Origin of the sequence: Agrococcus baldri (assembly GCA_900114805.1) — a bacterium.
Classification (GTDB): Bacteria; Actinomycetota; Actinomycetes; order Actinomycetales; family Microbacteriaceae; genus Agrococcus; species Agrococcus baldri.
In genome coordinates this window covers 454,119-509,898 of sequence record FOZN01000001.1, presented here as the reverse complement: position 1 = coordinate 509,898, position 55,780 = coordinate 454,119, and the positions used below count along the sequence as shown (strand labels likewise).

Below are 55,780 nucleotides of genomic sequence, written 5' to 3'. Positions count from 1 at the left end.
CGGTGTCGGTGGGCTGGCGACCGCCGGCGGCGTCGGCTACCTGGGCCGCGAGCACGGGCTGACGATCGACCACATCGAGGCGATCGACGTGGTGCTCGCCGACGGCTCACTCGTGCGCGCGAGTCGCGACGAGCACCCGGAGCTGTTCTGGGGCATGCGCGGCGCCGGCGGCAACCTGGCCGTGGCCGTCGCCTTCGAGATGGTCGCGCAGCCGGTGGGCGAGATCGGCTTCGCGCAGCTCGCCTTCGACGCGAGCGAGACGGCCGACTTCTTCGAGCGCTGGGGCGCGGCGACGGAGGCGAGCGACCGCGTGGTGACGCCCTTCCTGCTGCTGGGCGGCGACCAGCCGGGCAGGCCGAGGGTCGCGCAGGCGATGATCGCGGTGGACGCATCCGACCCCGACACCATCGTCGAGCACCTGCAGCCGTTCGCGATGGTGGCGCCGCTGGTGGGCCAGCAGGTGATCAAGACGCCGTATGCGGGCGTGATCGACAACGCGCCCGGCGGCGCGCACCAGGGGCAGGGGGAGCCGGCGACGCGCTCGGCGCTGCTCGGCTCGATCACCCCGGAGGTGGCGCGGGCGCTCGCGCGCTTCCTCGACGCCGGCACCCACCACTTCTTCCAGCTGCGGGCGATGGGCGGCGCGATCGCCGATGTGGCGAGCGACGCGACGGCGTTCGCGCACCGCGGCGCGGCGTTCTCGGTGATCGCGTTCGGCGCGCACCGCGCCCGCCTCGATGCCGCGTGGGACACGCTCGTGGCGCCCCACGCATCCGGTCTCTACCTCTCGTTCGAGACCGATCAGCGCCCCGGCCGGCTGGAGGAGGCCTTCCCGCCGGCGACGCTCGCGCGGCTGCGGGCGCTGAAGGCCGAGGTCGACCCCGAGAACCTCTTCCGCGACAACTTCACCGTGGTGGCGGTCACAGCCGTCGAGTAGGCGCGGGGCCCGTAGCGAGGTGCGGCCGGGGACGTTGCGGGGCGCGGGCGCCGCCCCGTCGCGTGCGCATCGGTGTTCCGCCATAGGCTCAGTGCTGTGTTCGACACTGCGCCCCGGCTCTCGCACGGCGCCGTCTCCGTGCGCGCCATCAAGCTGCGCGACGCGAGGACGCTCGAGACCGAGCTGCAGCTGAACCGGCAGTGGCTGCAGCGCTGGGAGGCGACGCTGCCCGGCACGCGCCCCAGCGGCCGCTTCGACACGCGCTCGTCGATCCGCTCGCTGCTGGATGCCGACCGCGACGGCAGCGGCATGGCGATGGTGATCGAGGTCGACGGCGAGTTCGCCGGGCAGCTGAACGTCGCGAACATCTCCGGTGGCGCGCTCGCCTCCTCGACCCTCGGCTACTGGATCGCTCGCCGCTTCGCCGGCAGGGGAGCGACCACCACCGCGGTCGCGCTGGTCACCGACCACCTGATGCTCGGCCGCGGCCTGCACCGGGTGGAGATCTGCATCCGGCCCGAGAACACCGCCAGCCTGCGGGTGGTCGAGAAGCTCGGCTTCCGCTATGAGGGCTGCCGCCGCCGCTACATCCACATCGACGGCGACTGGCGCGACCACCTGTGCTTCGCGCTCGTGCGCGAGGAGCTCACCGAACCCGTGCTCGACCGATTCCTGGCCGGCCGGGTGCCGCCCTTCGACCGCTCGGTGTACCCGGGTGAGGTCGGCGGCCACCCGCGAGGTGCGACTTCAGCCTGAGGGTGAACGAACCACCGCGCGCCCTCCTGTCATCGGCGCCGTTCTCGCACTACCGTGCAGGACATGCCAGAGTTCGCAGGTCTCGGGACGACACTCGTCCTCATCATCGCCGTCGTGCTCTGGGTCGCCTACCTGGTGCCGGTCTGGACCCGCAAGCGCGAGTACCTGGCGACCGAGCGCAATGCGATCCGACTGCAGCAGACGCTCCGCATCATGGCCGAGTCGGCTGAGGCGCCCGAAGAGGTGCAGCTGGAGGCCGACGCCCGCACCATCGCCGTGCAGCAGAAGGCGGTCGCGAAGGAGGCCCGCCTCAAGCAGGCGATGGAGCACGCGAAGGCCGTCGCCCGCGCCCGCGAGCTCGACGAGCAGATCAAGGCGGTCGAGCGCGAGGTGCGCGCGGCCGTGAAGTCCACTGTCTCGCGCGCGCAGCGACTGCGCCGCACCCGCCTGGCCTGCTTCGCGCTGGTGGTGCTCGGCTTCGCCGCCACCGTCGCCGGTGCACTCGTGCCCGGCCTGCAGCTGCTGCTGGCCGTCGGCGCCGCGGTCGCGGTGCTGGGCATGGTCGGACTGGTGGCGGTGAACTCGTCGTCGGCGCGGATGCGTCGGGTCGCCGAGGCGACGGCGCCGCGCGTGCACGATCTGGTCGAGGCGCGCGAAGTCGCCGCTCACGCGGTCGCGACCGAGACCCGCATGGCCGAGCAGATGGTGGCGCGGCAGTCGCGGCGCGCCGGATCGAGCACGGCTTCGAGCGCCGCTTCGAGCGACGGCACCGTGCTGCCGACCGAGGAGGTGCTCGCCTCGCGCGCCTGGACGCCGCGCTCGGTGCCCGAGCAGCGCCTGCGCGTGCAGTACGAGCCGGGCCGCCACGCGAGCGATGACCTGCTCGCGCGGGCGAAGGCGCAGCTGGCCGAGGATCGCCGCGCCATCTCCGGACCGATCGCGCGCGTGACGCGCCTGGAGGCCAGCTTCGAGGAGATCATCGATGGCGGCGAGGAGGCTTCGCTCACCGAGTCGGAGCGCCGCATGTCGCCGACGGAGCCGGCTCTGCCCATTCGCGAGGTGCACCGGGAGCGCGCGGTCGCGGCAGCCGAGGCGCTCGACGTCACCCGCGCCGACGCGCCCATCCAGGCCGAGACCGACGAGCACATGATCTTCGCGCGCGACGAGCGCACGCCCGCGGCGCGCACTCCCGAGCGTACGCCTGCCGCAGCAGTCGCCGAGCGCGCCCCCGCCGCCACCGGCTCGAGGTTCGCCGCCATGGGTCTCGTCGACGACGACCTCGGCGGCATGGACGTGCACGAGGCGTTCCTCCGCCGCGTCGGCTGAAGCCCGCGAATCTCAACGTGTGAGGTGTCGGTCCGCTGCACTGTGTGCGGCGAACGCGCACCTGACACGTTGAGAAAATGGCGACACGTCGATTTCCGCGCAGTCCGCTTCATCCGATAGCATTTCCCGGTCCGGGCCCATGGCGCAGTTGGTAGCGCGCCTCGTTCGCATCGAGGAGGTCGGGGGTTCGAATCCCCCTGGGTCCACCTCCGGAAGCCCCGCCGCAAGGCGGGGCTTCTCTCGTTCCACGACACGGCGCTGGAGCGTCGAGCCCGACCGACCTACGCTGGGCGCCATGGTCGATTGGAAGCCCGCCTCGTATCCGTCGCTGAGCCCGTACCTCATCTGCCCAGAAGGCGATGCGCTCATCGCCTTCCTCGAGTCCGCGTTCGGCGGCGTGCTCCAGCGCAGGTTCGCGCGACCCGACGGCAGTCTCATGCACGCCGAGGTGCGCATCGACGACAGCATCGTCATGATCGGCGGCGGAGCGGCCGACGAGGGCAGCGCCGCCGTGCACCTCCACCTCTACGTGGAGGATGCGCGCGCCGCGTTCGACCGGGCGGTGGCAGCAGGAGGCACGGTCGTGCGAGAGCCGCAGCGCGACGACGGCGATCTGCGCGGCGGGGTGCAGGACGCGTGGGGCACGACCTGGTGGGTCGCCACTCAGGAGGCACCGGCCGCCGGCGCAGATGCCGAGCGGCAGCCACGGGGAGCCGCGCGGTGACGGTGCGCGGACGACTGCTCGGCACCGGCGTCGCCGGCGTGCTCACCGCGAACGCCCTGCCGCACCTGGCGACGGCCGCCGCCGGGCGCACGATGATGACGCCGCTCGGAGGAAAGGGCTCCGGCACGGGGCCGAACCTGCTCTGGGGATGCATGAACCTGGCCGCTGGGATCGCGCTCGCTGGCCGGTCGGGCCGACGCGACCGCGACTGGAGCCGTCACGTCACCGCCCTCACCGTCGGCGCCGCCGTGTTCCTCAGCTGGGCTGCCGTCGCCGAGGGCGTCTTGCATCTCAACGCGCCGGAGAAGCGACGCGCGTCCCGGCGCCGCTAGAGGGGCCGTCGCACGCGGCCGGGCTGCCCGGCAGGCGCGCTCGTACGATGACCTCATGAGCACGCTGCCCACGCCCCTGCACATCGAGCGCACTGCGCTCAAGACCTACGTCGGGCGCAACGCGCGCGGCGCCGAGGTGGCCATCGGCAGCGGCGACGCCGACGGCGTGTTCTCGCCGGGCGAGCTGCTCGCCCTCGCGCTCGCCGGCTGCGGTCTGCTCTCCGCCGACCACACGATCGCGAGCCGCCTCGGTGACGACTTCGGGGCAACGGTCGACATCGAGCAGCGCAAGCCCGCCGACGAGGATCGCTACGACCTGATCGCGTCGACCATCCGGGCGAACCTCGGCGCGCTCGACGAGGCGCACGTCGCGGCGCTCGCCGAGCGGGCCCAGCGAGCGATCGACCGGCTCTGCACGGTCGGCCACACGCTCGACAAGGGAACCGAGCACCCGGTCGTCCTGCAGCACGACGCAGCGCTGCCGCAGCGAGTCTGACGGCCGCGAGCGTTCGGCTGCGGGAAGCTGCGGATCGTCACTCGCTTCGGTCGTCGCCGTTCTCCCGCACGGCCTGGCGGAAAGCTCGGAATCCGCCGGCGAGCCTGTTCGCCGTCGACTTTGCCCGGTCGATCGCTTCGTTGCCGAAGTCCATCGCCGCTTCGGCGCCGTCCGTGCCAGTCTCGATGACCTTGTCCTTCGTCTCTACGACCGCTGCCAACCACCGCTTCGCCTCGGGAGAATCGTGGCCGTCGTCGATCCCGAGGACCCGCTGGAAGTCGACGACGCTGACGGCGACTCGATTGCTCGAGCTGAGCGCTGCTTTGGCGGGCAGCGGATGCAGCAGCACCTGCCCGTTCGCTCGCGCACCGGCCGTGTTCATACGGTCTAGCAACTGCTCGGTGCTGCGGAAGATCAGGTCCAAGCGGTTCTGCCGCGCAGTGCGCAAGCCGAGTCGGTGCTGGTCGAGATCTTCCGGGGATGCGTCCAACACTCGATCGAGCTCCAGCACTGAGTGCGCGTCCTGCAGCTGGAAGCAACGAGCGAGCACGGCAAGCCACTCCTGCACCTTTGCTTCAGCATCCTTCGTCGCGGCGGCGACCTCGCCTATCTTCGCCTTCTGATCCACCTTGTCGGCGAGCGCATCGAGCTGCCGCAGCGCGTATGCCTGGGTCCGGGCGATCGTCTGCGACATCGCCTGGACTTTCGACCACGTGACCTCGGAGACCCGGCCGACCTCGCCGCGGACGGTCATCGCCTCTTCGAGAACCAGGCCCACGCCGATCATGTCGGCGAACACGGCATCCTTCTGGGCGCGGAGGACATCGTCGAGCTTCTCGTCGATGACGGCGAGATAGTCCTGAATCTCGTCCATCTGAGCCTGCATCGCGAGCTGCGCCATGAGCCCAGCCGCGCCCGCCAGCACCGCTGGGCTTGCGAGGTAGGCGAGCGACTTCGGGTCCACGAACTGGAGACTCTTGGCGAACTGGCCGTTCGACGCGCGCAGCGTCCCATGGAAGAGGCCGGTGCTCGAGTTGACCACCGTCGGTAGGTGCTGCATCGCCGCCGCTGATTCGTCGGCGAGCAGCAGCCAGCGTCCGGAGGTAGCGGCGATCGTGGAGCCCGCCTGTGTCACGCCTGCCGCGGTCGCGAGCTTGGGGCCGAGCCGCTGCAGTCCGAGCTCTTTCCCATTCAGCCCATGCGACGTGAGGAACGCCTCCACGTCGGTCGGAGCTCCGATGACAGCAACGCCGTCACCATCGCTGATCAGTTCGATCTCGCTGTCCATCATCGGCTCCTGGGGTCGGCTGGGGTACCAGAATCATTGTGGACCATGCAATCGACAGGGACAGTCACGGCGCAGCAGACGCGCCGCGTCAAACGACCGTGTAGCGCAGCAGCAGCTCGTCGCCCGAGCGCAGCACCGAGGCAAGCGTCATCGGAGTCGGGGCGCTGAGCGTGCTGTGCGCGATGCGCCGCGCATCGCCCGCCTCGATCGTCGGTGCGAGCGTGAGGCACAGCTCGTCGACCGCGTCGGCCGCGAGGAAGGAGCCGAACAGGCTCGGACCGCCTTCCGCGTGCACGCGCAGCAGCCCGCGCGCGGCCAGGTCGTCGCGCATCCGCTGGGGGTCAACGTCGCTGTCGCCGGCGTCGACGACATCCGCCACCGCCTCCAGCGCAGCACGGCGCTCGGGCGCGGCCCCCTCGACCGTGTAGATGACGGGTCGCACGGGCGCATCGGCGAAGAGCGACGAGCGCGGGTCGAGGCCCAGCGAGCGCGTGACGAGCGCGAAGACCGGATGGTCGGGCAGGTCGTGCGCACGACGCCAGGCGACGGCCGCGTCGTCGAGCCGCATCGCCCCGTAGCCCTCGGTGCGCACCGTGCCCGCGCCGACGAGCACCGCATCCGCCCCGTGCCGCAGCAGATCGAAGACCCGCCGGTCGGCGGCGTCGCCCAGCCCGCCAGAGCGACCCTGGCGGGTCGCCGCGCCGTCGATGCTGGCGATGAAGTTCATGCGCAGCCACGGTCCATCGGCGGGGAAGGCATAGGCCTCGAGCAGCGCCGCGTCGTCGAGGTCGGTCGCCGGCTCGGGCCAGAGCCGGTCGATGCGGGCGGATGCGTCGGTCGACGCGGGTGCGTCGGCTGCGGTCGTCTCGGGTGCGGTCGTCTCGGCTGCGGCCCGATCGGCCGCCGCGCCGGGCGCGGTCGCGTCGCTCACACGTTCCTCGTCGGGTGGGTGTTGTGCTCGAGCCGCACGGGCGCGCGCATGCCGAGGATCGCCTCGGTCATCCGCACCGCATCCACGCTCGCCTCCACGTCGTGCATGCGCACGATCCGGGCGCCGGCGAGGATGCACGCGGTCATCGCCGCGAGCGAGCCCGACAGCCGCGCCTCCTTCGGCCGGTCGATCGACTCGCCGATGAAGTCCTTGTTCGAGACCGCCACCAGCAGCGGCGGTCCGAGCCCCGCGATCTCGTCGAGCCTGCGGGTGAGCTCGAGCGAGTGCAGGGTGTTCTTGTCGAGGTCGTGGCCGGGGTCGATGATGATGCGCTCGCGCGGGATGCCGGCGGCCTCGGCGTGACGGATGCGCTCCTCCAGGAAGGCGCGCACCTCGCCCACGACGTCGTCGAAGCGGGCGGGCGGCTTCTCGACCCGCGGCGGGCCGACGCTGTGCGTGATGACGATGCAGGCGTCGCTCTCGGCGACCACGCGCGCCATGTCGGGATCGCCCAGTCCGCTGGTGTCGTTCACGACCGCTGCACCGGCGGCGATCGCGGCCAGCGCGACGGCCGCGCGGTTCGTGTCGACCGAGATGACGAGGTCGGGCGCGAGCGCGAGCACCGCCTCGATCACCGGCACCACCCGCTCGATCTCCTCCGCGGTCGTCACGGCCGGGCCGCGGCCGAAGGGCACGCCGCCGATGTCGATCCAGTCGGCGCCCAGCTCGACGGCGCGCAGCGCGTGCGCGACGGCGCGATCGAGCGCGAAGGTCGCGCCGCGGTCGAAGAAGGAGTCGGGTGTGCGGTTGACGACCGCCATCACCGCGACCTGCCGCTCGAAGTCGAACGCGCGGGTGCCGATGCGTCGCGTGGTGGCGGTGCTGCGTGCGTCGACGGGCGTCGCGCGCGTCCGCAGGGCCGGCTCGACGGTCACTGTGCGGCCCCGCGGCCCGCGGGCGCCGGTTCCGCGTTCGCCGCTCGGTGGCTGCCGACGCTGTCGCGGATCGCATCGGATGCGTCCCAGTCGTTCACGTGCATCGCGGCGACGACCGTGTCGTCACGCACCCAGAAGGCCCGGAACGCGTCGCCGTGCAGCGCATCCGTCTCGCCTTCGATGTCGACGCGGTCGTAGCCGGCCGGACCGGGGCTGCCGACGTACTCCATTCCCAGGTCGTACTGGTCGGTGAAGAAGTAGGGCAGGCGCGTGTAGGGCGTGTCGGTGCCGGCGAGCGTGCGGGCGACGGCCTTGCCCTGCTCGATCGCGGTGTCCCAGTGCTCGACGCGGATGCGGCGGCCGAGCACGGGGTGGTCGTGGCCCGCGATGTCGCCGATGGCGAAGATGCGCGGGTCGCTCGTGCGGAGGCTGGCGTCGACGAGCACGCCGCCGCCCTGCTCGCGCGTGGCCATCTCGAGGCCGGCCGCCTCGGCGAGCGCGACGTCGGGGGTGACGCCGATGGCGGCGATGCGCACGTCAGCGTCCGCGAGGTCGTCGGCAGTGACCTGCGTGCTCATGCGCAGGTCGACGCCGTGGCCGCGGTGCAGGTCCGCGAAGACGGCGCCGATCTCTGCGCCGAGCACGCGCTCGAGCGGCACGGCGGCCTGCTCGAAGACGGTTACCTCGCTGCCTGCCTCGCGGGCGGCGGCGGCGACCTCGAGGCCGATCCAGCCCGCGCCGATGATCGCGACCTTCGTGCCCTCGCGGAAGGCGTCCTTGAGGCGGGTGCTGTCTTCTCTGGAGCGCAGCGTCAGGAACTCGCCGACGCCGTCCATGTGCAGCGGGCGCGAGGAGGCGCCGGTCGCCAGCAGCAGCTGCTCGTAGCCGATCTCGGTGCTCTCGCCGCCGCCGACCGGCTCGACGTGCACCACGCGGCGCTCGCGGTCGATGGCGGTCGCGCGGGTGCCCAGGCGCAGGTCGATGTCGTGCTCGGCGTACCAGGACTCGGGGTGCACGAGCGCCGTGTCGAACTCGTCGTTGCCCAGCAGGTAGCCCTTCGACAGCGGCGGCCGCTCGTAGGGCGGCGTGGTCTCGGCGCCGATCAGCACGATCTCGCCCTCGTAGCCCTGCTCGCGCAGCTCGGTGGCGGCGGTCGCGCCCGCCAGCCCTGCGCCGATGATGACGATGCTCATGTCGCTGCCCTTCCTCGAGGCCCTGCTGCTCTGATTGAACACCCGGCCGATTCTTTCGTCAATCAGATTGACTGTTAGAACGCGGCACAGGCGCGGGTGGGCGCGATCAGGCGAACAGCGGCAGCAGCGAGAGCGCGAGGCCGAGCAGGCCAGCGGCGGTGAGCACGGTGCCGAGGACGGTGAGCATGCGCTGCAGCGGGGGATGGTCGCGCAGACGCATGCGCCCCGGATGCCGCGCACTCACCTGCGCGACGTGCTCGCCGTGGGTGCCCAGACGCATCCGCTCGGCACGGGAGAGGCGACGCTCGTGGAAGCCGTCGCCGGCGTACCAGCGGGCCAGCGTGCGGTCGCCCTGCGGGATGACGACGATCTCGACCGGCTCCCAGGCGCCGTCGCGCACCCGCAGCAGCCAGCCGGCCAGCAGCAGCGGGATGCCGGGCACGAGGCAGAACCACGACACGAGCTCGCCGATGGCCTCGACTGCGTCGATCGGCTCCACGGTGCAACGGTAGTGGCACGGCGCCGGTCGCGACTGCAGGGGTCGCGCCGGCGCGCGGCCGGAGGCAGGATGGGCGGCATGAGCGAGCGGTACAAGGTGGGCGACCACGTCAGCTGGAACTCCGAGGCCGGGCGCGTGCGCGGCACGATCACGAAGGTGCACACGAGCGACTTCGACTACAAGGGGCACACGCATCGCGCAAGCGACGACGACCCGCAGTACGAGATCAAGAGCGACAAGACCGATCACGTGGCAGCGCACAAGGGGTCGGCACTGAGCAAGCTGCAGACCTGAGCGAGTTGCAGTGCGGCGCCTGTCTCGCGACAAGGCGCACCGTGCGCGTGCGCGGCCGTCAGCGCAGGGCGCGAAGATATCGCCGGCGGACGACGCGCTGGGCGATGCGCAGCAGCGGGTAGAGCGCACGCCAGGGCTGCTGCGAGGCTGCCTGCGTCAGTGATCGCACGGTGAGCACGACGTCGTCGCCGGCGCGGTGGAGGATGAACGCCTCCTCGCCGGCGACCGGGTGGCCGGGCAGTGTGCGGTACGAGAACCCGGCTCGGGTCGTCGTCTGCACGACGTCCACGACCTCGATGGGTTCGCGGATGCGGAGGCCGGCCACGCGGGCGGTGACCGTCAGGCGCATGCCGGCCGTCGCGGGCTGCGTCGTGCCGACCGAGAAGCCGCTGCGCGTCTTCACGCGCCAGTGCAGCAGGTCGCACGAGGCGCGCTGCCAGAGCTCGTCGCCGCTGCCGATGCGGGCCGACACCTCCGAGCGCCGCAGTCGCCCCTGATTGCGGAGCGGCCACGCCGGCAGTCGCAGATCGGTCATGCGCCGAGCCTAGGAGCCGCGCGCGCTCGGCGCTCGCCCACAGATATACGGCGGACTGCTCTATCGCGCCGCGATTAGGAGCAGAGTGCCGTATATCTGCGGGCGCGCGGGGTGCGTGGGACGGAGTGGGCGGTCAGCCGTGCGGGCGCCGGGCGGCGCGGGTGGGGCGGCGGTGGCCCCGGGCGCCGCGGGCGCTCAGCCGTGCGGGGCCGGCGCGGCCGCGTCGCGGTCGCGCAGGATCGCCGGCAGCACGATGTGCGCCTCGGGGATCATGCCGGGGGTGACGCGGCGGCGGAACACCCAATAGCTCCACGCCTGGTAGCCGAGGATGACCGGCAGGCTGATGGCGGTGATCACCGTCATCACGCCGAGCGTGTACGGGCTGTTGGCCGCGTTCGCGAGCGTCAGGTCGAAGGCCGCATCCACCGTCGAGGGCAGCAGGCGCGGGAACATGCCGGCGAAGATCGACGCCACGCCCAGCAGGCCGAAGGCGGCGTAGCCGATGAAGGCAAGCCCCTCACGGCGACGGCGCGCCTGCACCCATCCGAACCCGGCGGCGACGACGGCGAGCACCACGAGCATCCACGAGCCCGCATTGCCGCCGTGCTCGAGCTGCACCCAGAGCGCCCACGCGGCGGCGGGCACCAGGCACAGCGGCGCCCAGCGGGCGGCGAACAGCGCGGCGCGCTCGCGCACCGGGCCGTCGGCCTTCAGCCCCAGGAAGGTGGCCGAGTGGGCGAGCGAGAAGCCGACCACCGCGAGCCCACCCACCACGGCGGGCCAGCCGAGCCAGACGAATGGCCCGCCAACACGGTCGCCGTTGCCGTCGATGGGCAGGCCGAGCGAGGTGAGCGCGAGCATCGCGCCGATGCAGAAGGCGGCGATCAGCGAACCCAGGCCGATGCCGGCCGTCCACCAGCCGCGCCAGCGGGCCGTGTGCACCTTGCCGCGCCACTCGATCGAGACCGCGCGCAGGATCAGCCCGACGAGCGCGACCGTCAGCGGCACGTAGAGCACCGAGAACAGCGACGCGTACCACTCGGGGAAGGCTGCGAACATGCCGGCGCCGGCGGTGATCAGCCACACCTCGTTGCCGTCCCAGACCGGCCCGATGGTGTTGAGCATGACGCGGCGCTCGCGCTCGTCGCGGGTGGCGAACAGCATGCGCATGCCGACGCCCAGATCGAAGCCCTCGAGCACGAGGAAGCCGATCCAGAGCACGGCGATGATCGCGAACCAGGTGATGGCGAGCGGTTCCATGGTGGCTCCTGTCTGTCGGTTCCGGTGTCGGCCGGCTAGTAGGCGAAGGCGAGCACGTCGTCGCGGCGGTCGCGATCGCCGTCGACGTCGTCGGATGCGTCGTCGTCGCCGCCGTCGCCGTCACGGTGGGCGGGTGCGAGCTCCGGCATCGCGCTGGCGACCCCGCCCCGCACGTACTTCACGAGCAGGAACAGCTCCACCACCATCAGCACCGCGTAGACGGCCGTGAGCGTGATGACGGAGAAGAGCATCTCGCCGGCGGTGACGCCGGGGGAGACGGCGGCGGCGGTGAACATGAACACGCCGTCGATGCCGCTGGGGTCGGGATTGGGGGCGACGACGAAGGGCTGGCGGCCGATCTCGGTGAAGATCCAGCCGGCGATGTTGCCGGCGAACGGCGCCAGGATGCCGAGGATCGCGAGCCGCATGATCCAGGGGCTGCGCGGCACCGTGCCGCCGCGCGTCAGCCACAGCGCGACCAGCGCGCCGAAGGCGGTGATGCCGCCCAGGCCGATCATCAGCCGGAAGCCCCAGTAGGTGACCCACATCGGCGGCACGTACTGCACCTCGCTGCCGGCGAAGGAGCCGTAGAGCTCGTCGTCGGGGATGGTCTCGCCGTACTGGTTCTGGTACTGCGGCTCGAGGTCGGAGATGCCGGGCATGTCCGCGCCCCACTCGCCGGTGGCGAGGAAGCCGAGCGCGCCGGGGATCTCGATGAGCGTGACGACGTCCGAGCAGTCGGTGCTGCCCGGGTCGCCGAGCGAGAGGATCGAGAACGACGAGCCGGTGTGGCAAGCGGCCTCGGCGGAGGCCATCTTCATCGGCTGCTGCTCGTACATGAGCTTCGCCTGCCAGTCGCCGGTCAGCCCCGTGCCGGCGAAGGCGACGATCGCCATCACCGCGCCGAAGCGCAGCGACCACAGCCAGACGCCGTGGTCGGCGCGGTCGCGGCCCGGCACCCCGGGTGCCTCGCCGACGATGACGCGTGTGGACGCATCCGTCAGTCGTCTGATGAGGCCGGCGCGGCGCTCGCCGGGCGGCACCGGGACCACCGTGTCGATGCCGTCGCGGCGGCGCTGCCACAGGTGGTACCAGCTGATGCCGATGAGGAACATGCCGGCGACGATCAGGGCGCCGAAGAGGGTGTGGGTGACGGCGGCCAGCGCCGTGGAGTTGGTGAGCACGGCCCAGATGTCGGTCATGACGGGGCGACCGTCGACGAGCTCGACGCCGACGGGGTGCTGCATCCAGGAGTTGGCGACGATGATGAAGTAGGCCGAAGCCCAAGAGCCGACCACCGCGCACCAGAGGGCGGCGAGGTGGAGGCTCTTGCGCAGCCGGCCCCAGCCGAAGATCCAGATGCCGAGGAAAGTCGATTCGGCGAAGAATGCCAGCAGCCCCTCGAGGGCGAGCGGGGCGCCGAAGACGTCGCCGACGAAGCGCGAGTACTCGCTCCAGGCCATGCCGAACTGGAACTCCTGCACGAGGCCGGTGGCGACGCCGAGGATGAAGTTGATCAGGTAGAGCTTGCCCCAGAACTTCACCATGCGCAGGAACTTCTCATCGCCCGTGCGCACCCAGATCGACTGCATGATGGCGATCGTCATGCCCAGGCCCAGCGTGAGCGGCACGAGCATGAAGTGGTAGACGGTCGTGATGCCGAACTGCCATCTGGCGATGTCGAGGACTTCCACGGTGCTCCGTTCGGGCCGGGGTGTTCTACGTGACGTAGAACGACTTCTACACAGCATAGAACAACTTCGCTCGGCTGTAGAAGTCGCGCTAGGGTTGATGGTGGGCGGATGCGCTGGCGCACGCGGGCGCGCCGTCGCACGCGACCGAGACCGAGACCGAGACCGAGACCACGCGGGTCGCGACCGCACGGCCGCGATGCACGAACCGACGAGACGGAGGGCCGGATGGCGACGCTGGGCGAGCTGGAGCGGGCCGTGATGGACGCCGTCTGGGATGCCGCGGGGCCGCTGAGCGCCTACGACGTGCAGGCCTCGCTCGAGGCTGCGGGCCGCCCGCTCGCGGCGACGACGCTGCTGACGGTGCTCTCGCGCTTGGAGAAGAAGGGCTTCGTCGCCTCCGACCGCTCGGTGCGCCCCTACCGCTACACGGCGGTCGCCGCGCGCGCCGACCACGTGGCCGAGCTCATGCACGAGGTGCTCGGCGAGTCGCGCGACCGCTCGGCGGTGCTCGCGCGCTTCGTCGGCAGCGTGTCCGAGGAAGATGCGGCGATCATGCGGCGGCTCCTCGAGGGCGCGGGCTGACGGGGCCGATCGTGCTGCCGGGAGCCGCTGCCGCGCCTGCGATGGCGGACGCGCTGGTGATCCCGATGGGGGCGATCGTCTGGGCGGCGGCCATGCTGTGGCTCGTCGCGCTGCTGCTGGCGTGGCCGGTGCCGGTGTGGCTCGCGCGGGCCAGCTGGCCGATGCGCGCGCCGGTGGTCGCGCTGCTGGTGTGGCAGGGCGTGGGGCTCGCTGGCGGGCTGTCGATGATCGGCGCGCTCGCGCTGACCGGGCTCGCGATCGCGCCGCAGCAGCCGTTGCTGGCGCTCATCCCGGCCGCCGCGTTCGCGGCCTACCTGCTGGTGCACCTGGCGGTGACGATCGTGCAGGTCACGCGCCAGCGCCATCGCCACCTGGCGCTGCTCGACATGCTGTCGGCACCGCATCCGACCCGTGCGCGCACGCGCGTGCTCGACGACGCGGTGCCCGTCGCCTACTGCCTGCCGCGCGGCGCAGGCAGCGTGACCGTGCTCTCGCAGGGGCTGCTCGACCGGCTCGACCCCGATGAGCTGGTCGCGGTGATCGCGCACGAGCGCGCGCATGTCGAGCAGCGGCACGACCTGCTGCTGCTGGCGTTCCGCGCCTGGCGCTCGGCGCTGCCGTGGTTCCCGATCGCGGCGCTCGCCGACGCCGAGGTGGCGGCGCTGGTCGAGATGCTGGCCGACGACCACGCGCGGCGCGAGGTGCGCGATGAGGTGCTCGCCCGGGCGATCCTCGCCGTCGGCGCGAGCGGCGTCTCCGGCGCCGAGGTGGAGCCGGCCGGCTCGACGCGGGGGAGCGACCGCTTCAAGCGGCTGGTGGCGTAGCGAGCTGCTGACGCGTTCGCGAGCTCTCGCGCGGCCGAGGCGGACGTTGCCTCTCTGTGTCTTGGGGACAATACCCTCTCCTATATGACGACGATCTCTGGCGGCGTGCTCCGCCTCATCATCATCGTGTGTGTGATTGCATCGATGATCGGAGGGTTGGGTACCCTCATGGGGATCTACGAAGTCGTCACCAACGACCTCTCTTGGGCCATTGTGCTCCCCTACCCCGTCGTGTTTGTCGTGTCGTCGCTTTTAGCCGGTTGGTGCGAAAAGGGCCTAAAGCGGCTGAGGGCGCCTGAACAGCTGCCCGCCGTCGGCGAGCTTCAAAGGAACGCGAGACCTTCGAGCGACCACGCCGCGCGCTCAGAAGTCCTCATGATGTCCGTGCTCTCCCAGATGCTGCTGACCGAGGAAGTCGCGACCGGCCATGACGTTTCTGTCGCCGACCCATTGTTGAGCTCGTATTGGAAGCACAGCATCAACTGGCGAACCCTTTGGTTGGCGGCCGTCGACAAGTCCACCGGAGTGACACCGATGCACCGAGCACCGTATTGGACTGCAAGCGACTTTGAGTATGGGAGCGTGCCACTCACCGTCGTCGCATTTTGGGGCGCCGTGGCGCGACACCGGATCGCAAATGATCCGTCTACTGACCTCTCACTGTTGGAGATCATGGCGAATGACCCGTCCCCGATCGTACGAGCCGCCGCGACCGCGAAACTGATCCTTCGCCGATCGGACTGATGCGGAACCTTGCGGTCGCGGAATGAGACCGCGCATTCTCGTGGAGGTTTAGATGCAACAGGTACATGTCGGTGGCGAGGCCACGGCGCCCTAATGTCTGCTCCGGCTCGGGGAGCCGCGGGCGTCAGTCGAGGGTGACGACGGCGTCGGCGGCGTGGCGGTCGGCGGCGCGGTGCGAGACGAGCACGACGACGCGGTCGGCGGTGGCCGCGCGCACGTCGGCCATCATGGCGGATGCGGTGGGGGCGTCGAGGTGCGCCGTGGGTTCGTCGAGCAGGATGAGGTCGGCACGCGTGAGCAGCGCCCGCGCGACCGCGAGCCGCTGGCGCTCGCCGCCCGAGAGCGCGGAGCCGCCGGCGCCGACGCGCGTGTCCAGGCCCTTCGCGAGCGTGTCGAGCAGCGGGGCGAGCCCGGCCCGCGCGAGCGCGTCGCGCAGCGTCGCCTCATCGGGCGCGTCCTCCCGCGAGCGGGCGAGCAGCAGGTTGCCGCGTACGGTCGAGTCGAAGACGTAGGCATCCTGCGGGCACCAGGCCACGCGCGACTTCCACGCGCGCTCGTCGAGCTCGGTGAGCGGTGCGCCAGCACGCGCGCCCAACAGATATACGGCGTGTTGCTCGTTCGGCGCCGTGGAAGGAGCAACACGCCGTATATCTGCGGGCGGGTGTGGGGGAAGCGTGCCGAGCGCGGGGGTGGCAGCGCGGTCGCGAGGGCTGCCGGCGGCGAGGATCGCGCCGCGCTCGAGCGGCAGCGCACCCATGATCGCCGAGAGCAGCGTCGACTTGCCCGAGCCCGACGGGCCGTCCAGCACGAGCCAGCTGGACGCATCCGCTCGCGCATCGACGCCCGCGACCGCCGGCCGCGCCGTGTGCGGGTAGCGCACGGTGACGGCCTGCAGCGCGAGCTCCGCCACGGGGCTGGGCGGCTCGGCCTCGCCCCACTCGGGCTGGGGCGCGGGCCGCAGCACCGGCCCCAGCTGCCGCAGCAGCGCGCGCATCGACGGCACCCGGTGCGCGCCCGCGACGAGGTCGACGAGCGGCTCGAGCAGCGCGAGCGAGAGGAGGGCGATGACGGATGCGCCTGCGGCCGTCAGCTCCGGAGCGAGCACGGGCACGAGGAAGGCGAGTGCCGTCGCCGCCGCGGTGACGACCGCCGTGCCGAGGCCGGCCGCCCACGCCGCGCGGCGCTCGGCGGTGGCGAGGCGCTCGGCTGCGCCGTCGAGCCGCGCGAGCGCCGCCTCGGCGACGCCGTTGCCGCGCAGGTCGGGCGCAGCGGTGGCGAGGGCCGCGGTGCCGCGCACGATGTCGGAGCGGGCGGCGACGCGGGCGGCTGCGGCACCGCGCTCCGACCAGATGGCGAGCGCCGATGCGGCGGCCGTGGCGAGCACGAGGGTGAGCACCACGGTGAGCAGCAGCTGCGGCGCGACGAACCAGGTGGTGATGCCGGTGCCCGCGATGCTCAGCACGCCGACGGCGATCGGCGGCAGCACCCGCGGCAGCTGGTCGCGCAGGTCGTCGGCGAGCGTGACGAGGTAGTCGAGTGGAGCGCCGCCCTCGAGCAGCCGCCGCGAGCCGGCGCCGCGCGCGGCGATCGCGTGCCAGAGCCGCAGCCGCAGGGCGTCGACCACGCGGAAGGCGACATCGTGCGTCAGCAGCCGCTCGGCGTAGCGCCCCACCGAGCGGAAGATGCCGAACGCGCGCACGCCGACGATGGCGACGAGCAGCACCATGATGTGCTGCTCGATGCTCGCCCGCACGATCAGCCAGCCGGAGACGGCGGTGAGCGCGAGCCCGAAGCCGATGGCGAGCGCGGCCATGGCGATGGCGCCGGCCCAGCGGGCGCGGTGGCCGCGCAGGAGGGTGCGGAGCCGGAGGCGTGAACCGCGGTGAGGGGCGGATGCGGGGGCGGGCTGCGAGCTGGACCCGTTTGCGATCGCGGGACCCGAGAGAACAGGTCCGCGAATCTCGAACGGGTCCGCAGCCGGGGCGGGGGCGGCGCTGGCACCCGCGGCAGGAGCGAGGGCGGCGGCAGGGGTGAGCGCGCCGACGGGGATGGTCATCGTGGCGAGCGCAGTGGTCTCGGGCTCGTGGCTGGCCAGCACGATGACCGCGCGGTCGGCGCGGCGCAGGATGGCGGCGCGCACGAGGTCGGCGGAGGCTCGGTCGAGGTGGGCGGTGGGCTCGTCGAGGACGAGCAGCGCTTCGACACGGTGGGCGGCTGCCCCGCGCACCGGCTCAGCGGGCGAGGCGGCGTCGATGCGCGCGAGGGCGCGGGCGACCGCGAGGCGGCGCTGCTCACCGGGGCTCAGCTCCGGCACCGCTGCGTCGGAGACGTGGGCCAGGCCCAGCTCCTCCAGTGCCGGTAGGGGATCGGCGCCGTACAGGGCGAGCTCGGCACCCGGCGTGGGCGCGAACGCGCGAGGGGCTTGCGGGGCCCAGCCCACCGCATCCGTCACCGCGCCCGAGATGCGGCCGCTCACCTCGGCGTCGGCAGGAAGGGTGCCGGTGAGGGCGGCCAGCAGCGTGGACTTGCCGGCGCCGGATGGGCCGGCGATGGAGACGATGCCGGTGAGGTCGGCGGTGAGGCCGGTGAGGGTGGGGGCGTCGCGGCCGGCGTAGCGGACGGTGAGGTCGGTGATGCGGATGGTGGGCGTCTCGATACGCGTGCTGCGCGCGCTGCTCGACGAGCCGGTGGAAGGGGCGAGCAGCGACGAGCGGGTGGGGGAGTCGACCAGCAGGGAGGGCGTGGCGGGGCGGTCGAGGATCGCCTGCGAGCGCTCGAGGGCCGAGAGGCCGTCCTGCGAGGCGTGGAAGGCGGTGCCGACCTGGCGGAGGGCGTTGTAGGCCTCGGGCGCGAGGATGAGGGCGAGGAGGGCCGGCTCGAGCTCCATCGTGCCGTTCAGCAGCCGCAGGCCCAGGAAGACCGCCACGATCGCGACCGAGATGGTGGCGACGAGCTCGAGCGCCAGCGCCGAGAGGAAGGCCCAGCGCAGGGTCTCCTGCGTGCGCTCGCGGTAGCGGCGCTGCAGCTGCTCGAGGGCGGCCGCCTGCTCGTCGACGCGGCCGAGGCCGACGAGCACCGGCAGGCCGCGGGCGAGCTCGGCGAGGTGGTCGGCGAGCCGGGTGAGGGCGCTGAGCGCCTCGTCGGTGCGCTGCTGCGTGTGCTTGCCGATGAGCACCATGAAGAAGGGGATGAGCGGCACCGTGAGCACGATGATGACGGCGCTCAGCCAGTCGGCGCCGAGCACGCGGATGCCGATCAGCAGCGGCACGACCGCGGCGGCGATCGTGGCCGGCAGGGAGGAGACGTAGTAGTCGTCGAGGTCGTCGAGCCCGTCGGAAGCGAGCACGGCCGTGCCGCCGCCGGAGGCGTCGCCGGCCGCGATGCGCCGCCACAGCCGGCCGCGGATGGAGCGCTTGACGCCCGTGGCGATGCGGCGCGCGACCACCGAGGTCGCCCACTCGCTGCCGGTGCGCAGCAGCGCCCCCGCGATGCCGAGGATGACGATCAGCCGCGTGGTCTCGGCGGTCAGGTCGCCGTCGGCGAGCGCCGCGATGCCGCGCGCGACGGCTTCGGCGACGAGCACGAGCCCGGCAGCGCGCAGCGCGGCGAGCAGGCCCAGCAGGTAGACCGGCCCCTTCGGCACCGGCCCGAGCGCCGGGCGGCGGAAGCCGGGGGAGGAGGCGGTGCGCTCGGCCTCGAGCACCCAGGGATCGACGCTCGGTGGGGGTGGTGCGCCGGCTCCGAGGTCGTTGCTGTCAGATATCGGGCGAGGCACCTGGACAGGATCCCATGCACGGCTATGAGCCGCTCAGGTCACGTCGTCTCGCGAGGCGCTCACGGCGCGGGCACGGCTGCGTGCGCCGGGGCGGGCACGCTGCGGTTGCGGCGCCCGACGAGCAGCACGAGCACCGCGACGGCCGCCAGCGAGGCGCTGATGACGGATGCGGTGGTCTGGTTCGCGAGGGAGGCCGAGCCGCCGGGCGCGAGGGCGTAGAGCGCCGAGAGCACGCCGATGCCGACGGCGGTGCCGGTGCGCTGCGCGGTCGTGATCATCGCTGAGGCGACGCCGGCGTCGCGGTGCTCGGTCAGCGCGAAGGCGGCGTTCGTGTTCGGGCCCACGAACAGGCCGACGCCGAACCCGATGGTGAGCAGCGGCGCGAGCATCAGCAGGAAGGTGATCGAGGCCGGCGGCAGCGTCGCGATCAGCACGCTGACGACCGTCAGCCCGGCGGTGATCAGCAGCAGTCCGGCGCCGGCGACGCGCACTCCGAAGCGGTCGCTCAGCGGCCGCGAGGCGATCGAGCCGATGATGCTGCCGAACGCGAACGGCGTCACCACGAGTCCCGCCTCGATCGCGGAGCGCCCGAGCCCGTCGAGCCACAGCAGCGCCAGCATCAGGAATGAGGCGGTGAAGGCGGCGAAGCCGAGGAAGGTCGAGACGACGCCGATGGTCAGCGGCCGCTGCCACAGCCGCAGCGGCACGATCGCGAACCGCTCGGTCCGCTCGCGCCACCGCTCCCAGAGCGCGAAGGCGACCAGCATCGCCAGGCCGGCCCCGAGCATCCCCGCATTCGTCGGCGTCACGCCGGTGCCGGTCGCGAACGGCAGCACGACCGTGACGACGCCGAGGCTGAACAGCGTCAGTCCCAGGGGGTCGGAGCCGCGGGCGCCGAGCGGGTGGTCGGGCGGCAGGAGGAGGGCGGCGGCGGCGATGGCGAGCACGCCGAAGGGCACGTTGATCCAGAACACCAAGTGCCAGCCGTACTCGCCTCCGACCTGCATGAGTAGGCCGCCGAGCACCGGGCCCGCCGCGCTCGCGGCGCCGAAGACCGCGCCCATGATCGCGAACGGGCGGGCGCGCTCGTGGCTGCCGTACAGCAGCTGGATGAGCGCGTTGAGCGGCGTGAGCACCAGCCCGCCGGCGATGCCGGCGAGGACGCGGGCGAGGATGAGCTGGGTCGCATCGGGTGCGAGCGCGCACCAGGCGCACGCGAGCGTGAAGGCGACGACGCCGACCAGGAAGACGCGCTTGTGGCCGTAGCGGTCGCCGGCGCGGCCGGCCGGCAGCAGCACCAGCGCGAAGGCGACCGTGTAGGAGGTGAGCACGAGCGCCTGCTCGCTGCCGGTCAGCGCCAGGCTCTGCCGGATCGCTGGCAGCGCCACGTTGATGCTGGTCACGCTCAGCAGGGTCAGCGAGATGGGCAGCAGCAGCACCGCCAGCGCCAGCCCGCGGCGCGGCACCGGGGGCTGCGGCTGCTGTCGGGTCATCGCCTGCCAGCCTATGCCGCGGGGCGGATGCGGTGGCCGGCGGGGAGCTGGACCCTTTCGGGATTGCCGGACCCGATAGAACAGGTCCGCGAATCTCGAACGGGTCCGCGGCGGTGAGTGCGAGTGCTGTAGTGGGGGTGAGCGCCCCGACGACGATGGCTGTCGTTGATGCTTCGATGCACGGCGAGTGATGTTATGAAGCGTCGCATGCGCACCACCGTCAACATCGATGCCGAGTTGCTCGCCGCCGCGAAGCTGCAGGCTGCGCGCACGCACCAGACGATCGGCTCCGTGATCGAGGACGCATTGCGCCGCGCACTCCAGCAGCACGACGAGTCACGGGCGGCCGTGACGCTGCCAGAGTTCCGGTACGCGGGCGGCCTGCGCGACGGCGTCGACCTGCTCGACCGCGATGCGATGGGTGGGCTGCTCGGCGAGAGCAGCCGCTGACATGCTCTTCCTCGACGTGCACGTGCTCGTCGGCGCCCAGCGCAATGACGGCGCCCCGCTCAGCAGGCCGATGCGCTCCTGGCTCGAGAGCGCCCTCGGCGGTCACGAGGCGATCGGGGTGAGCGAGCTGGCGCTGAGCGCGATGGTGCGCATCGTCACGCATCCTCGCGTGTTCGAGCAGCCCTCGGCGCCAGCGCACGCGATCGCCTTCGCCGATGCGCTGCTGGCCGCACCGCAGACCGCCGTCGTGCGCGCCGGCGCACGGCACTGGTCGATCTTCAGCCAGCTGGTCGCCGACCATCGGCTGCGCGGCAGTGACGTGCCCGATGCCTACTACGCGGCGATCGCGCTCGAGCATGGCGCGACCCTCGTCACCGCCGACCGCGGCTTCGGCAGGTTCGGCGTCCGCGTTCTCGACCCGACGGCGCAGCGCTAGCGCTGGTTCATGCGGATGAGGTTGCCGGCCGGGTCGCGGAAGGCGCAGTCGCGCACGCCGTAGTCCTGGTCGGTGGGCTCCTGCACGACATCCGCCCCCGCCGCCTGCACGCGCTCGAACAGCTCGTCGAGGTCGTCGGTCGCGAGGGTGAGGGCCGTGTAGACGCCCTTCGCCATGAGGTCGAGCACGACCGCGCGCTCCGCATCCGTCACGCCCGGGTCGACGGCCGGCGGGTGCAGCACGATCGCTGTGGGCGAGCCGGCGGGCGCGACGGTGAGCCAGCGCATGTCCTGGTAGCCGACGTCCTGCCGCACCTCGAAGCCGAGCGTGTCGCGGTAGAAGCCCAGCGCCGCCTCGCCGTCGGTGTGGGGGAGGAACGCGTAGTGAATGCTGATATCCATGGCCGCAACGCTAGGCCGCATCGGCCCCGTGGCGCTTCTTCGATCCTGACGAGGTGGGGCGGATGCGCTCGGTCACTGCGCGAGGTCGCGCGCGAGTCGGTCGAGCACGGCTTCGAGCGCGGTCTCGAACTCTGCCTCGCTGCGGTCTTCGCTCAGCAGCGGCCGGAGCCGCAGCACTTGGGGCGCGTCGGCCAGCGTCGACTCGTCGTCGTCGCCGCTGGGGTCGGCGTCGTCGAACGGCGTGTCGACGGGGTCGACGCCGCGCACGGAGGCCTCGAGCAGCAGCTGGCCGAGCAGGAAGCTGCTGAACGAGCGGTAGGTGTGCACGGCCTGCTCGTCGGTGAATCCGAAGCCGAGCAGGGTGCTGAGGAAGGTGTTGACGAGTTCGACGCTGCGCAGCGGCGGGCGCAGCCACGGCGCTGCCGGCGGACGGGTGGCGACGAGCGGGAACGCCTTCGGATGCTCGACCGCGAGGCGGCGGACCTCGTTGGCGAGCGCTTGCAGGAAGCCCTGCCAGTGCTCGGTGAGGTCGGCATCGAGCCGCGAGGTCATGTCGCCCATGAGCTGCTCGACGACACGCTCGAGCAGATCGTCCTTGCCCTCCACGTAGCGGTAGAGCGACATCGCCTCGACCCCGAGCTCTTGGGCGAGCGACCGCATCGACAGGCTCTGCGCGCCGGAGCGATCGATCTGCGCCAGGGCCGTGTCGATGATCGCCTCGCGGCTGAGCCGGCGCGTCGGCGCGGGCGCCGGGTGCTGCTCCTGGTGCATCATCTTCAGCCCTCCTCGGCGTACTCCACGGCTCGGCATCCCAGTGCGGCCCGAGCCGCGCCGGCAACCTCCGCGCCCGCACACCGTATCGCTGCTTACGCTGTAAGCCGATATGTGCTTACACTGTAAGCAGCGCCCGCCGTCGTGCCGCAGCGGAGTGGGCCGTCGCACAGGAGAGCAGAAGGAGCGAGACCGTGACGCTGACTGACACCGAGACCGTGACCGGCGCGATCACTGCCGTCCTGTCGACCCGGGCTGACCGCGCGCGCCTGCGCGGGGCCTCTCGCAAGCTGCCGGTCACGACCGAGTTCGAGGTGCGCATCCTCCGCGAGGGCGACCGGAGCGTGCTGCACGCCGCGGCTGTCTCGCCACTCGTGTCGACGTCGCTGCTCGAAGCGCTCTTCATGACGACCAGCAATCCCACCCTGCAGCGCATCATCCCGAGGAACCCCCGCGCACCGCTCTGGGTGATCGGCAAGGGCGTGCACGCCGACTTCGACGAGGTGGCGCTCGCCTTCTACGCCAAGCGGATGGGTCGGCCCGATCTCGCCTACCTCATCACGGAAGCGGTGGAGGACCGGCACCTGACCATCGAAGAGCGCTGGCACCAGCTCGGCGGCGGTTCGCCGCCGGCCGACGAACCGCGCGTGCCCTGCGGGCCCTGAGCGAGCGACTCACCGGATGGGTCGGGTCACCTGCTTCGCCAGGCACGCGGGGATGCCCGCGGCGGCCTGCGAGTGGTCGCGCCTGTAGGCGCTGGGGGAGACGCCGACGAGCTCGCTGAAACGGGTGCTGAAGGTGCCCAGCGAGCCGTAGCCGACCGCGAAGCAGACCTCGGTGACCGACAGGTCGCCGCGGCGCAGCAGCGTCATCGCCCGCTCGATGCGGCGGGTCATCAGGTAGCTGTAGGGCGGTTCGCCGTAGATGCGGGCGAACTCGCGGCTCAGCTGCCCCGCCGACATGTGGGCGCCGGCGGCGAGCGCCTCGACGTTCAGCGGCCGGTCGAACTCGCGGTCGATGCGGTCGCGCACGTGCCGCATCGCGACGATGGCGCGGCGGTCGTCATCGGTGGGCACGGGCGTCACAGGAAGTCGGCCAGCCCCGCCAGCAGCCGGTCGATCTCGGCGTCGTCGTTGTACGGCGCGAGTCCCACGCGCACGCCCGCCTCGGCTGTCAGCCCGAGCCCGCGCTGCAGCGCCGCGAAGGTCTCGTGCGCGTAGAAGCTGCCGGCGGGTGCGACGATGTCACGCTCGGCGAGGAAGCGGGTGGCGTCGACCGGGTCGCGGTCGGCGAAGGTGAAGAACAGCGTGGAGGTGCGCTCGCGCGCCACCGAGTGCAGCGTGACGCGGTCGCCGAAGCCGGCGAGGCCCTCCTCGATGCGGCCGCGCAGCCGCAGCTCGTGCTCGTCGATCGCCTCGTTGGCTGCGATCAGGCGCTCGCGGCGGGGGCGCTCGTCGGTGGAACTCCCGGAGGGGCCGCGCGCGCCGGCGGCGCCCGCGTCGGCGCCGCTCGTGGGCGAGGCGGGCGCGAGGCTCGCGATGAAGTCGACCGCGGCGGTCGCGCCGGCCATGATCTCGTACGGCAGCGTGCCGAGCTCGAACCGCTCCGGCACCTCGTTGGTCGAGGGCAGCAGCTTGTCGGGCTGCAGCGTCTCGAGCAGCGCCGGGTCGGCGGCGAGCGCCGCGCAGTGCGGGCCGTAGAGCTTGTAGGGCGAGCAGACGAAGAAGTCGGCGCCCAGCGCGGCCGTGTCGACGGATGCGTGGGCCGCGTAGTGCACGCCGTCGACGTAGACGAGCGCCCCCACCTCGTGCGCCCGCGCCGCGATGCGTGCCACCGGCGGCTTCGTGCCGAGCAGGTTGGAGGCGGCGGTCACCGCCACCAGGCGGGTGCGCTCGTTCACGATCTCGTCGAGCGCGCTGAGGTCGAGCTCGGCCGTCGCCGCATTCAGCGGCAGCCAGCGCACGACGGCACCCACCGCATCCGCCGCCTGGATCCACGGTCGCACGTTCGAGTCGTGGTCGAGCTGGGTGACGACCACCTCGTCGCCGGGCTGCCAGGTCTTGGCGAGCATCCGCGAGACGTCGTAGGCGATCTGCGTGGCGCTGCGCCCGTAGACGATGCCGCGCGGCGTGGCGCCCAGCAGGTCGGCGAAGGCGCTGCGGAAGGCGGTGACGGCGTCGTCGGCGTTGCGCTCGCTGAGCGACAGCGTGCCGCGGTTCGACAGTGGCCCGGTGATGGTGCGGGCGATCGCCTCGCCCACGACCGCGGGCGTCTGCGTGCCGCCCGGCCCGTCGAAGTGGGCCAGGCCGGAGGCGAGCGAGGGGAACTGGGTGCGCAGCGCTGCGACGTCGAGGCTCATGGCGACACTCTGTCATCTGGTGCGCCACCTCAGCGGCCGCGCATGACGCTCAAGACCCGTAACGTTGTTCCACAAGTCCTCTCAAGGTTGCCGAAGACGGGCGTACCGTTGCCAAGTGGCACACCTGCTCGTGACTGCACTGCCGCTTGCAGGTCACGCTCGGCCCATGACGGCGGTCGCCGCCGCGCTCGTCGAGCGCGGGCACCGCGTCACCGCCTACACGGGGGCGAGGTATGCGGATGCGTTCGACGAGCTTGGGTGCGAGACGGTGCTGTGGCGAGATGCGCACGAGATCCAGGAGCAGGAGCTGATCGACGCGCTGCCGGGCGCCGGCGAGCCCGGCGCGCGCGGCTCGCAGAGCCGGCTGCACCACCTCTTCCTCGACACCGCGATGAGCCAGGTGGAGGACATCCTGGCGGCGCACCGGCGGCACCCGTTCGACGCGCTGGTGGGCGACGTGATGTCGGTCGGCACGGGGCTGGCGGCCGAGCTGCTGGGGCTGCCGTGGGCGACGCTCTCGCTGGTGCCGCTGACGATGCCGAGCCGCGATCTGCCGCCGCCCGGCATGGGCCTGCAGCCGGGCAGGGGCATCAGCGGCAGGCTGCGCGACCGGTTGCTGCGGGCGTTCGCGCCGCACCTCGGCGAGCGGGCCGATCGCGAGTACCGCGCCCTGCGCGCGCAGCTCGGGCTCGAGAACGGGCGGCACTTCGCCGAGGCGATCTACTCGCGGCAGCTGGTGATCGCGACCGGCTCGGCCTCGCTCGAGTTCCCGCGCAGCGACCTGCCGGCGCGGGTGGAGTTCGTCGGGCACCTGCAGCCGCGCGCGGCGACGCTCGGCGCCCCGCCGCTGTGGGCGGAGACGCTCGCCGTCGAGCCGCGCCCGATCGTGCTGGTCACGCAGGGCATGGTCGACACCGATCCGGTCGAGCTGCTCGAGCCGACCCTGTTCGCCCTCACCCACGAGCAGGTGCGGGTGATCGGCACCACTGCCGGCCGCAGCACCGCCGAGCATGTGCCCGCGAACGCGCGGCTGGTCGACTTCGTGCCGTTCTCGGCGGTGCTGCCGCATGTGGCGGTCGGGGTGACCAATGGCGGATGGGGTGGCGTGCTGGAGATGCTGGCAGCCGGCGTGCCGCTGGTGGTCGCCGGGGGCACGCTGGACAAGCCCGAGATCGCCGCACGCGTCGCCTGGTCGGGCGCGGGGCTCGACCTGCGCACGGGGCGGCCACGACCCATCCGGGTCAGGAACGCCGTGCGACGGGTGCTGCAGGAGCCGGCGTTCCGGGAGCGCGCGCGGGTGATCGCGGCGGAGTTCGCGGCGCTCGGGGGAGCGGAGCGGGCAGCGGCCCTGGTCGAGGAGCTGCTGGCGCCGCTCCCTGAGCAGATCTTGACCTGAGCGCGGCTCGGCGGGGCACACGTCTGCCTACGATGGAATACGTGCCTTTTCGTGCTCGTACCCCCAAGCTGCGCGCCTCCGAGCCCATCGTGCATGTGCTCGCTGTCTACGACGGCGATGTCGAGCGCTCGCAGCGCGTCATCGAGCTGGTCGTCGACGAGCTGGCCGCGGTGCTCGGGGGCACGAAGTTCGCGGACGCCGTGCAGGTGCGCGAGCTCGACCTCGCGCTTGTGCGCTCGCCCAGGGCGCAGCGGGCGCTGTGCCGCACGGCCGAGCTGATCGTCGGCCGCGACGCCGAGCACCTGCACGGCCTCCACCGACCGCTGCTGGTGCGGCACCGCATCTTCACCCTCGAGGAGCTCACGCTGACGCTCGAGACGGTCGCGAACTCCGCCTACGGGCGCGCGGTCGTGTCGATCCTCGAGCGCGGCCTGCCGGCCTTCTCGCGCAGCGTCATCGCCGTCGCCTGCGGGGTGCGAGGGCTGCTGCACACGCCCATCCGCGCACCGCGGCGCGCCAACACTGCCGAGGAGTATGCGCCCCGGCTCGCTCGCGCGATCGGCGAGCTCGCGATCGGGCAGGCGCTCTCGAACTGAGGCACGACGAGGGTATTTTTGTCGCCCTCGCCCGGCATCGACGCGCGCTCACGGGCGCCGAAGCGCTATGTCCCCCATTTCCTGAGCATCTGCTGAGCGAGGTGCCGCCTGAATCGAAGACGAGGCGGGCACCCCGCTCGTAATCTGATTTCGTGACATTTCCCGTCCGGTGGGTTCCTTCGAACCGCAGACCCGCAGGCGTCTTCCGCGTCCTCGTCGTCTGCACCGGAAACATCTGCCGCTCTCCGCTGGGCGAACAATTGGTGCGCGCCCGCGTTCCGGCAGCGTTCGGCCGCTCGACCATCGCGGCGCTCGAGGTAACCAGTGCCGGCACGCACGCGTTGGTGGCTGCGCCGATGGATCCCTACTCGGCCATCGAAGCCGCCCGGCTCGGCGCGCGGGATGCCGAGGCTCACCGTGCGCAGCAACTCCGCAGGCGGGACGTCGCCGCCGCCGATCTGGTGCTCACGATGGAACGCTCCCACCGAGGCGAAGTCCAGCGATTGGCACCGCGCGATGCTGAGCGGGTGTTCAAACTCGGCGAGTTCAGCGCCGTCATCGACCGACTCGCGTGCGACCCGACGCTGCACCAGATCCCGCCACTCGGTGCTGACGGCTTCGCAGCGTTCATGCGCCGGGTTGTCAATGCTGCAGACCACGGGCGCGACTTGGCACGGCTCAGCGGGACGCTCGACGTTGAGGATCCGTATCGGAGGTCTGCAGATGTCTATCGCCGATCGGCTGACGCGATCGACAGGCATGTCGCGCGAATCGCGACAAGCCTCGTCGCTCTGGCCGGGCCACGTGCTGCCGGATCCGGGGCATAACCCGTTGGATAAGCCGTGCTCTCGGGCTGAGCCGCCTCAGCCCTGCTGCGGAAGGACGGTCAGCACCCGCCGCACGAAGTCATCGAAGGTGTGCATGTAGGTCTGCAGGAACTCCCTGGTCGACTCGTTCGTGACGGTGTCGTCCTCGGCGTAGTCCTCCTCCTTGAAGGTGATGTACGCCTCGATCTCGTTCATCATCGGGGCGTTGCAGAAGGAGAGGATGGCCTTGAGGTGCTGCTGGCCGACGGCGGTGCCGATGCCGCCGGGTGAGGCGCCGATGATGCCGACGGGCTTGCGGCTCAGCGCGTTCTCGCCGTAGGGGCGCGAGGCCCAGTCGATGGCGTTCTTCAGCGCACCGGGGATCGAGCGGTTGTACTCGGGAGTGACGATGAGGATGCCGTCGGCGTCGAGGATCGACTGCTTCAGCGCGACTGCCTCGGGCGGGTAGTCGCCGTCGCGGTCGCGATCGTAGAGATCGAGCGTGTCGATCTCGATGAACGAGCACTGCAGCGCCTCGGGCGCGAGCTTGATGAGCGCGTTCGCGAGTCGACGGTTGATCGACGAGGCCGCGATGCTGCCGCAGATGACGCCGATCGTGTACGGGGGTTCGTGGTGGTAGGTGTCAGCCATGCCGCCAGCATGCACCCGTCGCCTGAGAACGTCGAGGGTGCAAAGACGAGAGGATGCGTCCACTCGCCCCGGGCAGTTCAGCCGCGGTAGCCGCGCGGGTTGGCCTGGTGCCAGCGCCACTGATCGGCGACCGCGTCGGTGAACGTGCGGCGGGCCCGCCAGCCGATCCGCTCGTGCGCGAGCGTCGGGTCGGCGGTGGCGTAGGCCGAGTCGCCCTCGCGGCGCGGCACGATGCGGTGCGGCAGTACGCGGCCGACGACCCGCTCGAACGCGTGCAGCGCCTCGAGCACCGAGGTGCCCTGCCCGGTGCCGAGGTTGACGGTGAGCACGCCCGGCTCGAGCGCCTCGAGCGCCGCGACGTGCCCTTCGGCGAGGTCGACGACGTGGATGTAGTCGCGCACGCCGGTGCCGTCGGGGGTGTCGTAGTCGTCGCCGTAGATCTGCAGCTGCTCGCGCTCGCCGGTGCCGACCTGCCCGAGGTAGGGCATCAGGTTGTTCGGGATGTCGTGCGGGTCCTCGCCGATGTCGCCCGAGGAGTGCGCGCCGACCGGGTTGAAGTAGCGCAGCACCGCGGCCTGCAGCACGGGGTCGGCGGTCGCCGCATCCGTGATGATCGATTCGATCATGGCCTTGCTGCGCCCGTACGGGTGGCCGAGTGCGAGGCCGTTCGGGGCATCCTCGCGCAGCATTGCGCCGGGCTGCTCGTAGACCGCAGCGGAGGACGAGAACACCAGCCGGGCGACGCCCGTCTCGCTCATCGCCTCGAGTACGGCGATCGCCGAGTCGAGGTTCACGCGGTAGTACGTGAGCGGATGCGCGATGGACTGGTTGGGCGACTTCAAGCTCGCGAAGTGGATGACGGCGTCGATGCGCTGCTCGCGCAGCGTGCGGGCGACGAGCTGGCGGTCGGCTGAGTCCCCGACGACGAGCGGCAGCTCGGTGCCGGCCAGGTGCGAGGCGCGGCGCACCGCCTCTTCGCTGCTGTTGGAGAGGTCGTCGAGGATGACGACCTCGTGCCCGTGCTCTGTGAGCACGATCGCGGTGTGGGTGCCGATGTAGCCGGCGCCGCCGGTGAGCAGCACGCGCATGGGTTCTCCTGTGTCTGGGGTGCCGGGCCAGCCTATGCGGCGCGCGTCACAACTGCGTCGGGTCCGGGATCTCGACCGGCTCGCCCCACTGCAGGAAGGTGTTGCTGGTGGTCGCCGAGATGTCGCCGACCGCCGCCGTGCCGACCGCGTAGGCGCCGAGGTAGTCGTTGCCGAGCCACAGCTGGTAGTCGGTGATGGCGATGCCCAGCATCGAGAACGCGCCGGCGGGCTCGAGCTGCCAGGCGACATCCGCCACCGCGTCCGTCGCAGGCACGGAGGTCTCGTCGACCACGCGCCAGTCGCTCTGCGCCATGGCCGCGCCGAGTGTGCGCGGGTCGCCGAAGACGCGGGTGAGGTTCACCGCGGCGGTGGCGAGCACCACCTGCGGGTCGGTCGATCCCTCGTCGGCCTGCACCCAGCCGCTCTCCGGCAGCATCGCCCATCCGTTTTCGCCGCGCACCACCATTGGCAAATCGCCGTCAGCGCTCATCGAGAACTGCGGCGTCCATTCGAACTGCACGGTGGACGACGTGCCGTCGCTCGAGTCGACGCGATGCGTGCCCGAGCCGGCAGCGAGCATCGCCGCAGCCATGCACTCGCCGAGCTGCTCACCCGGAATGACCGCTCCAGACTCGAACGGGATGCCGTCGCACTCGGGCACAGCCGCCGCTGCAGTGTCGGCGGATGCGGCGGGCTCGGTCGCCGATTCGGTGCCGGTCGTCGACGTCGCGGCTGGCTCGGCGGCTGGCGGGGTCCCGGTGGAGGCGCCGGACGATGTGCAGCCGGTGAGTAGCAGGCCGGCGAGGATCAGCGGGGCGAGGGCGGGCGTCAGACGGCGCATGGATCGATCGTAATCGGCGAGGTTCGGGTGGGGCTGAGGACATCCGTCCGCAATGCTGAGGCGCGTCGTGCGCGAGTATTGCGACCGCTGTTACAGAATGTCGGTATGACCATCTACACGCTCGACAATGGTGTCGAGTACGAGACCAGCGAGTGCCCGCTCTGCGAACTGCGCGCTCCACGCGTTCGCCCCGCTGACGGCCTCCTCCACTGCGTCAGTTGCGACATGATGTGGCGCGAGCAGCGGGAGGCGGCGTAGGGCTACGGCACCTCGGGGTCGACAGGTGAGTCGCCTACGTCACCGTCTCCGGGGTCCGTCGGCTCGGGCTGCGTCGGCTCCGGCTGCGGCGCCGGCTGCGGACCCGGTGCCGGTTGCGGCTGCGGTGCGGGATCCTGCTCCTGCTGCGCAGCGTCCTCGGCCTCGATTTCCGCCTGGAGGCCGAGGGCGGCATTCGCATGGGCAGTGAGCGCTTCAAGCACGTCGATCGTCGCCGACGGATCCGTTGCTGACCGCAACGAGTCAGCAGTGGTCCGCACAGGCTCTTGTGTTGTAGAGAGTCGATTGACGTTCACGACCTCGTCCGCTGCAGCTAGCAGAGCGGGGGAGAAGTCTGCGATCGCGGCTTCGAGCGAGTCTAGGCGCGCGGTATCCGGTGTAGATGCATCACCCAGTCCAGCCGCCCGTGCCTCGATCGCTTCCACATCTGACTGAGTCGGTGCGGAAATCGCTGGCGGTGCCGTGGGCGGCTCTGCAAGACATGCAGCGACCACGTCCGCGACGCCTTCGTACTGAGCAGCGACGGCTTGGTCCTCGGCTGTGGTGAATCCGGCTGCGAAGCGTTCCGCCGTCGCGGCCCGTTCTATCTCAAAGGCCGCGCGCGGCGGCGGGTTGATGATGAGCCACGCGTCTGCCACGACCGCGGCGCTCTCCAGCGCGGCATCCATTCGTTGCTCGATGTCAACGGCGCTCACGATGCGGCCGGCGACGTCGCACACCGCTTGCTGGTGGTCAGCTTCCCAGGTCTCGATCGTTTGCGCGGCGGCGGCGTATCGCTCCTGTAGTGCGGAGCTTGCATCGCCCGCGCTCTCGGCACCCACTTCTCGCTGCTGAGAGACGAGCGTGACGGCGACGAGAGATCCGATCGCGAAGAGCGCGGCCGCGCTTAGGCCCAAGTAAGCCCAGCGTCGGGTGCCTTCGATCGGCATAGCGGCGCATCCTCTCATGACGTCGGTGCGGTGATCGCCTGTCAGGCTACCTGCTGCTCGCCGCGACAAATGCAGGCTGCGTGGTTTGATCGGCCGATATCCTGATTCCATGCCCCTGCCGAGTCGGAAGTCCTCAGAGCCCGCGAGAACGGACAACGTCTTCCGCATCCTTACGGTCTGCTCCGGCAATCTGTGCCGTTCGCCCCAGGCCGAGCAGCTCCTCCGCTCACGGATTCCTGCAGCGTTCGGCAGGACCACGATCCCGGCAATGAACGTGACCAGCGCGGGCACGAAGGCCTTCGACGGCGATCCGATGGACAAGCATGCCGCCGCAGAAGCGGTGCGACTCGGCGTTGCAGACACGCTGGAGCACCGTGCGCGTCGGATTGACGAGCGCCACGTCGGCGATGCGGACCTGATCCTCGGCATGGGGCGCGAGCATCGGGCGGCGGCGGCCAGCCTCGTGCCAAACGCGAACCGACGAGTCTTCACGCTGATCGAGTTCGCGACCATCATCGATGCCCTGGCGGACGGCGACGTCGAGATGGTAGTTGAGTCCCTGGGAGACGACGGGTTCGCCGCGTTCATGCGCAGGGTCGTAGACGCTGCTGTCACAGCGCGAGGCCTCATGCCAGCGCACGAAGACCCGCTGGAGCTCGACATCGAAGATCCGTATCGCCTCGAGCTAGAGGTCTATCGCCGATCAGCAGACGCCGTAGAGGAAAACGTCGAGCGCATCGCTGTTGGTCTTCGCGCGCTCGCCAGAGGCGGGCGCTGAGGACGAAACCCTCGGTGTGACAAGATATCTGGGGCGTGCGCCCACTCTTGTCGCGCCCAGCCACGCTTAGGGAGTCAAGTTGGAGCTTTCGGATTACATCCGCATCATCAGGAAGTATTGGGTGTTGCTGGTGGCCGCAACGCTCGTCGGCGTGGGAGTTGGCGCGGTGGCTTCGCTCGTGCAGACGCCTACCTACTCGGCCTCGACACAGGTCTTCGTGTCCGTGCAATCAGGTGAGACGACCGCAGAGCTCGCTCAGGGCAACACGTACTCGTTGTCGCGTGTCCAGACCTACGCGAACCTGGTTGACTCCCAGCGGGTGCTCGACGGTGTGATCGCTGCGCTCCAGCTCGATGTCGAGCGCGGCGCTCTTGATTCACGAATCAGCGCGACAACTGTGCCGGAGACGGCGATCATCGAGATCACCGCGACGAGCAGTGAGCCTGCGGAGGCGGCTGCGCTCGCCGATGCGACGGCCGCGAGCCTGTCGACGACGGTAGATGAGATCGAGTCGCGCCCGGAACTCGCGAGCCCAGTGCAGCTCGCTGTTGTGGAACAGGCAACGGTGCCGGCCTCACCCGTCAGCCCCCGCACAACGGTCAACGTGGCGCTTGGTGCCCTCATTGCTCTGGCCCTTGCCGCCGGGTTCGCGCTGCTCCGAGAAGTCCTGGACACGCGGATTCGTGGCGAACGCGACGTTCGCGCAGTGACCGATGCGCCGATGATCGGCTCGATCGCGTTCGATCCCAAGGCGAAGCAGCGGCCACTGATCGTGCACGTAGACCCGCAGAGCCCTCGATCCGAGTCGTTCCGCACGCTTCGCACGAACATGCAGTTCATCGAGGTCGATGACGGCGCACGTACCTTCGTCGTCACCTCCTCGATGCCGGGCGAGGGCAAGAGCACCACGACCGCCAATCTGGCCGTGGCCCTCGCTGACGCCGGCCAGACGGTGATCCTCGTCGACGCAGACCTCCGTAAGCCGAAGATCGCGAGCTACATGAATCTCGACGGTGGTGTCGGACTCACGGATGTGCTCATCGGACGCGCTGAGCTCGTCGACGCCGTGCAGCAGTGGGGCACCAAGTCCTTGTACGTCCTGCCCGCGGGTCAGATACCACCGAACCCCTCCGAGCTGTTGGGTTCGAAGGCCATGGCGACGCTGATCAAGGATCTGCAGAGCGAGTTCGACTGGATCTTGTTCGATGCGCCGCCGCTGCTGCCCGTCACTGACGCGGCCGTGCTGTCGAAGCACGTGGAAGCCGTGATTGTCGTGGCTTCGGTTGGGAAGGCGACCCGCACGCAGCTCGAGAGTGCAGTCCAGTTGCTTGAGACGGCCGACACGCAGGTCGGCGGCGTGGTGCTGACGATGGTGCCGACGCGCGGCGCTGATGCCTACGGCTACGGGCACTACGGCTATACCGAGCGGAAGAAGTTGGAGAGAAAGCCGCGGCTCTCAATCTCTCGGCAGCGGTGATGCGACGCTTCATCGATGACAGCCAAGGCGGGCGGAGACTGCTGTTCGGTCTGATCGCGATCGCCGTACTCGTCGTCATCGATGTCGTGCTCGTGGCACTTGCGATGCGCGCGCATGACACGCCGCCAGACGCAGCGGCACCGCCGATCGTGAGTTCGTCGGCGCCAACGACTCAGGGCGCGACGCCCTCAGCGACGGCTGAGGAAGAATCCTCCAGCCGGACGCGCATGATCGCGGCCATCGATGGTTCCGCGGCATGGCGGGCGGTTGCGGGTTCTTGCCTCGAGCCGGGGACGTTCGAGATCACGTCGGATGGCGGAGCAACATGGTCCCCGGCTGGCCTCGCGCTGGGCGCCACCGTTCTGGCTCTCGAACCGCGTGCGGACGGGCAAAGGGGTCTCGTCGTGGTCGCCGACGAGCAGTGCGGGCCGGTCGTGCATCGCACCTTCACCGCCGGTGCCGGTTGGGAGCCGAGTCCTGTGCAGGAGGCAGGATCGTACGTCACCGATCAGGGCCAGCTCGTGCTCGCTGGTGTCGCTATTGACGCTCCGTGCGATGCTCCTTCCGCCGCAGTCGCGACAGGCGACGGCGTGGTGCTCTGCGCGGATGAAGCATTGGCGCGCACGAGTGGTGGCGACTGGGTATCGGTCGCGCAAGGCGTTACCGCCATCGGACCCGCCGATTCGGGCGTGGCGCTCGTGCTCGAAGGGAGCACGGATTGCGATGGTCTGGCAGCCGGCGTGGTGGTGGCTGGAGCCGTGCAGACCGTGTGTAGCGGCGCGAGCGCCGGCGCTGAAGTCGCGGTCAGCGCCGTCGGTGGACAGGTCTGGGTGTGGGCCGACGAGACCGTGGAGATCCTGAGCCTCTGAGGCAGTAGAGCAGGAGGGCGCGCTGCCGGCCGCTCTCGTCGCATCTGCGTCAGTCGGTCGCCTGGCCCTTGCCAAGCACGATCCTCGGCGTGCCCCGCCAGCTGTCGGCATCGGAGATGTTCCGGCCATCGACGAGCAGCTTGAGACCGGGCAGGTCGGATGCACTTAGCGATGCGTAGTCCGAATGATCGGTCTGGACGATTGCGACGTCGGCGGTGTCACCAATGTGGAACGCGTCGAAGCCGAGCGATGCGAGCTCGTCGTCGCTATAGAGCGGGTCGTGAACGCGTACCGTGGCTCCCGCGGCCTTGAGGGCCTCTGCAGTGGCGAAGACACCCGAGAACGCGGTCTCCTTCACACCGCCTCGGTAGGCCGCGCCTAGCACAACGGCGTTCAATCCGTCGAGGCCGCCAAGCGTCGACGAGGCCCGCGCCACGAGTCGCTCCGGCATCGACGCATTGAACTTTCGCGCTGTTCGGACGATCTCGGCATTGCCATCCGTCGCGAGGTAGAGCCGAGGGTAGACAGGGATGCAGTGGCCGCCGACAGCGATGCCGGGTCGGTGAATGTGGCTGTACGGCTGGGAGTTACATGCCTCGATGACCTGGTAGACGTCTACGCCTACGGAGTCGGCGTACACGGCGAACTGGTTGGCGAGTCCGATGTTGACGTCTCGGTAGGTCGTCTCTGCGAGCTTTGCCATCTCTGCGGCCTCCGCCGAACCGAGGTCCCACACGCCGTTCTCGCGCGCGAGATCTGGTCGCTCGTCGAAAGTGAGCACGGCTTCGTAGAAGGCCCGTCCGCGCTCAGCGCCGGTAGCGGAGAGCCCACCGATGAGCTTGGGGTAGCGGCGGAGATCCTGGAAGACACGTCCGGTGAGCACGCGCTCAGGGGAGAACACCAGGTGGAAGTCCTCGCCTTCCGTAAGCCCGGAGATCTCCTCCAGCATCGGCTTCCAGCGCGTACGTGTCGTGCCGACCGGCAAGGTCGTTTCGTAGGACACGAGTGTGCCGGGGGTGAGGTGCTCTGCGAGCGAACGCGTTGCGGCGTCCATCCAACCGAAATCTGGCTCCCAGGACGCGTCGTCGACGAATAGTGGTACCACCAGCACCACGGCCTCTGCGCCCGGGATACCCGTCGCATAGTCCGTCGTTGCGCGCAGGCGCCCGTCGCCTACCGCAGCGGCGAGTTTCTCCTGCAGATCCGCCTCGCCGGGGAAAGGCTCGGTGCCCGCGTTGACAAGCTGCACTGTGCGCTCGTTGACGTCGACGCCGACGACTTCGTGGCCGGCGTCGGCGAACTGCACAGCAAGGGGAAGGCCAATCTTACCGAGGGCTACGACGGCGATGCGCATAAGGGGTCCTTTGTGTCGTTTTGGTCTTGTCAGTGCTGTTGAATGGAGACCGTCTGGCCGGAGTGTGCGGACTCCAGGGCCGCCTCGACGATCTCCAGCGTGTGAAGCCCCTGCTCCATGGTTACTACGTCGCTATCGAGGCCGAGCACCGCGTCGCGGAACGCCTCGTGCTCGACGCGGAGGGGCTCTCGTTTGGCGAAGGCGAAACGGGTGACATCGCCCTCTGAGACTCCGCGGAACGAAGAGATCGATTCCCATTCGACGTCAATTGTGCCGTTGGCATAGAACGTAAGGTCGCCAGTCATTGTGTCGGCTATGAACGTGCCTTTTTCTCCGGTGACCGTCGTCAGCCTTTCCTTCATCGGACTGAGCCAGTTGACGATGTGGTTGACGTTCACGCCATTCTCGAGTTTGCCAGTCACCAACACCATGTCTTCGTGGGGTCGGCCGGACTTCATCGCGACCTGGCCTGAGACGCTGGCGTACGGACTTCCTGCGATCCACGCGGTCAAGTCGACGTCGTGCGACGCCAGATCCTTTCCTACGCCAACGTCAGCGATTCGGGCAGGGAAGGGGCCCTGCCGTCGAGTCGCGATCTGGTAGACGGAGCCGAGGTCTCCGTATTGAATACGCTTCCGCAACTGCTGCAGGGCTGGATTGAACCGTTCGATGTGGCCGACGGCGCCCACGAGTCCGCGCTCTGCGAAGGCGTCTCGCATCCGAGCACCAGCTGCGACCGAGTGAGCGATTGGCTTCTCGACGAGCGTGTGCACACCTGCTTTGGCAAGCCGGATCGCGACGTCCTCGTGGAATTGCGTCGGCACTGCGACGACAGCAAGATCGATATCTGCACCAATGAGTTCGTCGACACCAGAGAGCGTCGGGAGATCGCCGGCCGCGCCGTGCGGATCACCCATCGCGTCCGCAACTGCAATGAGCTCGACGCCATCGATCTCGCGCATCACCCGCGCGTGGTGGCGGCCCATCATTCCAAGGCCGATCAGACCCGCCCGTAGCACTGCCATCACGCGCCCGCTCGTGCCAGTGCGTTGACGGCGGAGACGATCCGGTCTAGGTCTGCCTCATCTAGTGAGGGGTGGACAGGTAGAGACACAACGGTCGACGCAGCCGTCTCGGTGTTCGGGAGGTCGAGGCCGGATGCAAATTTCGCCAGCGAGTCCAGCCGGTGATTCGGAATCGGGTAGTACACACCATTGCCGATGCCGTGCTCGTCCTTCAGCGCTCGCGAGAAGCCGTCACGGTCGTCGTCGACGCGGATCGTGTACTGGTGATAGACGTGCGATGCCCCGTCCGCCACGACCGGAGTGCGCACGCCCCTCAGGTCGCGGTCTAGTCGCGCGGCATTCGCTTGGCGCCTCGCCGTCCACGCACCCACCTTTTTCAACTGCACACGCCCGATCGCGGCGTGGATATCTGTCATTCGCGCGTTGAAGCCAATGACCTCGTTCGCGTACTGCCGCTCCATGCCCTGGTTGCGGAGCAGCTTCACCGCGCGGGCGAGCTCTTCCCTCTCGACGACGACCATCCCGCCCTCGCCGCTTGTCATGTTCTTCGTGGGGTAGAGGCTGAACATGGCGAACGTACCGAAGGTCCCAACCAGCGCACCGTCCAGTGACGCGCCATGCGCTTGCGCAGCGTCCTCGAACAGCATTAGGCCGTGCGTGTCAGCTAACGTCCGTAGTTCGCGCATTCGCGCGGGGTGTCCGTATAGGTGGACCGGCATGATTGCCCGGGTGCGAGGCGTGATAGCGCTCTCGACTGCCGCGGGGTCGAGCGAGTAGGTGTCGAGCTCGATGTCGGCGAAGACCGGCGTCGCGCCCGTTAGCGCGACTGAATTTCCGGTCGCGGCGAAGGTGAACGACGGCACAATCACTTCGTCACCCGGGCCAATGCCGGCAGCGAGCAAGCCGAGGTGCAACCCCGCTGTGCCGGAGTTGACGGCTACCGAGGTCCGGCCTCCGGCGAGTTGGGCGCCGAACTCGACCTCGAAGGCCGCTACCTCGGGCCCCTGAGCGATCATCCCAGACCTCATGACGCGGTCGACGGCCTGTCGCTCTTCATCGCCGATGATCGGCTTCGCGGCGGCGATAAGTTCAGGCATGCGAGAGAACTCCTTCAGTCTCAATGAACTCCGTACCGGTTGCAGGACACACGTATCGACCGTCTCGTAACTCAAGCTTCCGCCCGGCGGGACCCACCCACGCGATCTGACGAGCTGGCACGCCCGCCACCAGCGCGAACGCGGGGACATCTCGGGTGACGACAGCGCCTGCGGCCACCGTCGCCCAGTCGCCAATGGTTACGGGCGCAACGCACACAGCACGCGCGCCTATGGCCGCTCCACGACCAATTGTCACCCCCGTCGCTTCCCAGTCGGTCGCAGCCTTCAAGCGGCCATCTTCCGTGATTGCCCGAGGGTAGAGGTCATTGGTGAGCACTACACCTGGGCCGATAAACACGCCCTCACCAAGGATGGCCGGCTCATAGATCAGAGCCGAATTCTGCACCTTGCAGCGATCGCCTAGCTTGACGCCAGTGCCGATGTAAGCGCCGCGGCCGACTATGCACTCGGCTCCGATGCGCGCGTATTCGCGAATCTGCGCGAGATGCCAGACGCTGGTGCCGTCGCCGATGAGTGCTCGCGCATCGACGTCGGCGCTAGGCATGATTTTTGGAGGGGAAAGGTGGGCCATCCAGCACAGTCTACGGGGCCTCACGAGGCGGTGCCTGCTGACGCCCTCCCTGGGTGGAGCGCCGACAAGTGCTACCGGGCGGGATGATAGGCAGGGTGGAGTAAGGGGTGTCGGCGGCGACCGTGGCCTACCGGACGGGAATCTCTCCCAGCGGCCTGGCCGAGCATCTAGGCGTCATCAGCCCTACCGGGACCGGCCAACACGATGAGGGAAGCTAAGATCGTCGTGTGAAAGTAATGAGTGTAGTTGGTGCGCGCCCGCAGTTCGTGAAACTCTCGCCGATCGACCGACAGTTTCGGGAGAGTGGCATCGAGCACGTGATCGTGCACACTGGTCAGCACTATGATCCGATGCTTTCCCAAGTATTTTTCGACGGACTGGGAATCTCAGCGCCGGATGTGCACCTGGCTGTCGGGTCGGGGAGCCACGGCCATCAGACCGGCGCAATACTGAGCGGTATGGACAGGGTGCTTGAGGACTACACCCCTGATTGGGTGCTGGTTTATGGCGACACCAACTCGACCGTCGCCGGCGCATTGAGCGCCGTCAAGATGCATTTCCCTGTTGCGCATCTAGAGGCTGGTTTGCGCTCTTTCAACAGGCGCATGCCAGAAGAGCACAACCGGGTTCTCACTGATCATGCGGCCGACCTGCTCTTGGCACCTACGGTCACTGCAATGTCACATCTGGCGCGTGAGGGTCTCTCCAACCGCAGCGTGCTGGTCGGTGATGTCATGGTCGATGTGCTGCACCGGGCGAGGGACGAAGCGCGCGCGCTCGGCCTCGTCGCGCTGTCAGGAAGCGAACCGGGTTCTTACTACGCGGCGACGATTCACCGAGCGGAGAACACTGATAACCCCGCGCGATTGCGGGCAATAGTTGCCGCGTTGCAGGCTCTGGACAAGCCTGTAATGCTATTCGCTCATCCGCGATTCCTCTCGAAGGCGTCTGCGTTGGACCTCGATCTGGAGCGGGGGTCGCTGAAGATTCACGAGCCGTTGTCGTACTCGGAACTAATCGGTGCGGTCCTAGGGAGTGCGGGTGTAATTACCGACTCGGGAGGACTTCAGAAAGAGGCGTTCCTTCTCCGGGTGCCCTGCACCACCCTTCGAACAGAGACCGAGTGGAGCGAGACCGTCGACCTGGGGTGGAATCAGTTAGTACAGGACCTAGATACTCTGGCTGCCGTGGTGCAGCGGCCGGCGCCGGTGGACACAGATGCGACTCCGTACGGCGAGGGAGCCGCTGCTGCTCAAGTTGTCTCAGCCTTGCGTTCTGCGTAGGTTTCGGAGTGTGGGGCGCCGGAATGCGATGTGTATCCGGTGGTCGACGTCACATTGATGACGCCATCGGGTTAACGTAGCTGCGCGCTCGGAGTGGGCGTCGGGCCGCTCCGCTGACGGCGGTCACTTCTCAGAGCTGCTCACCGGACTTCCCCCAGGTCGCCAGGTCAGGATAGCGCTGGTTGGTGCCGGTGGCGGCGCTGGCGGTGCTGCGCCTGTGGCGCCGCTATTCGGCCGCCCGCGTCGGGGCCGCGTGCCGGATCGCGCTGGCCTCCCGGCCGCGCTCGCCCCGCTACGCGCGCCTGCGGCCGATCCTGGAGGCAAGCCAAGACCAGCCTGCCGGGCGTAGTCCGAGGTTCGAGCGCGAGCCGCCGGCTACGTGCGTGGCCGCGACTACTTACGCGGGAGCGGCGCGATGAGCGGCATCGATGGCGAGACCAAGCGGAAACTGTGCGAGATGGGCGTGCCAGCGCTGGCCGGCGCGCTTGATGGCCAAGTTGGCGGACTCACGCTCGGGGTCCCGTTCGGCGAGCGCGTCAAGATCGCCGTAGACGATGTCCACGCGAACTTCAACCGTGGCAACAGAGAGCGTCGTCTTCCAGCGTTTCAGCGGTTCCGGGAACTCATATCTCGGCTCCGTTGGCGAACCAGGCGTGCCAGCACCGATACCGGGAGCACCGCACCCGCATGCGCGACCTCGAAGAGACATGGGCGGCTGCAAATACGCCTACTTCACGCTCCTGGTGATCGATGAATGGCTCCTCGACCCGCCCGATGAGAGCGTCCGCAGTGTGCTGCTCGAACTCCTCGACGCGCCGACGGTCTTCTGCACCCATTACGCGAAGAAGGACTGGCACCAGCGACTCGGCGCAGGCGTCCACGCCGACGCCATCATGGACCGCATCGTCCACAACACCATCTGGATCGAAACCGGCAGCACCAACATGCGCGAACACGCCGCCGCCACGGAGGCGTGAGCCGATGCCGGTGAGTGCGAGTGCCTCGGGTGACGCGCGCCGGCAATATCGGGTGGCGCTCAAGCAGACGATCGACTAGCGCTCAACTGCAATATTCGGTGGCGCTGAGCACTCCAAGTGCTCAGCGAGCGCATCGGGCCGCTCGACTCATTCGAACGGCGTCTCCTCACCGGGTCGGTGCTCGATGATCGCGTTCCGCCGTTCACGTGCGCGCGCACGGCGCACGACGGCCGCAGCAAGCGGGCCCGGACCTGGCGGGTCAGCGTCGGGTGCGAGCCGGTGAAGTCCAGGTTCGCGGTGACGTAGTCGACGAACTCGTCTAACGAATCGGGTGAATGCGCGTTCGCGCTTGCCCGGAGTGCGCTCGCCGTTCAGGTAGGCGCGGATCGTGTTGCGGTCATGATTCGCGCGGCGGGGGATCTCGCTGATCGTCATCCCCTGCCGCTGCAGAGCGTGGATGTCCACGCTGCTCCTCTCAGAGAGCCCGAGCAACAGGGCCTCCTGGAGCTGGCGTGTCTTTACCAAACCCAGTCCCCGGTCACGGCGCAGAGGCCTCAAGCGCGCTGTCTGCCTGACGTGCCGCGTGCCAGCACAAACCGAAGGCAACACCATAGAACAAGCAATGCACCGCAGTGAGGACTCCTATTGCGACAAGAAACTCGGCTTGAACTAGGGCGGGCAGCACCACCGCTGCGACAGTGCAAGCGCCGCGCGCGACATCCCACGCCAACTGGGTGCGTTGGCGTCCGAGCATGACCAACGCGCGCGTCACCGGGGTGACCACGAGCTGAGCGAGCGCGCTGATGACCACGATTTGAGCAATGACGCCAGCATCTCGCCATTCCGGGCCGAAAATGAGGCCAAACAGCGTCGGCGCTGTTAGGAGCAGTACCGCTGCTGGAGCGACGCCCAACCCCGCAAAGCGCGCGCTCGTCGACGCTACAAATGCAGCAAGACCCCGCTCTCGGTCGCGCAGCATCTGCGCAAAGCGGCCCTCGAAATATTGGGCAGCCGCATCGACTATCACGCCTACAGGGCTGGCAATCGTACGAATAGTGAGCGCGTAAAGGCCAGCCGCGAGAGGCCCGTACAGTCCAACAATCAGCAGGGTGGGCGCTTGCAATCCTAATTGATTTGCGAGTCTAGCCCAGGAATTGACGAGAGGGAACCGGCGATAAGCTCGCAATGCTGTAGCCATGCTTTCGCGGCGGACAGCTGAGGTAGGGCGCCACGTGACTAGTGCCGCAGTTAGGCGCCCCGCACCTAGGCTCGTCGCCAATCCGATGCTGCCGAACCCTCCCAAGCCGAAAAGTATCGACCAGGCTGCCTGAACGAAGCCCTGAATCGCATTCCGAAAACCGAGCGCGCCGTAGTTCTGCCAGCGGATCATCCAAGCACTAACGACGCTCTGAAATGCAAGCACTGATCCCGTAGCAGGAGCCACCCACCATAGATCTGTCAACTCGGGCGCATTCAAAAGCGAAGCCACTTCACGTCGAAAGAGCCAGGCGAGCCCCGTACTTATTAAGCCCACTGCGGCTGTCGACAGCATTGCGACACGCGTTAATGCAAGCGCTGTTTCTACCTTCTCCGGCAACGAGAGCGCGCGCTCGAGGCTCAGCGTTGCTAGCCCTCCTAGAACAGTTGCAATCGCCGTCACGACGGCTAGGGTCGCAAAGTCCGTTGCATCGTACAGCCGAGTCAGGATTGGAGTCGCGAGCAGTAGCACGCCTTGACCAAGAGCGCTGCCGGAAAGGATTCGAGCGAGCGCCCGTCTCATTCGGCGAGTCGAGGCACGAACCGAGCGTACGCGTCCGTCAATGCCGTTGCTTCGGTTGACCAATTGAGCTCTTGCTCGGCAGCGGTGCGAGCGTTCCTGCTGTGCTCGTCAAGCAACTGCGGGTTTTCCGCGTAGCGTCTGATAGCGCGGGCCACCGCCGCCTCGTCTGTCTGATCGACTAAAGTGCCGCATTGCCATCGATCGATGATGGTGCGCCAAAGCGGAAAGTCGGATGCGATCACCGGGACCCCAGCAGCGAAGTACTCGAACATCTTCGTTGGCAGGGCATCTCGGTGCGGCTTCGAGTCTTGAAACAGCAGGAGCCCCACGCGCGCGCTGAGCAGAATGTCACGCGCGTCGTCAGGCGGCACTTGGCCATGGAAGTTAACCCTCTTCCACCCGGCGCGCGTTCGCAGCGCCGCAATCAAGGCATCTCCCGCTGTGCCTGCGAGCTCGAGCGACCATCCCGCCGGGAAGTCAGGCTCGGAGGCTGCTTTGACCATGACGCTGGCACCTCTGCTGGAGGCGATGCCGCCGATGTAGACAACGTGTCGTGGCCGGTTGCTCGCTACGGGCGCGTCCGCTTCCTCAGCTCGGAGAGGTGGATAGTTGTGCACAATAACGGTCCGGTCCGCCGGGAATCGCTTTGCGATCGTTTCGGTTGCAGCTACCACCAGGTCGGCATGCCGGGCCAGACCAACGATGCCGTGCGCAAGCCATTGGGCTGGTCGGCGCAGAAACGGAGAGAGATACGCCTTTGCGCCGACCTGCTCCGGCAGATCCTCGTGAGCGTCGTAGATGACCGTCTTGCCGAAGGCTCGCAGCAGAGGCAGCGCAAAAACGAGCTCCGGATCGTGCAAGTGCAAGATTGGCGCGCGCGTCCTTAAGGCGGCGATTACCGCGCGCAGGGCCCCGATTGAAGCGCGCTTCAATCGGGGGAGTTTCGGTAGGGCCAGGGTTCGAACTGAAGGCGTTACGCCACCGATGGATGACTCAACCGCGACTAGGCTGACATCGGCTCCCGCATCGGCGAGACTAGCCGACTCTCGAAAGTGGATCCGATTGTCGGTCCAAGGATGAGCCGAAGAAACGTGAGTAACGCGTATTCCCTGAAGGGTGCTCATGCTTGCATCAGTGTGATCGCTTGCCACTTCTTCTCCAATTGCGAATTGACCACCATGGGGGGCGTGTCCTTAGGCGCCGGCAATTCGCCCCGCCACATCGATTCGGTCTCGGTTCAGAGGCTGCTGTCGCGCAACTACGCCCCGCGAGGTTGGATACTGAATGTCTGCATCGCGCAACGGAATTGCTACCTAATTGCGCAACCTAATTCTACTCCAACCTACCACGGAGCCAGCCGGGTGAGCGTCTACCGCCGGGTGTCCGGCCGCGCTGATCTAGCCGGTTGGCGCCCCCTAACGCCGAGTGCGCAGCTGCGCGCACTGATGTGGCCGGCTGACTCAGTCACCTCGGGAAGGGATCCGGAACTTGGCGCCCGTGACCGCGGCGCATCCAATCTCACCAGGGAGGCATGGCTCCAGCGTCCAGTGCCTCACGCGACGGCTTCGTAGCCGCCCCCGAGTGGTGATTTCGTTGCATTGGCCCGCTCCCGATGTCAATAGGGGGATGCGCCAGACCAGGGCGGTTACGCCGGAGCGAAACGCAGTCGCTCTAGACGGGCGATCGGGCCATGTGACTAAGAACTCTCGAGAGGGGGTAGTCCTGCCCGCTGAGATGCGGCTGGTCGCGCTCCCTTGTTGCAGCGGTGATGCGGAGCGTCGGCGTTCGTCGCTAGGCTCCTGGAGTGAGTCTTGGGGATCCTGGGGTCTGAGTCGCTCCGCGGAGCGTAGCCTGGGCCAGTGAGCCAACTGCGACTAGCCCGCTTCCCTTGGCGAGCATTCCTAGTGATTCCCGCAGCCGTATTGCTCTACGGGTTCGCCCTCCACTGGGTGTACTCCGACATTATTCAGCCTGCGTTTGCGTATTCGGGCCAAAGGTACTTGCGTGCTGCGCCGGAGATCGAGTGCTTGACACTCATCATCGCCATTGTCACGGCCATCACGCCTGGCAGCATGTACGGTTCGCGTTCACGCCACCGCCGGCCGTCAAGCAGGGCCTGCTGGTCGCGCTGGGCCGTCTCACGTCGGGCACGGTGCAATGGGCAGACGTGAAGCTGCTCGTCGCCTGAACCGCTACCGCGTCACCCGCCGGCGAGGCTCGCCCTCTACGGGTCGGTACTCGTCGGCGGGCGCCACGGCGGGCAAGGGTGTCGCGAGGATCACGGCGGCGGTTGCCCACATGAGCCGGTTGTCATTGATGTCGCCCGACACCATCGCGTTCACGACGGTGAACGCCAGCAGGCCGAACATGGCTGCGCCGTGCGGTGTGGATGAGAGTCCGCGCGCCCGCAGCAGCGACCACGCGAGGAACACGGCGACCCCGATCAGGGGGAACCATCCCGCCTCGACCGCCACCTCAAGCAGCACGTTGTGCGCGTACTGGAAGTTGCCGGACTGGAGCATCTCGGCGGGCCCTAGGACGGATTGGAAGTTGGCCCAGCCGACTCCGAACGGGTTCTCGAGCTGACGGAGCGCGGCCAGCGCGAGTTCGACGCGGGCGTCGGATGCTTCTCGTTCCCCGGTGAGTGTCTGCCCGATGCGTGAAGCGCCGAGGTTGTTGCTGTCCTGGATGAACGCGAGTCCGGCGGCGAGCGCACCTACGGCGAGGATGACGCGCATGAAGCGGCCGCGGCCCTTGCTGACTATCGCGACGCCGAGGATCGTGATGGCGGCGGCGATGACAGGACCGCGTGAGCCGGTGGCGATCATGAGCGCACCGCAAGCGGCCGCGAGAAGGATCATCGGTATCCACGCCCGCCCGAACGAGCGCGTCGCGAGTACTGCCAGGATGACGAGCGCGGCTCCGGCGATGCGGCCGGTGGAGATGGTTGTCGCGCCGGCTACCGAGAGGCGTATCACGTCGTCTGCGGCGGGCGCTATCACCGTCAACGCCAGCGTGACTGCGGCAGTGATGACGATTGCGTGCAGCCATGCTTTGCGCCGGCCCGGCGTGTTGATGAGGTAGAAGCCGGCGAGCAGTGCGACGAGCGTGATCACGAAGCCCGTCAGTTTCGCGACCCAGTAGTCGTGGAACTCGCCGTACAGCCAGGCGGGGAGCACGATCGCGAGGAGAGCGACCGCGCGGAGGTCAAGGCGCAACTTCCCCCGATATCGCAGCGCGTGCGCGAGCAGCAGCACGGCCACGACTGCGGCCAGGATCAGCGTTAGGTCGATGGGCAGCCACGCGAGCAGGGGGCTGCTCTTGAACAGGTTCGCGTGGATGAGCAGCACGACCGTGAACGCGACCGCGTAGTCGCGTCGGGTCGGGCTGTCGGTTTGCACACGTTCACGGTAGCGCGCCACCGACGGCCGCCGTCGACATCCAATGCTGGGAGGGGCCGTCGTGGCGATCTCTCATTGTTCGAGACCTGCCGCCTGCGTCTGCGTCGCATGCGTGACCCGGCAGGTCGACCTGGCTGTCGACGCATCCACCCCGAGGAGGGGATGACATGGCATACCCCGTCTCGCGCAAGTTGACGCGCATGTCTGGCTCGTACGGGCCGCGTCAACCGATCCGGCTGCCGGATGGGTCGCTCACTCCCGCATGGCATGGGGGTGTCGACTTCACTCCACTCCGGTCGGGTAGTCGCCTGCCCGTGTACGCGGTCGGTGCGGGCACGGTCGTGATCGCTGACCGCACCACGTCGCCCTCGGACTTCTCGGGCATGGACATCGGCATCAGGCTCGCCGACCGGTCGATCTGGTGGTACGGGCACCTGTCGCGCGTGGACGTGAACGTCGGCCAGCGAGTCCGTGACGGCCAGCAGATCGGCCTCATGGGCGCGACCGGACGAGTCACGGGCGTCCACCTGCACCTCGAACGGCACTGGCCGGCGCTGAACGTCGAAACCGACCCGTGGCCGTACATCGAACACGAACTGTGGGTCTTGTATGTTATCGCGATCGCTCCGACGATCTTAATTAGCACGTACGTCGATGTCCTCGATCCGATGCATGCAGTAGGCATGAGCTTCGGATTCGCTGTTGCGTTTAGCTCGGTCGTGCTACTTGCCAAGCGGACAACCCCGGCGCGGCCACTCGTTCGACGTATCTCTCATACGTCCTTCTGGCTCGTGATCTCCGGCTTTTCTCTTTTCGTGTACGGCTATCTTGCGCTCACGGCGGGCCTGAGCCTACGCTTCCTCTCTATATTCGAAGTGTACGATGTCCGCGAGGATTATGCCGAGGTACTCGCGGGCGCCGGCTTGCTCGGCTACCTGGTGTCCCCTCAAGCGAACGTAGTGAACCCGATCATCATGGCGGCCGGAATATACTCCCGTCGCTGGTGGCTGGTCGGTCTCGGAGTTATCGGGCAACTCGTTCTCTATTCAGGCACCGGTCTAAAGTCGATTCTGTTTAGCATGCTCGCAGTTGTCATTCTCGCCTTTATATTCCGCGCCAATCTGCGACCGCGAGGGATACTCTTGCTGGGTGGCGCTTCTGGATTGATTGCGGTCACTGCATGGGTCAATATTGTGCAGGGCTCCGTGGTTTGGTCGAGCTTGTTCGCGAGGCGCTTCCTGATCACACCCGCGCGCCTCTCATCGCACTATGTGGAGTTCTATAGTGCCAACTAGTGGGATTTGTTTTCTCATTCGATTTTGCGGCGGTTCTTTGTTGACCCTCCTCACGAATTTGGGCCTGCGCGAATGATCGGTCGATCAATCTCGGTTCGCCGTCTCTGTCTGCTAACGCGAATCTCTTTGCGGACGGTTACGCGGAGTTCGGATGGTTTGGCGTCGCGGGTATGTCCGCCTTGTTGGTCGCATTTCTTAGAGTTGTCGACAGGGCTGCCTATGGCCTCCCAGCCGCAGTCAGCGCTTTAGTTGTAGTGATGCCGGCCTTTACGCTTTCGAATACATCACTCTTCACATCGATGCTGTCGCATGGATTGCTGGCGATGATCATTCTGCTCGCACTGGCCCCTCGGAGCGGTTGGGGCCCCGAGACGCCTCCAGCTTGGCGTCGAAATCGAGGCGCCGAGTTGCGCACAATCTCCGCCGTGCGTTGATGGGCCGCTGACAGTTGATGAGGCGTTCTGCCGTTCAGATGGTCCGCTAATCTGTGACGGCTCCAGTGCTTGCAGGCGCGCCCGCTGGGTCTTGGGAAACACCGGCGCCCCGTAGCCCGCGAGTCCGGGCGCTGTTGACTGAGAGGGCGAGGCCACTGCGCGTCGGGATGACGCCGAGTCCCCTCGGTGTCGCAATCTCGCGACCGCTGCTGAACGGAGAATTACTCATCATCATCGCACGGGGCAAGCTGGTGATGCAACCACCGATTGAACTCGCCGGATACTCGTCGTTCGCATTCACGCAACGGCTTAGCGACGCTGGCGTGGACGGCTCCCTGCGTTCGGTGGGCTACGCGTAGGACCACGCGCTGGCCGAGTCCCAGATCGACGCGTGCAAGACCGAGTTGATCCGCCTTGAGGGGCCCAAGCTCGACGTCGAGCACGTCGAGCACGTCGAGCACGTCAAGCACGTCGAGCACGTCGAGCACGTCGAGCACGTCGAGCACGTCGAGCTCGAGACTCTTCACTGAGTTCACTGATTCAACGACCAGCGCACCCACGGATCGATCCACGACCTGACACCGGTCGAAATCGAAACCGTCACAACGCTTCAAGCCCCGTCCGCTGACCGGTTAGCGACGCAACCGGAGCGTCCGGACATCCGAGGCGGTTCAACCGTGCGCACTACATCCGCATGCCCGACCTCGAAGAGTCTTAGGCCGCGCCCCGTGACAGACCCGGCGGGAAGGAGAACAGCTGCGCAAGCTTGCCGCGTTCACGCTCCGGGTAGCTGGCTCTTCGATGCGCCGCTAGTTGAGCGCGTCCGCAGCATCCTCCTCAAGCGCCTCGAATCGCCGCTACGAAGACGCATCGCCAGTCTTCCGGCCCGCTACGCGAGAGGACTGGCAGCACCGTCTCGGCTCCGGCGTACACGCCGACGCGACAATGTTGCCGCATCGTCCACAACACCACGTGGATCGAGACCGGCAGCACCAACAATTCTCGGTGGCACTGACTCGTCGGGCGGCACTGAACCGCAATAAGCACTTACCCTCGAGCCTTCGAACACTCATCGCGATTGCACTGCAACCGGGATAAACCGCTGCGCACCTCCCGCCGTGAGATGAGGGCCCGCCGGAAGGTGCTATCGCGGAGGTCGTGACGACAGCGTCGCTCGCAACTTTGTGTCCAGTTTCTGCGCTAGTTTCGCATAGTCGTAGTCCTGCAACACATGCGCGCGGCCTCGCGCACCCATCGCTTCGCGTGCCGCTGTTGGCGTCTCGCTGATGGCGACGATCGCGTTAGCAAAGGCGCTGATGTCGTCTGCAGGCACCTGGATGCCGGCACCCGCGTCCGACACGGCATTACTTTGGTCGGCGCTGATCACGATTGGCTTCGCTGCCAGCAGATAGTCGAAGAGCTTGTTAGGGCTGAGTCCGAACCGGTAGACGCGGTGCCGCGACGTCGCGATTAACAGCGCGTCGGCCCTGTTCGCACGAGCGACTACTTCGGAGCGCGGGATTCGCTCCTCAAAACGGATTCGCTCGCTAGATCGGAGACGCGCGGCCATCCTCTTCAAGGATTCCTTCGAGGGGCCATCGCCGATCAGTGTTAGGCGAAGCGGGACCGATGACACTTGAGCGGCCTCGTCGAATGCAGATATGAGGAACTCCAGCGCGTTGGCAGGGCCATGAGAGCCGAGATAGAGAAACTCAAACGCTTCAGTCGCGTCAGCTGGGTGCGCGAGTTCGGAGTCCGCGCCGAGGTTGCCCAACTTGACGTCGATGCCATTTGGAATCCAAACAAAATCCTTCTCCGCGCAGCCGATCTCATCGAGCCAAGTCGGGACTTCCCTAAGTGGTGAGACCACCAGAACGGCGCGCTCGGCGCAAACGCGCATGACTGCGCGCATTAGCCGCGCGAGAGGTCCGTTCGGCGTCAGCTTGCCGAGGTCGATGAGGTAGTCCGGCCAGACGTCGCGCACTTCGAACACGAACGGAATACCGTGTCTCTTCGCCAGCCGGCTAGCAGCCCATGCCGCAAAGGGATGCACTGTACTACCCATGACAACATCGGGCTTCCCTATACCGGCGGTGGACCAGGGTGCGAGAATGTGCGCGGCGAAGATCGCCATCCCCAGGAAACGTCGAGGAAGAGAGTCACCATACGCGTTCGTGCGGACAAGCACGGCTTCTGCTTCTGACTCACGGACACGGCGACGCAGCGAAGCCCCCGTCATGCGTTGCAATCCGTCCGGATGGGATGTGCTCGCGGCAAAAATCGTGGTGTCCCACCCCAACTCTCTCAGGTGGTTGGCAAGGCTGAAGTGCCTTCCGTAGCGACCATCCTTAGAGGGGATTACCGCGTAATGGTTGACGATCCATAGTTTCATGCTTCGTGCCGTTCCTGGTTGGCTGGAGCTTTCTTCGCTTGCTCCCTGGCATTGATAGAGATCTCGGAGCCACCGCGCTCGGCTGAGTGCTCCGGTTGAAAGGCAGCCACAACACTTCTGGCATTCCCTGGGGATAAACGACCGCCTCGGAACCTCCGTCGCCTCCGGTCCACCGGTAAAGGATTCAAGGGGTAGGGAATTTCCTTGCGCCGCTCAATGCCTCCCGTCTCAATGATGTCGCTCGAATCGCAGGATCGAGCGCAACTCTTGAAGGCTACTGATTTCAATATCGGCTTCGGCTCCCGCCGCGGGTTCTACAGCGTGATGAAGTTGGCCGCGGGTGCGAAAACGAATCGCATGCATGCCTGCTGCGTGTGCTGCGATGAAATCTTTTGCTGGGTTGTCTCCGACGTAGACGGCGCGGTCCGGACAAATTTCCATGCGCCTGCATGCTTCGAGCATTCCCGCGGGGGAGGGTTTCCAACCGACGCGGCCACCAAGGTCATCAGATAACACGACCTGGATACCTCGCTCGGTCAAACCCAGTGCCTGAGCTTTGGCGGCTTGCATGACCCGGGGTCCATCCGTAACCACTCCAACCGGACCCCAACTCAAGCACCAGTCGAGAAGTTTGCTGTCGGCATCGGAGAGTGACACCTCGGGAAGGTGTGCTCGATAACTGCGTATGCAGTCTCGAACTAGCGCGGGGTCACTCACTCCGTAGAGTTCAAGTAAGCGATTGTACGCGCGAGACCTATCCGGCGATCGAAAAATCGTCCAAAGATCCTGTTCGATCCTGGGAGCAGGGACAGACAGTCGGTCCGACAACAAACGTGAAACGTGCGCGTAGCCACTGCGAACGTAATCGAGTTCGGGCATCAAAGTATCGTCTAGATCGAAGATGACGCCGCTCACCGACAGTTGTCTCATGGCTTATAAAAGAGCGACTCATCGAAGCGAACCATGTGTAGGCCCACATCGATCGCGGTTTCTTCCGTCCGTTCGCGGCCCAACCAGCTATCGGTCAGCAGGCGGGCGACGGGGACGCCAGCAGCAACTGCTAGCGGGATACCGCCCCCCATTCGTGCATTGATCTCCGTAATCCGAAACGATTTGTCGCGGGCATACATTCCTTGCACGGTGACTGGTCCGGTCGGTTTCAGTCCCTCGATCACCTGGTACACGAGTGCGGATACTGCTGGGTCCTCAACAACAGCGCCTCGACTCACTTCGCCACCACGAACTGCGAGGCGCTGGCGCTGCACCATTGCGAGGATCTCACTACGGGCGCCGACGATTACGTCTACTGTAATCTCCGGACCTTCCAGGAGCTCCTGCACGATCGGGTCATCGATATACGTGGTAAAAAAATCAAGCTCCACCGTGGAGTGAATCTTGAACGCATCGATTCCGCCGCTTCCGCGACGGGGCTTCATGAACAAGGGGTAACCGGTGTCGACGAGCTCGCTCGGTAGCCAGGAAATTGCGGTCGGGATGTCGCGGTCGACCAGCCAGCGATAAGTGAGCCACTTGTCCGAAACCATTCGGGCGCTCTCGGGATCGACAGAGGCTAGCGGTGCCGAGGTTTCTGTCGTACCGAGCCGCAAGATATCTGGGTCAATCAGAGGGAAGATAACGTCCACATTGTTCTCAGAACAGATATCGGCAATCACCCGGTCGTAGCTCGGGTCCTCAGTGCGAGGAACTCCAAGTGCCGCGTCGCCCAGTAGTTGAGCCGCAGGCGAGAAGCGGTCGATCTCCGTTCCCAGCACGCGAAGATCTCCCGGGTTGGCGCTCGCGTGATCTAGAAAGTGGCGGATCAACTCGACGCGCCGCCCAACGGATGTGAACAGTACAGTCAAAGCTGGGGTCATCAGGAGATCCTTGGTTCAGATATGCTTGAGGTAACTCACGTCGCCGTGACTGCTGATTGCATCGTGAGCGACGAAGTCTTGGCCGTCGCGCGATACCACAGCACGCGCCGTGCGAAGTAGAATCCGCAGGTCATCCAGCATGCGTACTTCTCGACAATACTCCAGATCAAGCGCGATTTTCTCGTCCCAGGTGAGCTTGTTGCGGCCACTGACCTGCGCCAAACCGGTGATACCGGGACGTACGCTCAAGCGTTCCCGCTGAATTGTTGAGTATCTTGACACTTGATATGGAAGCGCGGGGCGGGGGCCGACTAGCGACATGTCGCCTCGGAGAACGTTGACGAGCTGGGGCAGTTCGTCGAGGCTGACTCGCCGCAGTATGCGTCCGACACGCGTGACTCGTTCAGAGTTGCTCATTTCCGATCCGTCGGGGCGTACGCTTTCGCTCGGGCTGAGCATGCTTCGGAACTTGAGAACCTCAAACACGACGCCGTTCTTGCCGACCCGTGACTGCGCAAAGAGGGCCGGCCCGGGGGTGTCAATTCGGATTGCGGCGCCGGCGACGGTGAAAAGAGGCGCCAACGCAATTAGGGCAACTCCGCTAATGACCGCATCAAGCGGTCGCTTTATTCTTCGCGAATAGAGCGTATTCATGATGAGAAGATCCTTCGAACTAAGCTACCTCTAGCAGCGCCTGTATTTTCGAAATGGGCGTGGGAGGCGGAGTATGCTTCCGTTTGGCGCGCAACCAGTGCCTCCAACTCCTTTGCAGTAGTGGGCACCTCCGACCACTGCAGCCGAATGAAGTCGTCCTCGGAGTAGGCCCCCGGTGCAAGCCGCCAAGCCAGTGCTCCCGCGTTCTTTCTGTAATAGTAGTCGAGTGAGCCGCGCACTGGTCGGATGATGCTCACAACCGGAGACGCCGCGCCGAGTGCGGCGACCAGGCCGTGGTAGCGATCGGTCACGGTAAGTCGCGCTCCGCGGATAATATTCACAGCGTCTTCGATCGGGAGGTAACCAGAGTCAGAGATCGGGTAGACGTGAGCGCGCGGGAGAATGCCGCTAAGCGCATGAGCCTGATCCTCCCCGCCATGGCCACGATGCATCGGTAGGAGCACGATTGATGTGTCCAGGTCCGCTTGGAGGGCCCGCAATGAGCCGACGTTATCCTCGAGCTCTTCCATTGGGCGATAGGTCTCCAGCACGAGGTAGCCCGCGGGATCCGGAGGACGCCACCGGGGTGTCCGTTTCTCGATACTTGGATGAAGCACGAGTAGATCGTCCGGCGCCAAGTAGATTCGATCGTCCGCGATCCCCAAGCGCCGCAACCACCCGGCTGACCCCAGATCGTCCCGGCACGTGAAGGTTGCTGTCGGCATTCTGGAAAGCACAGATGCAAAAAAATCGAAGCTCTCGGAGAATGGGCCGAATCCGTTGGCGGTGAAGTGGACTTGCTTGCCTTGTTGCGCTGCCACGAGAGCGGGCGCCAGGATTGCCACAAGTCGCCCGAGGCGGTGAGGGCGCGCCCACAGATCATTGATGTAGCCGCCTCCGTTGACTATCAATGCGTCAACGCTGGAGATCCATCGGTGCAAAGCGTCTAAGTTCTCTACGCAGCGCAAGATCTCTAAGGCCGCCAGCGAGCGATCCGTAGGCAGGTCTTCTACTTCTTGTGTCACGCCCACGTGGACGACTTCGGCCGATTGAGCCAAAGCATAATCCTCGAGCATCGAAGCCAGGAATTCATCGTTGAAGGAGAAGATTACGGACGGGGAGGCCGGAAAGCTCGCAAGGTTGTTAGGCAGCATTGCGTAATCGCCAAAATTGACGTCGCAATAGGGCCCGGTAATCGCATATTTCATCTGTGAGCGCTTACTCGCGTCGACGGTGCGGTGTTCGCTGACGGCTGATGCATTCGGCAGCAGAGGTCGCGGTTGCCTGGTGCTGGAGGTTGAGCAGTGGTGGGAACTGATAGTTGTGACCTCCGCGTCCTAATCATCGACGGGCCTCCACGAAGAGCGTTAGCGAATCCATCACACGTCGGAGTTGCGTCGGCGAGAGAGCGGAGCCGGAGGGCAGGGTAAGTCCGTTACTAAAGAGTTGCTCCGAGTTCCCGTTAAGGAACGTGCGCGCCCCCGCGAATACTGGTTGCAGATGCATCGGTTTCCACAGCGGTCGACTTTCGATGTCGCGGTTGGCCAGAAAAATTTGAAGCTCGGAAGGAGTGAAACCTGATTCCTCTCGGTCAACTACGATGGACGTCAGCCAACAGTTGTCTTCAGCACCGTCCCGCCCGAAGATCCGTACTCCATCTACTGTCGCAAAGAACTGCGTGTACACAGCGCGCAGTTCTCGGCGACGTGCGATCATTTCGTCCAGGCGTGCGAGCTGAGCTCGACCTAGAGCAGCAAGAAGATTTGAAAGCCGGTAGTTGTAACCGATATCGGTGTGCTCGTAATGCGCGACGGGCTGCCGGGCTTGCGTGGCGAGGTAGCGGGTACGTTGCGCGAGGGCTTCGTCGTCGGTGAGAAGCATGCCGCCGCCGGAGGTCGTCATGATCTTATTGCCGTTGAAGGAAACGATCGAGGCGGCGCCGAATGAGCCGGCCGCACGGCCCGCATGTGTGGCGCCCAGCGACTCGGCTGCATCCGCGAGTACCGGGATTCCGTACCGGCGTGCGAGTAACTCGACGGAGGTGTAGTCGACCGCCTTGCCCAACAAATCGACGGGCACGATCGCTTTCGCCGGCGTCCCCTCGGACGCGAGAGTCGAGAGCGCCTCGGCCAATAGTCCGACATCGATGTTGCCTGTCTCGGAGTCGGAGTCGACGAAGACTGGCGTCGCGCCCGTGTAGACGATGGCATTCGCTGTCGCGGCGAACGTCATCGACGATGTGACGACGATGTCGCCGGGACCGATGCCGAGTCCGAGCAGTCCGAGGTGCAATGCTGCGGTGCCGCTCGATAGCGCCACGCCATGCGCGACGCCCACGCGGGCGGCAAGGTCTTGCTCGAATCCGTCAACCTCCGGCCCCAGCGGTGCTATCCAGCCCGAGTCCATGGCTGCGCGGACGGCAGACTTCTCTGCCTCTCCGATATCGGGGGAGGACATGTATATGCGGTCGTTCACTGAGTGGTTCCTCGTCCGGACTGGATGCGCATGATGGGGGCGGTAGCTCCTGCCATGTTGTCGTTGTCGTCGCGGCGGTGCTCGCGCAGGTTGCGCTCGTGCTCGCCCGTCCAATGAGCATCCCAGCGGGGTTTGTCGAGACCGGAAGGTTCCAGCGGCTCGCCCTGTGCGTGCGTAATCTTGGCGTGGAACGGGCGGTCGTCCTGCTCACCAACACCGATGAGTTCCTCGTGCAACTTCTCGTGCGGGCGCAGCCCGGTGTAGACGATTTCGATCGGCTTGCCGGACATGCGGATCATGCGCTTCGCGACGTCGAGGATCCTGACGGGCTTGCCCATATCGAGGATTAGCACTTCTCCCGGGCGGCCGATTCCGCCAGCCTGGACAACCAGTTGACATGCCTCG

General features: G+C 67.8%; 56 protein-coding genes, 1 tRNA gene and 1 pseudogene (2 of these 58 only partly in view). 24 read left to right on the top strand and 34 right to left on the bottom strand.

The annotated features are described in order from the left end of the window. From BM288_RS02420 to BM288_RS02390, 7 genes are all read left to right on the top strand, one after another. Positions 1–937: the final stretch of an LLM class flavin-dependent oxidoreductase gene (locus BM288_RS02420; protein WP_092915494.1), read on the top strand. 1,337 nt of this gene lie to the left of the window's left edge; the window shows 937 of its 2,274 coding nt (coding positions 1,338–2,274); the start codon falls outside the window, past its left edge; it ends in the stop codon at positions 935–937. Between the two features lie 96 nt (positions 938–1,033). Further along, a complete protein-coding gene (locus BM288_RS02415; RefSeq protein WP_092915492.1) occupies positions 1,034–1,693 on the top strand; it encodes a GNAT family N-acetyltransferase in 660 nt (219 codons plus the stop codon). A 63-nt stretch (positions 1,694–1,756) separates the two neighbouring features. Next, entirely contained in the window at positions 1,757–3,019 is a 1,263-nt protein-coding gene (locus BM288_RS02410) for a hypothetical protein (protein WP_092915490.1), read from the top strand. A 133-nt stretch (positions 3,020–3,152) separates the two neighbouring features. Next, positions 3,153–3,225: transfer RNA gene (locus tag BM288_RS02405), tRNA-Ala, on the top strand. Positions 3,226–3,314: 89 nt separating this feature from the next. After that, positions 3,315–3,743 carry a VOC family protein gene (locus tag BM288_RS02400; protein WP_092915488.1) on the top strand — a complete coding sequence of 143 codons (429 nt, stop codon included), beginning with the start codon at positions 3,315–3,317 and terminating at the stop codon, positions 3,741–3,743. After that, positions 3,740–4,075 (top strand): hypothetical protein, encoded by a 336-nt coding sequence (locus BM288_RS02395; protein ID WP_092915486.1) that lies wholly within the window; start codon positions 3,740–3,742, stop codon positions 4,073–4,075. The genes BM288_RS02400 and BM288_RS02395 overlap by 4 nt, the downstream gene beginning before the upstream one ends. Before the next feature lie 55 nt (positions 4,076–4,130). Further along, positions 4,131–4,571 (top strand): OsmC family protein, encoded by a 441-nt coding sequence (locus tag BM288_RS02390; protein WP_092915484.1) that lies wholly within the window; start codon positions 4,131–4,133, stop codon positions 4,569–4,571. A gap of 37 nt (positions 4,572–4,608) precedes the next feature. Here the strand turns inward: BM288_RS02390 and BM288_RS02385 are convergent, their stop codons facing one another. The 5 genes from BM288_RS02385 to BM288_RS02365 form a co-directional block, all read right to left on the bottom strand. After that, a complete protein-coding gene (locus BM288_RS02385) occupies positions 4,609–5,859 on the bottom strand; it encodes a hypothetical protein (RefSeq protein ID WP_092915482.1) in 1,251 nt (416 codons plus the stop codon). 88 nt (positions 5,860–5,947) lie between these two features. Further along, positions 5,948–6,790, bottom strand: a complete 843-nt coding sequence (locus BM288_RS02380) for a pyrimidine reductase family protein (protein WP_318255290.1) — start codon at positions 6,788–6,790, stop codon at positions 5,948–5,950. Next, positions 6,787–7,611, bottom strand: a complete 825-nt coding sequence (folP, locus tag BM288_RS02375; RefSeq protein WP_092916189.1) for a dihydropteroate synthase — start codon at positions 7,609–7,611, stop codon at positions 6,787–6,789. The genes BM288_RS02380 and folP overlap by 4 nt, the downstream gene beginning before the upstream one ends. Positions 7,612–7,721: 110 nt before the next feature. Next, positions 7,722–8,918 (bottom strand): NAD(P)/FAD-dependent oxidoreductase, encoded by a 1,197-nt coding sequence (locus BM288_RS02370; RefSeq protein ID WP_092916187.1) that lies wholly within the window; start codon positions 8,916–8,918, stop codon positions 7,722–7,724. A 106-nt stretch (positions 8,919–9,024) separates the two neighbouring features. Beyond that, positions 9,025–9,417 (bottom strand): hypothetical protein, encoded by a 393-nt coding sequence (locus BM288_RS02365; RefSeq protein WP_092915480.1) that lies wholly within the window; start codon positions 9,415–9,417, stop codon positions 9,025–9,027. A 78-nt stretch (positions 9,418–9,495) separates the two neighbouring features. Here BM288_RS02365 and BM288_RS02360 point away from each other — a divergent pair, with 78 nt between their 5' ends. Continuing rightward, positions 9,496–9,711, top strand: coding sequence for a hypervirulence associated TUDOR domain-containing protein (locus BM288_RS02360; protein WP_092915478.1), 216 nt, complete (start codon positions 9,496–9,498; stop codon positions 9,709–9,711). Positions 9,712–9,769: 58 nt separating this feature from the next. On the opposite strand, the gene BM288_RS02355 is transcribed toward BM288_RS02360, so the two are convergent. From BM288_RS02355 to BM288_RS02345, 3 genes are all read right to left on the bottom strand, one after another. Then, on the bottom strand, positions 9,770–10,246 hold the full coding sequence (locus BM288_RS02355; RefSeq protein WP_092915476.1) for a DUF1990 family protein: 477 nt from the start codon (positions 10,244–10,246) through the stop codon (positions 9,770–9,772). Positions 10,247–10,441: 195 nt separating this feature from the next. After that, positions 10,442–11,506 (bottom strand): cytochrome d ubiquinol oxidase subunit II, encoded by a 1,065-nt coding sequence (gene cydB / locus BM288_RS02350; protein ID WP_092915474.1) that lies wholly within the window; start codon positions 11,504–11,506, stop codon positions 10,442–10,444. Between the two features lie 35 nt (positions 11,507–11,541). Next, positions 11,542–13,200, bottom strand: a complete 1,659-nt coding sequence (locus tag BM288_RS02345; RefSeq protein ID WP_092915472.1) for a cytochrome ubiquinol oxidase subunit I — start codon at positions 13,198–13,200, stop codon at positions 11,542–11,544. Positions 13,201–13,425: 225 nt separating this feature from the next. Between BM288_RS02345 and BM288_RS02340 the strand changes: the two genes are divergently transcribed. The 3 genes from BM288_RS02340 to BM288_RS02330 all read left to right on the top strand — a co-directional run bounded on the left by BM288_RS02340 (position 13,426) and on the right by BM288_RS02330 (position 15,350). Further along, a complete protein-coding gene (locus tag BM288_RS02340; RefSeq protein ID WP_092915470.1) occupies positions 13,426–13,782 on the top strand; it encodes a BlaI/MecI/CopY family transcriptional regulator in 357 nt (118 codons plus the stop codon). An 11-nt stretch (positions 13,783–13,793) separates the two neighbouring features. After that, the gene (locus BM288_RS02335; RefSeq protein WP_143102988.1) at positions 13,794–14,606 is read left to right on the top strand and encodes a M56 family metallopeptidase; all 813 of its coding nucleotides are present in this window, start codon (positions 13,794–13,796) and stop codon (positions 14,604–14,606) included. Positions 14,607–14,690: 84 nt separating this feature from the next. Beyond that, positions 14,691–15,350: a hypothetical protein gene (locus BM288_RS02330; RefSeq protein WP_092915466.1), complete on the top strand. Its 660-nt coding sequence runs from the start codon at positions 14,691–14,693 to the stop codon at positions 15,348–15,350. A gap of 124 nt (positions 15,351–15,474) precedes the next feature. Here BM288_RS02330 and BM288_RS02325 read toward each other — a convergent pair whose 3' ends face one another. Then, complete coding sequence (locus BM288_RS02325; RefSeq protein ID WP_177220220.1) at positions 15,475–19,053, bottom strand: ABC transporter ATP-binding protein/permease; 3,579 nt, start codon at positions 19,051–19,053, stop codon at positions 15,475–15,477. 131 nt (positions 19,054–19,184) lie between these two features. Then, the gene (locus tag BM288_RS02320; RefSeq protein ID WP_092915462.1) at positions 19,185–20,618 is read right to left on the bottom strand and encodes an MFS transporter; all 1,434 of its coding nucleotides are present in this window, start codon (positions 20,616–20,618) and stop codon (positions 19,185–19,187) included. A 207-nt stretch (positions 20,619–20,825) separates the two neighbouring features. On the opposite strand from BM288_RS02320, the gene BM288_RS02315 reads away from it, so the two are divergent. Next, positions 20,826–21,068 (top strand): antitoxin, encoded by a 243-nt coding sequence (locus tag BM288_RS02315; RefSeq protein ID WP_143102987.1) that lies wholly within the window; start codon positions 20,826–20,828, stop codon positions 21,066–21,068. A 1-nt stretch (position 21,069) separates the two neighbouring features. Beyond that, positions 21,070–21,504, top strand: coding sequence for a TA system VapC family ribonuclease toxin (locus BM288_RS02310; RefSeq protein ID WP_092915458.1), 435 nt, complete (start codon positions 21,070–21,072; stop codon positions 21,502–21,504). On the opposite strand, the gene BM288_RS02305 is transcribed toward BM288_RS02310, so the two are convergent. Both BM288_RS02305 and BM288_RS02300 read right to left on the bottom strand, forming a co-directional pair. Continuing rightward, positions 21,501–21,905 (bottom strand): VOC family protein, encoded by a 405-nt coding sequence (locus BM288_RS02305; RefSeq protein WP_092915456.1) that lies wholly within the window; start codon positions 21,903–21,905, stop codon positions 21,501–21,503. The genes BM288_RS02310 and BM288_RS02305 overlap by 4 nt on opposite strands. 72 nt (positions 21,906–21,977) lie before the next feature. Further along, complete coding sequence (locus BM288_RS02300; RefSeq protein ID WP_092915454.1) at positions 21,978–22,679, bottom strand: TetR/AcrR family transcriptional regulator; 702 nt, start codon at positions 22,677–22,679, stop codon at positions 21,978–21,980. 191 nt (positions 22,680–22,870) lie between these two features. On the opposite strand from BM288_RS02300, the gene BM288_RS02295 reads away from it, so the two are divergent. Continuing rightward, positions 22,871–23,341: a hypothetical protein gene (locus BM288_RS02295; protein WP_092915452.1), complete on the top strand. Its 471-nt coding sequence runs from the start codon at positions 22,871–22,873 to the stop codon at positions 23,339–23,341. A 9-nt stretch (positions 23,342–23,350) separates the two neighbouring features. On the opposite strand, the gene BM288_RS02290 is transcribed toward BM288_RS02295, so the two are convergent. Continuing rightward, positions 23,351–23,716 carry a helix-turn-helix transcriptional regulator gene (locus BM288_RS02290; RefSeq protein WP_092916185.1) on the bottom strand — a complete coding sequence of 122 codons (366 nt, stop codon included), beginning with the start codon at positions 23,714–23,716 and terminating at the stop codon, positions 23,351–23,353. Between the two features lie 41 nt (positions 23,717–23,757). Beyond that, positions 23,758–25,035: a cysteine desulfurase-like protein gene (locus tag BM288_RS02285; RefSeq protein ID WP_092915451.1), complete on the bottom strand. Its 1,278-nt coding sequence runs from the start codon at positions 25,033–25,035 to the stop codon at positions 23,758–23,760. Positions 25,036–25,201: 166 nt separating this feature from the next. Between BM288_RS02285 and BM288_RS02280 the strand changes: the two genes are divergently transcribed. The 3 genes from BM288_RS02280 to BM288_RS02270 all read left to right on the top strand — a co-directional run bounded on the left by BM288_RS02280 (position 25,202) and on the right by BM288_RS02270 (position 27,854). Beyond that, positions 25,202–26,431: a glycosyltransferase gene (locus tag BM288_RS02280; RefSeq protein WP_092915449.1), complete on the top strand. Its 1,230-nt coding sequence runs from the start codon at positions 25,202–25,204 to the stop codon at positions 26,429–26,431. A gap of 41 nt (positions 26,432–26,472) precedes the next feature. Then, entirely contained in the window at positions 26,473–27,027 is a 555-nt protein-coding gene (locus BM288_RS02275; RefSeq protein WP_143102986.1) for a hypothetical protein, read from the top strand. Positions 27,028–27,179: 152 nt separating this feature from the next. Next, positions 27,180–27,854 (top strand): arsenate reductase/protein-tyrosine-phosphatase family protein, encoded by a 675-nt coding sequence (locus tag BM288_RS02270; RefSeq protein WP_092915445.1) that lies wholly within the window; start codon positions 27,180–27,182, stop codon positions 27,852–27,854. 36 nt (positions 27,855–27,890) lie between these two features. On the opposite strand, the gene BM288_RS02265 is transcribed toward BM288_RS02270, so the two are convergent. From BM288_RS02265 to BM288_RS02255, 3 genes are all read right to left on the bottom strand, one after another. Further along, a complete protein-coding gene (locus BM288_RS02265; protein ID WP_092915443.1) occupies positions 27,891–28,484 on the bottom strand; it encodes an NADPH-dependent FMN reductase in 594 nt (197 codons plus the stop codon). A 77-nt stretch (positions 28,485–28,561) separates the two neighbouring features. After that, positions 28,562–29,572 (bottom strand): UDP-glucose 4-epimerase GalE, encoded by a 1,011-nt coding sequence (galE, locus tag BM288_RS02260; RefSeq protein WP_092915441.1) that lies wholly within the window; start codon positions 29,570–29,572, stop codon positions 28,562–28,564. Between the two features lie 46 nt (positions 29,573–29,618). Then, entirely contained in the window at positions 29,619–30,413 is a 795-nt protein-coding gene (locus tag BM288_RS02255; protein ID WP_092915439.1) for a hypothetical protein, read from the bottom strand. A gap of 105 nt (positions 30,414–30,518) precedes the next feature. Between BM288_RS02255 and BM288_RS14385 the strand changes: the two genes are divergently transcribed. Continuing rightward, complete coding sequence (locus BM288_RS14385) at positions 30,519–30,671, top strand: hypothetical protein (protein ID WP_177220219.1); 153 nt, start codon at positions 30,519–30,521, stop codon at positions 30,669–30,671. A 2-nt stretch (positions 30,672–30,673) separates the two neighbouring features. On the opposite strand, the gene BM288_RS02250 is transcribed toward BM288_RS14385, so the two are convergent. Next, the gene (locus BM288_RS02250) at positions 30,674–31,618 is read right to left on the bottom strand and encodes a hypothetical protein (protein ID WP_092915437.1); all 945 of its coding nucleotides are present in this window, start codon (positions 31,616–31,618) and stop codon (positions 30,674–30,676) included. A gap of 109 nt (positions 31,619–31,727) precedes the next feature. Here BM288_RS02250 and BM288_RS02245 point away from each other — a divergent pair, with 109 nt between their 5' ends. The 3 genes from BM288_RS02245 to BM288_RS02235 all read left to right on the top strand — a co-directional run bounded on the left by BM288_RS02245 (position 31,728) and on the right by BM288_RS02235 (position 34,742). Further along, entirely contained in the window at positions 31,728–32,396 is a 669-nt protein-coding gene (locus BM288_RS02245) for an arsenate reductase/protein-tyrosine-phosphatase family protein (protein WP_092915435.1), read from the top strand. A 79-nt stretch (positions 32,397–32,475) separates the two neighbouring features. Further along, on the top strand, positions 32,476–33,873 hold the full coding sequence (locus BM288_RS02240; protein ID WP_092915433.1) for a tyrosine-protein kinase domain-containing protein: 1,398 nt from the start codon (positions 32,476–32,478) through the stop codon (positions 33,871–33,873). Beyond that, complete coding sequence (locus BM288_RS02235) at positions 33,873–34,742, top strand: hypothetical protein (protein WP_092915431.1); 870 nt, start codon at positions 33,873–33,875, stop codon at positions 34,740–34,742. The genes BM288_RS02240 and BM288_RS02235 overlap by 1 nt, the downstream gene beginning before the upstream one ends. A gap of 49 nt (positions 34,743–34,791) precedes the next feature. On the opposite strand, the gene BM288_RS02230 is transcribed toward BM288_RS02235, so the two are convergent. Genes BM288_RS02230 through BM288_RS02215 form a run of 4 tightly spaced genes read right to left on the bottom strand, consistent with a single transcriptional unit; the run spans position 34,792 to position 38,810 of the window. Continuing rightward, positions 34,792–36,096, bottom strand: a complete 1,305-nt coding sequence (locus tag BM288_RS02230; RefSeq protein WP_092915429.1) for a nucleotide sugar dehydrogenase — start codon at positions 36,094–36,096, stop codon at positions 34,792–34,794. A gap of 29 nt (positions 36,097–36,125) precedes the next feature. Then, positions 36,126–37,121 carry a Gfo/Idh/MocA family protein gene (locus BM288_RS02225; RefSeq protein ID WP_092916183.1) on the bottom strand — a complete coding sequence of 332 codons (996 nt, stop codon included), beginning with the start codon at positions 37,119–37,121 and terminating at the stop codon, positions 36,126–36,128. Beyond that, entirely contained in the window at positions 37,121–38,218 is a 1,098-nt protein-coding gene (locus tag BM288_RS02220; RefSeq protein WP_092915427.1) for a DegT/DnrJ/EryC1/StrS family aminotransferase, read from the bottom strand. The genes BM288_RS02225 and BM288_RS02220 overlap by 1 nt, the downstream gene beginning before the upstream one ends. After that, positions 38,211–38,810, bottom strand: coding sequence for an acyltransferase (locus tag BM288_RS02215; RefSeq protein ID WP_177220218.1), 600 nt, complete (start codon positions 38,808–38,810; stop codon positions 38,211–38,213). Before BM288_RS02215 ends, BM288_RS02220 begins: the two co-directional genes overlap by 8 nt. A gap of 227 nt (positions 38,811–39,037) precedes the next feature. On the opposite strand from BM288_RS02215, the gene wecB reads away from it, so the two are divergent. Together wecB and BM288_RS14760 are read left to right on the top strand one after the other, a co-directional pair. Next, positions 39,038–40,093, top strand: a complete 1,056-nt coding sequence (gene wecB, locus BM288_RS02210) for a non-hydrolyzing UDP-N-acetylglucosamine 2-epimerase (RefSeq protein WP_092915423.1) — start codon at positions 39,038–39,040, stop codon at positions 40,091–40,093. Between the two features lie 415 nt (positions 40,094–40,508). After that, positions 40,509–41,070 (top strand): annotated as a pseudogene (locus BM288_RS14760) (ATP-binding protein). A gap of 147 nt (positions 41,071–41,217) precedes the next feature. On the opposite strand, the gene BM288_RS02195 reads toward BM288_RS14760, so the two are convergent. The 4 genes from BM288_RS02195 to BM288_RS02180 all read right to left on the bottom strand — a co-directional run bounded on the left by BM288_RS02195 (position 41,218) and on the right by BM288_RS02180 (position 46,272). Next, positions 41,218–41,535 (bottom strand): hypothetical protein, encoded by a 318-nt coding sequence (locus BM288_RS02195; RefSeq protein ID WP_177220217.1) that lies wholly within the window; start codon positions 41,533–41,535, stop codon positions 41,218–41,220. Between the two features lie 73 nt (positions 41,536–41,608). After that, on the bottom strand, positions 41,609–42,799 hold the full coding sequence (locus BM288_RS02190) for a lipopolysaccharide biosynthesis protein (protein WP_177220216.1): 1,191 nt from the start codon (positions 42,797–42,799) through the stop codon (positions 41,609–41,611). Between the two features lie 47 nt (positions 42,800–42,846). Continuing rightward, positions 42,847–43,710 carry a glycosyltransferase gene (locus BM288_RS02185; protein ID WP_318255286.1) on the bottom strand — a complete coding sequence of 288 codons (864 nt, stop codon included), beginning with the start codon at positions 43,708–43,710 and terminating at the stop codon, positions 42,847–42,849. A gap of 1,332 nt (positions 43,711–45,042) precedes the next feature. Further along, the gene (locus BM288_RS02180) at positions 45,043–46,272 is read right to left on the bottom strand and encodes an O-antigen ligase family protein (protein ID WP_143102985.1); all 1,230 of its coding nucleotides are present in this window, start codon (positions 46,270–46,272) and stop codon (positions 45,043–45,045) included. 146 nt (positions 46,273–46,418) lie between these two features. Between BM288_RS02180 and BM288_RS02175 the strand changes: the two genes are divergently transcribed. Beyond that, on the top strand, positions 46,419–47,546 hold the full coding sequence (locus tag BM288_RS02175) for a M23 family metallopeptidase (RefSeq protein WP_092915416.1): 1,128 nt from the start codon (positions 46,419–46,421) through the stop codon (positions 47,544–47,546). 655 nt (positions 47,547–48,201) lie between these two features. Here the strand turns inward: BM288_RS02175 and BM288_RS14205 are convergent. The 8 genes from BM288_RS14205 to BM288_RS02135 all read right to left on the bottom strand — a co-directional run. Then, a complete protein-coding gene (locus tag BM288_RS14205) occupies positions 48,202–48,540 on the bottom strand; it encodes a hypothetical protein (RefSeq protein WP_143102984.1) in 339 nt (112 codons plus the stop codon). A gap of 584 nt (positions 48,541–49,124) precedes the next feature. Then, positions 49,125–50,372: a glycosyltransferase family 4 protein gene (locus BM288_RS02165; protein WP_092915414.1), complete on the bottom strand. Its 1,248-nt coding sequence runs from the start codon at positions 50,370–50,372 to the stop codon at positions 49,125–49,127. Positions 50,373–50,600: 228 nt separating this feature from the next. After that, positions 50,601–51,302 (bottom strand): HAD family hydrolase, encoded by a 702-nt coding sequence (locus BM288_RS02160; protein WP_092915412.1) that lies wholly within the window; start codon positions 51,300–51,302, stop codon positions 50,601–50,603. Then, positions 51,299–52,246 carry an ATP-grasp domain-containing protein gene (locus tag BM288_RS02155; protein ID WP_092915410.1) on the bottom strand — a complete coding sequence of 316 codons (948 nt, stop codon included), beginning with the start codon at positions 52,244–52,246 and terminating at the stop codon, positions 51,299–51,301. The genes BM288_RS02160 and BM288_RS02155 overlap by 4 nt, the downstream gene beginning before the upstream one ends. A 15-nt stretch (positions 52,247–52,261) precedes the next feature. Further along, positions 52,262–52,900, bottom strand: coding sequence for a sugar transferase (locus BM288_RS02150; RefSeq protein ID WP_092915408.1), 639 nt, complete (start codon positions 52,898–52,900; stop codon positions 52,262–52,264). After that, positions 52,897–54,108, bottom strand: a complete 1,212-nt coding sequence (locus BM288_RS02145; RefSeq protein ID WP_092915406.1) for a polysaccharide pyruvyl transferase family protein — start codon at positions 54,106–54,108, stop codon at positions 52,897–52,899. Before BM288_RS02145 ends, BM288_RS02150 begins: the two co-directional genes overlap by 4 nt. Positions 54,109–54,241: 133 nt before the next feature. Beyond that, positions 54,242–55,375, bottom strand: coding sequence for a DegT/DnrJ/EryC1/StrS family aminotransferase (locus BM288_RS02140; protein ID WP_318255285.1), 1,134 nt, complete (start codon positions 55,373–55,375; stop codon positions 54,242–54,244). Then, positions 55,372–55,780, bottom strand: partial view of a polysaccharide biosynthesis protein gene (locus BM288_RS02135; RefSeq protein WP_318255284.1) — the 3' end only. It continues 1,478 nt past the right edge of the window; the window shows 409 of its 1,887 coding nt (coding positions 1,479–1,887); its start codon lies off the right edge, out of view; its stop codon occupies positions 55,372–55,374. Before BM288_RS02135 ends, BM288_RS02140 begins: the two co-directional genes overlap by 4 nt.

What these genes read in the sequence shown, in the direction of transcription:
- BM288_RS02410 (WP_092915490.1), top strand. Translation starts at nt 1,757, where the DNA reads ATGCCAGAGTTCGCAGGTCTCGGGACGACACTCGTCCTCATCATCGCC.
- BM288_RS02400 (WP_092915488.1), top strand. Translation starts at nt 3,315, where the DNA reads ATGGTCGATTGGAAGCCCGCCTCGTATCCGTCGCTGAGCCCGTACCTC.
- BM288_RS02390 (WP_092915484.1), top strand. Translation starts at nt 4,131, where the DNA reads ATGAGCACGCTGCCCACGCCCCTGCACATCGAGCGCACTGCGCTCAAG.
- BM288_RS02385 (WP_092915482.1), bottom strand. Translation starts at nt 5,859, where the DNA reads ATGGACAGCGAGATCGAACTGATCAGCGATGGTGACGGCGTTGCTGTC.
- folP (WP_092916189.1), bottom strand. Translation starts at nt 7,611, where the DNA reads ATGGCGGTCGTCAACCGCACACCCGACTCCTTCTTCGACCGCGGCGCG.
- BM288_RS02370 (WP_092916187.1), bottom strand. Translation starts at nt 8,918, where the DNA reads ATGAGCATCGTCATCATCGGCGCAGGGCTGGCGGGCGCGACCGCCGCC.
- BM288_RS02360 (WP_092915478.1), top strand. Translation starts at nt 9,496, where the DNA reads ATGAGCGAGCGGTACAAGGTGGGCGACCACGTCAGCTGGAACTCCGAG.
- BM288_RS02355 (WP_092915476.1), bottom strand. Translation starts at nt 10,246, where the DNA reads ATGACCGATCTGCGACTGCCGGCGTGGCCGCTCCGCAATCAGGGGCGA.
- cydB (WP_092915474.1), bottom strand. Translation starts at nt 11,506, where the DNA reads ATGGAACCGCTCGCCATCACCTGGTTCGCGATCATCGCCGTGCTCTGG.
- BM288_RS02340 (WP_092915470.1), top strand. Translation starts at nt 13,426, where the DNA reads ATGGCGACGCTGGGCGAGCTGGAGCGGGCCGTGATGGACGCCGTCTGG.
- BM288_RS02330 (WP_092915466.1), top strand. Translation starts at nt 14,691, where the DNA reads ATGACGACGATCTCTGGCGGCGTGCTCCGCCTCATCATCATCGTGTGT.
- BM288_RS02320 (WP_092915462.1), bottom strand. Translation starts at nt 20,618, where the DNA reads ATGACCCGACAGCAGCCGCAGCCCCCGGTGCCGCGCCGCGGGCTGGCG.
- BM288_RS02315 (WP_143102987.1), top strand. Translation starts at nt 20,826, where the DNA reads ATGCGCACCACCGTCAACATCGATGCCGAGTTGCTCGCCGCCGCGAAG.
- BM288_RS02310 (WP_092915458.1), top strand. Translation starts at nt 21,070, where the DNA reads ATGCTCTTCCTCGACGTGCACGTGCTCGTCGGCGCCCAGCGCAATGAC.
- BM288_RS02305 (WP_092915456.1), bottom strand. Translation starts at nt 21,905, where the DNA reads ATGGATATCAGCATTCACTACGCGTTCCTCCCCCACACCGACGGCGAG.
- BM288_RS02300 (WP_092915454.1), bottom strand. Translation starts at nt 22,679, where the DNA reads ATGATGCACCAGGAGCAGCACCCGGCGCCCGCGCCGACGCGCCGGCTC.
- BM288_RS02290 (WP_092916185.1), bottom strand. Translation starts at nt 23,716, where the DNA reads ATGCGGCACGTGCGCGACCGCATCGACCGCGAGTTCGACCGGCCGCTG.
- BM288_RS02285 (WP_092915451.1), bottom strand. Translation starts at nt 25,035, where the DNA reads ATGAGCCTCGACGTCGCAGCGCTGCGCACCCAGTTCCCCTCGCTCGCC.
- BM288_RS02280 (WP_092915449.1), top strand. Translation starts at nt 25,202, where the DNA reads ATGACGGCGGTCGCCGCCGCGCTCGTCGAGCGCGGGCACCGCGTCACC.
- BM288_RS02265 (WP_092915443.1), bottom strand. Translation starts at nt 28,484, where the DNA reads ATGGCTGACACCTACCACCACGAACCCCCGTACACGATCGGCGTCATC.
- galE (WP_092915441.1), bottom strand. Translation starts at nt 29,572, where the DNA reads ATGCGCGTGCTGCTCACCGGCGGCGCCGGCTACATCGGCACCCACACC.
- BM288_RS02255 (WP_092915439.1), bottom strand. Translation starts at nt 30,413, where the DNA reads ATGCGCCGTCTGACGCCCGCCCTCGCCCCGCTGATCCTCGCCGGCCTG.
- BM288_RS14385 (WP_177220219.1), top strand. Translation starts at nt 30,519, where the DNA reads ATGACCATCTACACGCTCGACAATGGTGTCGAGTACGAGACCAGCGAG.
- BM288_RS02250 (WP_092915437.1), bottom strand. Translation starts at nt 31,618, where the DNA reads ATGCCGATCGAAGGCACCCGACGCTGGGCTTACTTGGGCCTAAGCGCG.
- BM288_RS02245 (WP_092915435.1), top strand. Translation starts at nt 31,728, where the DNA reads ATGCCCCTGCCGAGTCGGAAGTCCTCAGAGCCCGCGAGAACGGACAAC.
- BM288_RS02235 (WP_092915431.1), top strand. Translation starts at nt 33,873, where the DNA reads ATGCGACGCTTCATCGATGACAGCCAAGGCGGGCGGAGACTGCTGTTC.
- BM288_RS02230 (WP_092915429.1), bottom strand. Translation starts at nt 36,096, where the DNA reads ATGCGCATCGCCGTCGTAGCCCTCGGTAAGATTGGCCTTCCCCTTGCT.
- BM288_RS02225 (WP_092916183.1), bottom strand. Translation starts at nt 37,121, where the DNA reads ATGGCAGTGCTACGGGCGGGTCTGATCGGCCTTGGAATGATGGGCCGC.
- BM288_RS02220 (WP_092915427.1), bottom strand. Translation starts at nt 38,218, where the DNA reads ATGCCTGAACTTATCGCCGCCGCGAAGCCGATCATCGGCGATGAAGAG.
- BM288_RS02215 (WP_177220218.1), bottom strand. Translation starts at nt 38,810, where the DNA reads ATGGCCCACCTTTCCCCTCCAAAAATCATGCCTAGCGCCGACGTCGAT.
- BM288_RS02175 (WP_092915416.1), top strand. Translation starts at nt 46,419, where the DNA reads ATGGCATACCCCGTCTCGCGCAAGTTGACGCGCATGTCTGGCTCGTAC.
- BM288_RS02165 (WP_092915414.1), bottom strand. Translation starts at nt 50,372, where the DNA reads ATGAAACTATGGATCGTCAACCATTACGCGGTAATCCCCTCTAAGGAT.
- BM288_RS02160 (WP_092915412.1), bottom strand. Translation starts at nt 51,302, where the DNA reads ATGAGACAACTGTCGGTGAGCGGCGTCATCTTCGATCTAGACGATACT.
- BM288_RS02155 (WP_092915410.1), bottom strand. Translation starts at nt 52,246, where the DNA reads ATGACCCCAGCTTTGACTGTACTGTTCACATCCGTTGGGCGGCGCGTC.
- BM288_RS02150 (WP_092915408.1), bottom strand. Translation starts at nt 52,900, where the DNA reads ATGAATACGCTCTATTCGCGAAGAATAAAGCGACCGCTTGATGCGGTC.
- BM288_RS02145 (WP_092915406.1), bottom strand. Translation starts at nt 54,108, where the DNA reads ATGAAATATGCGATTACCGGGCCCTATTGCGACGTCAATTTTGGCGAT.